This is a genomic window from Pseudomonas sp. SDO5522_S412, assembly GCF_054071215.1.
On sequence record NZ_JBSVWQ010000023.1, the window covers coordinates 1 to 52,224 of the forward strand.

Below are 52,224 nucleotides of genomic sequence, written 5' to 3' on the forward strand. Positions count from 1 at the left end.
TTTGCTTACTTTTGCGCTTTTCAAAAGTGAGCCGCTGTAAGAGCGGAACCGATATAAGCCATCACCCAAATAACGGATATGCACACACCACAAGCGAGCAAAAAAAAAGCCCCGCGACCGAATGACGGCACGGGACTAAAAATTGGCTGGATGCGACCAACCAAAGGAGCTCTTTAAGTCAAATCACTTGGCACTGGCAATCGTGGTACTCGGCTGCCACCCACCGCCCAACGCCTTGTAGATCGCGACGATCCCACGATACAGATCCACTTCGGCCTGAGCCTGGGAGTCCTCGGCGGCCAAACGCTCACGCTGCGCGTCCAGCAACACCAGGAAGTCCACCGTCCCTTCGCGGTAACGAATCTCCGCCAGATCCGCAGCAGCCCGGCTCGACTCACTCTGACGAATCAGCGAGACCAACCGCTGCTGGCGTTTGCCGTAATCACTGAAGGCATTCTCCGATTCTTCCAGCGCCAGCAACACCTGCTGCTCATAAGTCGCCAGGGCGCCATCCGCTTCGGCATCCGCACCACGCAACCTTGCCCGCACACTGCCCAGGTCAAACGCCGCCCAGGTAATGCTCGGACCCAGCGACCAGGCATTCGCCGCCGCCGACCCAATCTGCGAACCCCGCCCAGCGGTAAACCCGAGGAACCCACTGAGGCTCACCCGCGGAAACAGATCAGCCTTGGCCACCCCAATCCGCGCCGTGGCGGCTGCCAACTTACGCTCGGCACTGAGAATGTCCGGACGACGTTGCAGCAGTTGCCCCGGATCACCAATCGGCAACGCCTTGGCAATCGCCGGCAAATCTTTCGGGCTCAAATCCACGCTCAACTTGTCCGGCCGCTCACCGAGCAGGGTAGCGATACGATTACGCTCGCGAACTTCCTCGGCCTGCAACTGCGGCACACTGGCTTCTACAGCCGCCAGACGCGCATCGGCCCGCACCACATCGAGCTGATCGCCCACACCGGCGTCCCGCAGGCTGACGGTGATGCCGCGCGAATCCTCCTGGTTCTTCAGATTCGCCACCGCGATTTTCTCGCGCAGTTGCGCGCCCCGCAGTTGACCGTAAGCGTCCACCAACTCGGCAATCATCGTCACTTGCAGTTGATACAGGTCTGCCTCGGCAACCTGTTGGTCAGCGTCGCTGGCCTCCAGGTTGCGGCGGATGCGGCCGAACAAGTCCACTTCCCAGGCCATGTCCAGGCCCAGGTCATAACGCTCGCTGTTGACACGTTGGGTGGTCTGGCCGGGGATCTGGCCTTTGCCCACATCGCTGCTGACACGGCTGGTGATCACCGGCATCACGTCATTGGCAGCGTCGTCACGAATCGCCCGGGCTGCCCGCAGGCGGGCAAATGCCACCCGCAGGTCACGGTTACCGTTCAGGGACTGAGTCACCAACTGGTTAAGGGTCGGGTCCTCGAACTGTTGCCACCAGATGCCTTCGAACTTCGCGTGGTCGTACTGCTTGGCGTCGGCGGCGGCCGTTACGTTGGCCGCCTCCAGTGGCTGGGTTTTATAGTCCGGGCCCACGGCACAGGCGCTCAGCGCCAGTACCAGCAAGCTCGGCAAAAATACTTTCACGCTCATTGCTGTGTCTCCAGCTTCAAGGCCTTGGCCGCTTTGCGCGCTTCACCGCGTTCAACAAACCGGCGGATCAGTACATAGAACACTGGCGTCAGCAGCAGACCGAAGAAGGTCACGCCGATCATCCCGGAGAACACCGCCACACCCATGGCATGGCGCATCTCGGCACCGGCACCGCTGGACATCACCAGAGGCACTACACCCATGATGAAGGCGAACGAGGTCATCAGGATCGGCCGCAGACGCAGACGGCAGGCTTCCAGTACCGCAGCGAGCGGATCGAGGCCTTCCTGCTGTTTATCCTTGGCGAACTCGACGATCAGAATCGCGTTCTTACAGGCCAGGCCCACCAGGACGATCAGGCCGATCTGGGTAAAGATGTTGTTGTCGCCACCAGAGATAATCACCCCGGTGATGGCCGACAGCAGGGTCATCGGTACGATCAGGATCACCGCCAGTGGCAGGCTCCAGCTTTCGTATTGGGCGGCCAGTACCAGGAACGCCAGCAGTACGCAGAGCGGGAACACGAACAGCGCAGTGTTGCCCGAGAGGATTTGCTGATAGGTCAGGTCGGTCCACTCGTAGGTCATGCCGTTGGGCAGTTCGTCTTTCAACAGTTTCTCGATCGCCGCCTGGGCCTGGCCGGAGCTGTAGCCCGGTGCGGCGTTGCCGTTGATCTCGGCGGTGATGAAGCCGTTGTAGTGCATCACGCGGTCCGGGCCCGAGGTGTCGCTGACCTTGATGAAGGTCGCCAGGGGAATCATCTCGCCTTTGTTGTTGCGCACTTTCAGCTGGCCGATCTGGTCTTCATCCTGGCGGAACTGTTGCTCAGCCTGCACGTTGACCTGATAGGTGCGCCCGAAGCGGTTGAAGTCGTTGGCATACAACGAGCCCAGGTAGATCTGCAGGGTGTCGAAGATGTCGCTGATCGCCACGCCATGGGTCTTGGCCTTTTCGCGGTCGATGGCAGCATCGACCTGGGGCACGTTGACCGTGTAGCTGGTGAACAGGCCGAACAACTCAGGCACGCCACGGCTCTTGGTAATGATGTTCTGCACTTCTTTGTACAGCTCGTCGTAACCCAGGTTGCCACGGTCTTCGACCTGCAGGCGGAACCCGCCGATCGTACCCAGGCCCTGTACCGGCGGCGGTGGGAAGATCGCCATGTAGGCTTCCTGGATGCTGCTGTACTTGCCATTCAGTGCACCGGCAATCGCACCGGCAGACAGGCTCGGGTCTTTACGCTCATCGAACGGCTTCAAGGTCACGAACACGATGCCGTTGTTCGGGCTGTTGGTAAAACCGTTGATCGACAAGCCGGGGAAGGCGATCGCGCTTTCCACGCCGGGCTGTTTCATGGCGATGTCGGACATGCGCTTGATCACGTCTTCGGTACGGTCCAGGCTGGCGGCGTCCGGCAATTGCGCGAAGGCCACCAGGTATTGCTTGTCCTGGGCCGGTACGAAACCGGTCGGCGTGTGGGCAAAGCCCATCCAGGTCAGGACCATCAGGCCGGCGTACAGGAACAGCGCGATACCACTGCCGCGGATCACCCGGCGTACCGTGCCGACGTAACCATGGCTGGCCTTGTCGAAGAAGCGGTTGAACGGTTTGAACAACCAGCCGCCCAGCATCCTGTCGAGGAACCTGGAGAACCCGTCTTTCGGCGCGTTGTGGCCTTTGAGCAATACCGCTGCCAGTGCGGGCGACAGGGTCAGCGAGTTGAACGCCGAGATCACGGTCGAGATCGCAATGGTCAAGGCGAACTGCTTGTAGAACTGGCCGGTCAAGCCGCTGATAAATGCCGCTGGAATGAACACCGCACACAGTACCAGCGCGGTCGCGATGATCGGGCCGGTTACTTCGCTCATGGCCTTTTCAGTGGCCGGGAACGGTTCCAGGCCCAATTCGATGTTCCGTTCGACGTTCTCCACCACCACGATGGCGTCGTCCACCACGATACCGATCGCCAACACCAGCCCGAACAGCGACAGCGCGTTGAGCGAGAAGCCAAACAGGTGCATCACCGCAAAGGTACCGATCAACGATACCGGCACCGCCACCAATGGAATGATCGACGCACGCCAGGTCTGCAGGAACAGGATCACCACCAGCACCACCAGGATCAGTGCTTCGAACAGGGTGTGAACCACGGCCTCGATGGAGCCACGTACGAAGACGGTAGGGTCATAGGCGATGCGGTAATCCATGCCCTCCGGGAAGCTCTGTTTCAGCTCCGCCATCTTGGCGCGCACTTCATTGGAGATGTCGATTGCGTTGGAGCCCGGGCGCTGGAAGATCGGGATCGCCACGGCCGGCTGGTTGTCGATCAACGAGCGCAGGGCGTACTGGCTGGAGCCCAGCTCAACCCGTGCAATGTCCTTCAAACGCGTGATTTCGCCGTTGGCGCCGGCACGGATGACGATATTCTCGAACTCTTCCTCAGTGACCAGTCGGCCCTGGGTGTTGACCGACAGCTGGAAGCTGGTGTCATTCGGCGCAGGTTGCGCGCCTAAGGCACCGGCCGCCACCTGGCGGTTCTGTTCGCGAATGGCCGTGACCACATCGGTGGCGGTCAGGTTGCGCGAGGCGGTCTTGTTCGGGTCCAGCCACACACGCAGGGAGTAATCGCCCATGCCGAACAGCTGCACATCACCCACGCCGCCCAGCCGTGCCAGCTCATCCTTGATATTGAGGATCGCGTAGTTGGACAGGTAGAGCATGTTGTAGCGCTGGTCGGGGGAGGTGATGTGCACCACCATGGTCAGGTCGGGAGAGGCCTTGTCCACGGTAATACCGATGCGCGTCACTTCCTCGGGCAGTTTGGGCTGAGTCCGGGTTACCCGGTTCTGCACCTGTACCTGCGCGTTATCCAGGTCGGTGCCCAGGGCGAATGTGATGGTCAGGGTCAGCTTGCCGTCGGCGGTTGACTGCGAGGACATGTACAGCATGTTCTCGACGCCGGTGATGGCTTGCTCCAGAGGCGCGGCCACGGTTTCACCGATGACCTTGGGGTTGGCGCCCGGGAAGTTGGCACGGACCACGACGGTCGGCGGCACCACTTCCGGGTATTCACTGATCGGTAGCTGGAACAGTGAAATCGCGCCGGCGATCAGGATCAACAGCGACAGCACCGCTGCGAAGATCGGCCGCGAAATGAAGAACTTGGAAAAATTCATCTTGAGTCGTATCCCTTAACCGCGTGGAGTCGCTGTACTTGCGAGCTTGGGCGCGGCTTTATCCGGCGCCACTTGCTCCAGGTTGCTGGCTTCAAGCGCTTGTCGTTGTTGTGCCAAGGCGGCGAGGGTTTCCTTGCTGGCCATCGGGATGGTTTCCGGTGCAACCGGCGACCCCGGGCGAACGCGCTGCAAACCCTTGACGATGATCGTGTCGTCCTTGGTCAGGCCGCTGCGCACGATGCGCAAACCTTCGATCTTCGGACCCAGCTCCACCGCGCGGTAGGCAGGCTTGTCGCCGTCCATCACCAGCACGAATTTCTTGCCCAGGTCGGTGCCCACGGCTTCGTCGCTGATCAGCACGGCGGAGTAGGTGCCACTGCCTACCAGTTTCAGGCGGGCATACAGGCCTGGGGTGTATTCGCCCTTGCTGTTATCAAACACGGCGCGACCACGAATGGTGCCGGTGGCCGGGTTGACCTGGTTGTCGACGAAGTTCATCTGGCCCAGGTGCGGGTTGCCGTCTTCATTGGACAGGCCCAGGTACACCGGGGTGGTCGCGCCACGGCGACCCTGGCGCGCGAGTTCGGTGTACTTGAGGTACACACGTTCATCGGCGTCGAAGTAGGCGTAGACCTTGTCGGTGGACACCACGCTGGTCAGTGCGGTGACATCGGCGGTCACCAGGTTGCCGGCGGTGATCTCGGCACGGCTGACGCGGCCGCTGATGGGCGAGCTGACACGGGTGAAGCTCAGGTTCAGCTTGGCCAGGTCCAACTGCGCCTGGATGCCGGCGACAGTCGCATGGGCTTCCTGGGCGGCGGTGGTGCGCGAGTCGGCCAGCTCGGCGGAGATCGCATTGCTCTGGCGCAGGCGTTCGCCGCGCTGGGCTTCGTTATCGCTGCGGGTGGCGGCGGCCTTGGTTTGTGCGAGTTGTGCTTCGAGGCGGCGCACTTCGGCCTGGAATGGGCGTGGGTCGATCTGGAACAACAGGTCGCCTTTCTTGACCAAGGCACCTTCGGTGAAGGCGACCTGATCGATCTGGCCCGACACGCGCGGACGGATCTGCACGGTTTCCGGCGCTTCGAGCCGGCCGGTGAATTCGTCCCACTCATTGACCGGTTGTTCCAGCACCTTGGCCACGCTGACGTGGCTTGGTGGCATGGCGGCTGCCTGTTCGGGCGCTTTGCCGCAGGCGCTCATCACCATCACGGCCAAAATGGCCAAGGGATAGCGCAAATGTTTGAGTGACTGTTCCATGAGGTGCATCCGCCAATGTATTTAAGATGGGCGGATCATGCTCGGCAGGGTGCTATCTCACGAATCGAATGAAACAAAGGTAACTATCATTCGGAATGATATAAGCGTAAAGCGAGCCCTCTAGCATGGGGCTTTCGTTAGGGAGCTATCAATGCTGTTGATGACAAAGGACTGTTGCGCAAGATGCAAGGAACAGCGCGCCGCATAAATTGTCGGGCGTGTCTGCTATTCAAATGTACAGAGCGCCGGGTTGGTTGCCGTGCATTCGTTGCCTGACCATGCGCTGCCCAGAGGCCTGGCATTGACCTGGTTTTTCAGGGTCATGCTTACCGGTTCATGGTTCTGATCCAGGTAGTGGCATGCCACAGACGACTGGCCCTGGCTGCTTTGGATCACCGCCTTTTCAAAGTGGACCTGGTGCAGGTCCTTCTGCTCTGTCATCGGGTTTTGCCCGGTCCATTGCCGACCGTCCGTGCCGGACGCGGTGTAGGCGACCACTTCGCCGGTCGGCGTCTTTTTGTACGTATCTTTAAGGGCATCGGTGGGCGGGCAGGCGCCAGTGCCAGCGTAGACGTTGCCCATCAACGCCATCAGGGCAATCACGAGGGCTGAGGTTTTCTTGAGCTGCCTGTTCATCACGCGTGCTCCTGGTCTGGAGTAACTGTGAGGTAAAGACTAGCCCAAACAGGCAACGCCGGAAGGTGCTAAATCCACACGTCGTTGATTGCCGTGCGCTCGCCACCCTCGCTGCCGGTGTTCAGCACGCCGCAGGGTTCGATCAACAGCAACTTCACCTCACCCAATGCGTGCGGCTTGTGCTCGACGCCCTTGGGCACCACGTACATTTCCCCTTGGCCGATGGTCACCGCGCCGTCGCGGAAGTCGATGCGCAGGGTGCCTTCGAGGACGATAAAGGTTTCATCGGTGTCGGCATGGTCGTGCCAGATGAAGTCACCTTCGATCTTCACCACCTTGAACTGGTAGTCGTTCATCTGCGCGACGACCTTGGGCGCCCATTGCTCGCTGAACAGGGCGTATTTCTGGGCGAAGTTGATCGAGGCGTAATTCGTCGAAGCGTGGGAGGCGGGCATTGTAGGTTCCAGGGTTTCAGGACATTGGAGCCTTAAGTTAGGCCTAACGGCCGGCCGGATATTGAATGATCGTGCAGCGCGCGACGGTCCTGGGTGTGTGCAACTGTTGGCTGGGCAACAGCAGTCGGACAGTTGTGGTTTGCTCGAGACAGCAAGGCCTTGCCCATTGTTTTTATCACGTTGATTTTATTGAAAATAATTTATGGCATGGGCTCTGCAATGCACACAGGTGAACCCTTTCACCCGTTGCTCAGCGGAGCCCTGTATGCCTTGCACCTTTTTCTCGCGTTCACGTTACATCTTGCTCGGCGCAGCGTTGTTGCTGGGCCACGCCGCCGTGTCCCAGGCCGCCGGGGGCGATGACGCGGTGCCGTCCCTGGCCGGCAAGCGCATTGCCGTGAGCATGACCGGCACCAGTCACTACTTCGATATCAAGGCCTTCCAGGCCCAGGTCGATGAGATCAAGCGCCTCGGCGGCACGCCGATCACCCTGGATGCAGGGCGCAATGACAAGAACCTGGTGACCCAACTGCAAACCGTGGTCACCCAGAAACCCGATGCGGTGATCCAGACCCTCGGCACCCTGAGCGTGATCGACCCGTGGCTCAAGCGCATCAGCAAGGCCGGCATCCCGCTGTTCACCATCGACGCGCCGTCGCAGTACAGCCTCAACAACACCACCTCGGATAACGTCGCCACCGGCAAGGCCCTGGCCGATCAGTTGATCAAGGATGCCGGCGGCAAGGGCAAGATCCTGGTGTTCAACGGCTTCTACGGCGTGCCGGTGTGCGCGATTCGCTACGACCAGTTGAAGCTGGCGCTCAAGGATCACCCGCAACTGGAAATCATCGAGCCGCAGCTGCGGGATGTGATCCCCAACACCGTGCAGGATGCCTATTCCCAGGTGTCCGCATTGCTCAACAAGTACCCGGCCGGCAGTGTCTCGGCGATCTGGGCGGCGTGGGACATTCCGCAACTGGGGGCAAGCAAGGCGTTGATCGACGCCAAGCGCACCGAGATCAAGACCTACGGCGTGGACGGTACGCCGGAGGTGCTGGAGCTGCTCGGCCAGGCCAATTCGCCGGTGGGCGCGGTAGTCGCCCAGCAACCGGCGCTGATCGGCAAGACTGCTGTGCAGAACGTGGCCCGCTACCTGGCCGGGCAGCGTGACCTGCCCAAGGAAACCCATGTGCCGACGCTGCTGACCACCGCCGCCAACCTGGCGCAGGTCCAGCAACTGCGGGGTGATTGATGGCCGCGTTGCACTTGCAGCACCTGCGCAAACGCTTCGGCGCCACCCTGGCGCTGGATGATGCGAGCCTGAAGGTCGAGCGCGGCACCATTCACGGCCTGGTTGGCGAGAACGGTGCCGGCAAGTCGACCTTGATCAAGGTCCTGGCGGGGATCCACAAAGCGGACTCGGGGCAGGTGAGCATTGACGGCCAGCCGTATGCCGCACTGTCGCCGCGCCAGGTGGACGCGCTGGGCGTGCAGTTCATCCATCAGGAGCGGCTGTTGCCGGCGAGTTTTACCGTGGGCGAGGCGTTGTTTTTCGGCCATGAATTACGCCGTGGTCCGTTTGTCGACCGGCGCCGGCAGCAGCGCGAGGCCGAACGTTTGCTGGCGGAATATTTTGAGCTGCAACTGCCCGCCGACGCGTTGGTAGGCGAGCTGAACAGCGCCGAGCGCCAGGTGCTGCAAATCACCCGGGCGTTGATTCGCCAGCCGAAGATCCTGGTGTTCGACGAGCCCAGCGTGGCGCTGGTCAAGCGCGAAGTCGACCAGCTGCTGCGGATCGTCAAGCGCCTGCGGGACCAGGGTTTGTCGATCCTCTACATCTCCCATTACCTGCAGGAAATCGACAGCCTGTGCGATGAAGTGACGGTGTTGCGCAATGGTCGAGATGTGGCCGTGGTTGAGCCACGGCACACCTCCAGCGCGCAGATTGCGCGGTTGATGGTCAACCGCGAGGTCCAGGAGATGTACCCCAAGGCGCAGGTCGAGCTCGGCGAACCATTGCTGCAGGTGCGCGGGCTGAGCCTGGCCCGGCGCTACCGGCAGATCGACCTGGAATTGCGTCGGGGCGAGATCGTCGGCCTCACCGGGCTGGTCGGGTCGGGCGCCAAGGACCTGCTCAAGACCCTGTTCGGTGTGGTGCGCGCCGACAGCGGCAGCATTCATCTGGAGGGGCGTTTGTTGCGCCTGCGTTCACCCGGAGAAGCCATTGCCCAAGGGATTGCACTGGTGCCGGAAGAACGCCGCAGCCAGGGGATTTCACCGCTGCTGTCGGTGCTGGAAAACCTCACGCTCGCCGGGCTTGGGCGTTTCAGTCGCTGGGGGTTACTGAGCCAGCGTAAGGAGCAGGCCGAAAGCCTGCGGCTGATCGACGAGTTGGCGATCAAGACGCCGGGCCCGCAGGCTGCCGTCAGCCAGCTCAGCGGCGGCAACCAGCAGAAAGTCGCCCTGGGCAAATGGCTGAGCCGGCGCTCGGCGGTGTACCTGTTGGACGAACCGTGCGTAGGTGTGGACGTCGGCGCCAAGGTCGAGATTTATCGCGTGATCGGGCGGCTGGTGGAAGAGGGCGCAGCGGTGCTGGTGCTGTCTTCGGATTTGCCCGAACTGCTGGGGATCTGCGACCGCATCCTGGTGCTGCATCGCGGTGAAATAGCCGGGGAGTTCCATGCCGGTGAGGCGGACAGTGATCAACTGTTGGCGTGTGCCACGGGTGCGGTGCAGTCCACAGTGGCTGTGCAGGTGAAACAGGAGGTGGCGCATGTCCCTGCTTGAAGCTGCTACCCCTGGCTTGTCCCAACGGTTATGGGTACTGCTGTTGCGGCGCGGCTCGGTGGGCGTATTCCTCGCGATTTTGCTGGGCTTTGCCGTCGCCGCGCCGAACTTCTTTTCAGTCGGCAATATCGCGAATGTGTTCAGCCAGTCGGCGATCCTCGGCGTACTTGCCTTCGGCCTGACCTGCGTGATTATCGGCGGCGGCTCCAACGTGGTGGCGGGCGGGCTTGATCTGTCGCTGGCGGCCAATTTGGGCTTGTGCGCGGCCGTGTTCAGTCGACTCAACAACGCAGGCCTCGACCTGTGGGCAAGCCTGCTGCTGACCTTGGGTTGCGGCCTGGCGGTGGGCCTGCTCAATGGCCTGGCCGTGGTGGTGCTGCGCTTGCCACCGTTGCTCGCAACGCTGGCAAGCATGAATGTACTGGCCGGGCTGGAGCTGGTCCTCACCGAAAACACCGTGGTCTCGACTGACTCACCGTTGCTCGACCTGCTCAGTGGCGGGACCTGGCTGGGCGTGCCGGCACTCGCCTGGGTGTTGCTGGTGACGGCCTTTGTGTTGACGCTGCTGATCCAGCACACCGCCTATGGGCTGCGCCTGCATGCCGTCGGCGAGTACCCGCACGCCGCCGAGGCCGCCGGGATTCGAGTGCCGGCTTACGTACTCTCCAGTTATTTGCTGTCTGGGCTGTGTGCCGCGGTGGCGGCGTTGTGTTCAGCGGCATTTTTCAGCGGCAGCACCACCGGCTCCGGTGACATGCTGTTGTCGGTGGTCGCCATAGCCTTTCTTGGCGTGGTGTTTTCCCGGCGACTGGTGGCAAGCATCCCCGGCACCTTGCTCGCGACGCTGTTGATCGGCTTTTTGATCAACGGGTTTCAGTTGCTCAACGTATCGAGCTTCTGGGTCAACGGTGTCCAGGGCGTGCTGATTCTGCTGGTGGTCGCCGCTTCCAGCGCATTGAACCGGGGAGAACATTCATGAGTCAGGTATCCATCCTGCAAGCCCATGGCGGCTGGCGTTCGCTGTTGCCCCTGACGTTGCCGCTGGTGTTCGTGGCCATCGTGGTGGTGTTTGCCTGGCAGGCCCCGGGGTTTCTCAGTGGCGGCAACCTGAAAAGCCTGGTGCTGAATAACTTCGTGCTGCTGGCGATTGTTGCGATCGGCATGACCTATGCGGTGGCGGCCGGTGGCATCGATCTGTCGGTAGGCACCGCGCTGGATTTCGCCAGCTTCAGCTTCGTGGTGTTGCTTAACGCCGGGCACGGGCTGGGTGTGGCGATTGCCGGTGCGTTGGCCGCCGGGCTGCTGGTAGGGCTGTTCAATGCCGGCTTGATCGCGGGGCTGCGGATCAGCCCGTTCCTGGCCACCCTCGGCACCTTGTTTATCGGCACCAGTGCCCAGCAACTGCTCTCGGACGGCGGCCAGCCAATTTATATCGCCCAGGGTTTCAAGCCGGAACTGGCGAGCTTCAGCCCTTTGGGCGTGCCCTTGCCGCTGTTGATCGTGCTGGTATTGGCCGTGGTCTACGGCCTGTTGCTGGCCCGTGGACGCCTGGGGCGCGAACTGCTGGCCCAGGGTAACCAGCCGCTGCTGGCGTATTACTCGGGGTTGTCGGTGCGGCGCATCGTCACCACCACGGTGCTGGCGGCGGCGCTGGCGTGCGCGGTGGCGGGGATCCTGCTCAGTTCGACGGTGAGCGCCTACGTGCCGCTGTCGGGCAATGCGTTCCTGCTGAATGCGATTGGTGCGGTGTTTATCGGCACCACATTGAACCGCCAGGGCCGCGCGAATATTCCGGGCACGTTGCTGGGGGTGCTGTTCATCAACGTCATCGCCAATGGCTTGCTGTTGATCGGCTGGAACTTCTACTGGCAGCAGGTGGCAACCGGCGTGCTGATTTTTATCGTGCTGGCCTTCAGTTTTGTCAGCCGCAGGATTGCGCAGAACACCTGAGGCGCCGCGCCCCAGGTGTGGGTCTGCCCTTTACTTTTCCCAGTCGGCCTTGGCAATCAACAGGCCATGGTTGCCGTTATAGGCGGCGCGCTCGGGTTGTTTCCAGCCCTCCAGCAGCGCGTCGTCGAGGCGGTAGATTTCCACCCCCAGCGGACGGCAGACCTTCAACGGGTCTTCCGCATCCGGGCCCCACATCGGCAGCGACAGGTCGCCACCGGGGCAGGTGGAGAGGGCACACAGCAGGTCGATTTCGGCGAAGAACTCCAGATAGTCGCCCTGCTTGGCCGGGCAGGCTTTCATGAAGTACATGTCGTCGTGATTGAGGCCGGTGCACTGGAAAATGTTCAGCACGTCGTGCACGTCGAACTCGGTCAGGCCATGGGGCAGCACGGCGCGGGTCAGGTTGGAGTGGCAGTGGTGGTGGAAGTCTTCGCCCGTGAGCATCTTGTTCACGTAAGGGTCGCAGCGCGTGCCCAGCAAGTCATGCAGGCGCCCGCCGTGTTCGTCGATGCCATAGCCGGCCAGGCTGTCATCGGTGATGGTGACCATCGGCCGCAAAAACGGCAGGTTCGACCACAGGCGGTCGTAGGTGGTGACGTGCGCGCCTTGCAGCTGGCGGGTGCGTGCCGCCCACATGCGTTCGCGGGGGTCGTTGGCGCTCCACACGTTGAAGTCGCCGACCTGCGGGCCAACCGGCGTGGTCACGCGGAACACATGGCCTGCCGGTACTTTCCAGGCGCGGCCGGTGCGGATCGGCACTTCGAATTGCTCGATCAGGGTGCGGCCGTCCCGGGACTCGCGCACGCGGTCATAGAAGGCTTTGTCGACCTGCAAGGCAGCGCCTTTGCTGACTTGGTAGGCCGCTGGGTAGTCCTTGTACATGGTGGGTCCTCGCTTCAGGGTTTTGGAATGCTGCTCAGGATGTCCAGCAGCAGCGATTCGGAGTCATTGAGGTAGCTGGCCAGGGCTTCGCCGGCGGCTTGCTTGTGGCCGTCAACCAGCAAGTCGTGAATCTGCCGGTCGCGCTCCAGCCAGGGCTTCTGGAAGGTTTCCTCGCTGGGCGCGTTGGAAAACACCAGGCGCATCTGGGCTGCAATATGGGTAAAAAACTCGTCCAGCAACGGGCTGCGCATCAGCCCGACAATGTGTTGATGAAAGCGCAGGCTGTGGGTGCCGAAGGCTTGCCAGTTCTCGCGGTCCTGGGCCAGTTGCGCGGCCTCGATGGACTCCAGCATCAGGTCGGACTGGTATTCGCGCAGCGGCTTGCTGGCGGCGATGGCTTGAAGTTCCAGGGTGCGTCGCACCTTGAAGATGTCACGCACTTCCTCCACCCCCAGGCGGCGCACGATCACGCCTTTGTTGCGCACGTAGCTGGTCAGGCCTTCGCGGCCCAGGTGGTGCAAGGCTTCACGCACCGTGTTGCGCGAGGCGTTGTAGGCATTCACCAGTTCGCTTTCCACCAGCGGCATGCCGGGCAGCAGGCGGCCGCCGATGATGTCTTCGCGCAGTTCGATGGCAACCTGGTCGGCCAGCGACAGGCTGGGTTCCTTGGCTTGGCTCACGTCGGGGCTCCTTGGGCTCACGCCAGTTGGACGTCTTTGAGGAACTTGGTCATGCGTTCACTGCGTTGCTCGAGCATGTCACGCGGTGCGGCGTCCTGGATAATCTCGCCGCCCTCCATGAACACCACGCGATCGGAGAGCTTGAACGCGAAGTTCATTTCATGGGTCACGATGACCATGGTCATGCCCTCGCGAGCCAATTCCTCGATTACCGCCAGTACGTCGCCCACCAGTTCCGGGTCGAGGGCCGAGGTGGGTTCATCGAACAGCATCACCGAGGGCCGCATCGCCAGGGCGCGGGCAATCGCCACCCGTTGCTGTTGCCCGCCGGATAGCTGGTGCGGGTATTTGCCGGCGTGCTCCAGCATGCCGACCTTGCGCAACAGGGCCAGGCTCAACAGGCGCAGTTCTTCGCCGCTACCATGGGCATGGTAGACCGGCGCGAGCATCACGTTCTCAAGGGCGGTTTTATGCGGGAACAGGTTGAACCCCTGGAACACCATGCCGACATGCACGATGCCGCGCATATGCACCTTGTGCCCCAGCGCGCCTTGCGGCTCCTGGCTGCCACGCAGGAACGGCTGGCCTTGCAGGGTGATTTCGCCACGGTCGAGGCTTTCGAGGCCGTTCATGGTACGAATCAGCGTGGTCTTGCCAGAGCCTGACGGGCCGATGATCGACACCACCTCGCCCCAGCGCACATTCAGTTCGACGCCCTTGAGCACTTCCAGCTCGCCATAGGCCTTGCGCACCCCGCGAGCCTGCAAGGCAAACTCACCGGGCTCGGCCTGGCCGGGGGCACGACGCGTCGCCACTTGGTCGAGCACGGCGGGGGCGATGGCCTTGGGTTTGCGCCGGGTCACGTCCAGATGATTCTCCAGCACCCGCAACAGCCAACTGAACACCGTCACGATGAACACGTAATAGAACGCCACGGCCAGCATGGTCTCCATCACCAGGAAGTTCTGGGTGTAGAGTTGTTGGCCCACCAGCAGAATTTCCGAAAGCGAAATCACCGACACCAGCGAGGTGAGCTTGACGATGGTGATGTATTCGTTGGCCAGTGTCGGCAACGCAACCCGCAGCGCCTGCGGCACCACAATCAACCGCTGCACGCCGCGATAACCCACGCCCAGCGCCTTGCCGGCTTCGCGCTGCCCCTTGACCACCGCCAGCAGGCCGCCCCGATGGATCTCGGCGATGTAGGCCGCCTCACTCAGCACCAGGGCGATCAGGCCCGCGGAGTAGGGGTTGGACAACACCACGCTGGTGGACGGAAACACCTGCGGCAGGTTGTAGACGAAGATCAACAGCACCAGCAACGGCAGGCTGCGGAAGAACCAGATGTAGACGCCAGCGGAGTCCCGCAGCCAGCGGCGCTCCGACTGCCGCGCCAGGGCCAGGAAAAACCCCAGCACAATGCCCAGCAGCCAGGTTTCCAGGCTCAGTTCGACCACGGTGCCGACGGCTCGCCAGAAGTCGCCGTTCCATAACAAGCCCAGGGTGTAGTGCCAATCGAATTGCATAAAGGTGCTCCGCGTTTCAGTTACCCAGTGCCGCACTGATCTCGGCGGCGTTCGGCTCGGCCAGGTTGTAGCGCGCCAGCAGCTTGCCGTAGCTGCCGTCCTGCCTGATCTGGCTCAGGGCGCCGGTCAGCGCCTGGAGCAGTGCCGGGTTTTCCTTGCGCACGGCCAGGCCGACCACCACCGGGTAGATCAACTCGCTGGAGCTGATCACGGTTTTGCCTTGCAGTTTTTCCACGGTGATCTTGGCGACCGCCGCGTCTTCCATCTGCACGTCCACCGCCTGGGCGAGCAGGGCCTGGGCGGCCTCCGGGGACGTCGGGAACTCACGCGACTCGATCGCCGGCTTGCCCGCAGGGAGGCAGTAGTCCGCCGAAACCTTGTTCAGCTTTGGCACCCACGACGCGCCCTTGATCGACCCGACGCGCTTGCCGCACAGGTCTTCCGGGCGCTGGGGCTTGAAGTCGCCGGTGCTGAGCACCATCAGCGAAGAACCGGTCTTCAGGTAGCTGAGGAAATCCACCTGTTTGGCGCGCTCGGGGGTGACGTACAGCGCCGAGGCCACCACGTCGAAACGCCGGGCGTTGACGCCGAGGATCAGGTTGGCGAAACGGGTGTCGAGAAAACGTGGTTTGAGCCCCAGTTGCTTGCCCATCAGTTGCATGAACTCCGGGTCGAAACCGGCCGGGGTCTTTTGCTCAAGGTAGGTGTAAGGCGGGTAGGTGAGGTCGGAGCCGATGGACAGCTCGCCCGGTTTCAGGGTGCCCTTGATTTCGGCAGCCGACAGCAGCGGCGTCACGCACGCCAGGGTGATCGCTAGCCCCAATGTGCGCAGGGTGTTCTTGCCCGTCAGACCTTTTTGCATGTTCGTCGCCTCGGTTGCTGGATGCAGGGAGATTTGGATTGTTCAACAATCCTGTATCAGCTATTAAGCGGTTATCGTGCCAACTAATGACTTTTTCAGGTTTTTGATGGGTTTTGACGCGTGAGACAGCCGTTTTTTGTAAGCGCGCACCCCAATTCGGGGCAATTCGTTACCGGGCGCCACGTTGTGAGGCAGGCATTTCGCGGACCATAAAGGACGCACTTATTGATAAAGTGCCGATTCGAAACCATGAGTGAACAGCAATGACGTCGACCTCCCAACGCCGCTCAACCCTGATTGCCTTGTTGGTCGCCGTCACCTTCTTCATGGAGAACCTCGATGCCACCGTGATCGCGACCGCGTTGCCGGACATCGCCAAAACCTTCGGCGTGGGCGCGGTGGACGTGAACATCGGCATGAGCGCCTACATGCTCGCCGTCGCGGTGTTCATTCCCATCAGCGGCTGGCTGGCCGACCGCTTTGGCTCGCGGCGGGTATTCGGTTGGGCAATCGTGCTGTTCAGCCTGTCGTCACTGCTGTGCGGGTGGAGCGACAGCCTGCAGACCTTCGTCGCCGCGCGCGTGTTGCAGGGCATCAGCGGCGCGATGATGGTGCCGGTGGGGCGCCTGGCGGTGCTGCGGGCTACCGAGAAAAAAGACCTGGTGCGGGCGATTTCATTCATTACCTGGCCCGGCCTGGTGGCGCCGATACTCGGGCCGCCGGTGGGCGGGTTTATCGTTACCCACGCGTCCTGGCCGTGGATTTTCTACCTCAACCTGCCGCTGGGCCTGCTGGCGCTGATTGCCACGCTGGTACTGATCCCCAAACACGACGAGGTGACGTCCCGCTCATTCGATTTCAGCGGCTTCCTGCTGGTGGGCGTCGCCAGCGCGGCGCTGTTGTACGGCGTGGAACTGCTCGGGCAAAGCCGTGGCAGCTTGTTGCAGGGCCTGTTACTCAGCGCTGCAGGCGTGATGCTCGGTGCCTTTGCCTGGCGCCATATGCGCCGGCATGCCCAACCATTGCTGGCGCTGGGTGTGGTGAGTGTGCGCACGTTCAGTGTGTGCCTGTGCGGCGGGTCGATTTTCCGGGTGGCCATCAGCACCTTGCCGTTCCTGCTGCCGCTGATGTTTCAACTGGCGTTCGGCCTTTCTGCATTCGATGCGGGGTTGCTGGTGCTCGCGGTATTTGCCGGCAACCTGGCGATGAAGCCGTTCACCACGGCGGTGATGCAGCGCTGGGGCTTTCGCTCGGTGCTGATGATCAACGGCATCCTTGGCGTGCTCGCGATTGCGGCCTGTGCGCTGCTGGACGAGCGCATGAGCTGGGCGCTGATCCTGTTCATTCTGTTCGTGGGTGGCCTGTCACGCTCCATGCAGTTCACCTTGTTCAACACCCTGGGGTTCGCTGATATACCCAAGGCGCAGATGAGCGACGCCTCAACCTTGTTCAGCATGTTCTTCCAGCTGAGCATGGCCATGGGCGTGGCGATTGGCGCGCTGTTGTTACGTTTTGCCATGAATTTTCACGGCAATACCGGGCAGGCCGCCACCGCCGATTTCCAGCTGACGTTTCTCCTAGTGGCGGTGATCGCCGGCGTGGCGCTGCTGGATAACCTGCGGCTGCCGCCCCAGGCCGGTGAGTCGGTTTTGCAGCGAAAGTGAACCCACGATACCTTCGGGGTATGAAGCAACACCTATTGAATATTGGACGGCTTGCGTCCCCCGCATCACTCTGCGGTGAAGTACATACGCAGGGCCCATAACAATAAAAGGCGCAACCATGACCGTGCTATTGAGTGAGCGCAGCCAGATTTTCGACCGTGCAGATGCCTATGCCGTGTCCGACTACGTCAACCAGCATGTCGGCAGCCACTGCATCCGCCTGCCGCCCAAGGGCCGCCCGCAGGCGAGCATCAGCCACCGGACCTTTTCCAGCCTGGACCTGTGCCGCATCAGCTACGGCGCGCCGGTGCGGGTGACCTCGGTGGCGCTGGAAACCATCTATCACCTGCAGATCCTGCTGCACGGCCACTGCCGCTCGAGCTCCCGTGGCGAAGAACAGGTGTTGGGCCCCGGCGAAGTGCTGCTGATCAACCCGGATGACCCGGTAGACCTGACCTATTCCGCCGACTGCGAAAAATTCATCGTCAAGGTGCCCGTGCGCCTGCTGGAAAACGCCTGCCTTGAGCAGCACTGGACGTTGCCGCAGCCGGGCATCCGTTTTGCGGCGCCGCGCCACGCACTTGCCGAAATGGGTGGGTTCCTGCAATTGCTGGGGCTGATCTGCCATGAGGCAGAAAACGCCGCCGAACCCGAAGTGCAGGGCCTGTACGAGCGCATTGTGGCGAACAAGCTGTTGGCGCTGCTGGCCAGCAACGTCCTGCGGGTGATTCCGCGACCGGATCAGGGTGGGGGCTTTGAAGCCGTGCGTCAGTTCATCGAGGAGCACCTGGCCGACGACATCAGCGTCGAACAACTGATGGCCATCGCCAGGGTCAGCGAGCGTTCGTTGTATACCTTGTTTGAACGCCAGGTCGGCCTGTCACCCCGTGACTACATGCGCCAGCGCAAGCTGGAGCGGGTGCACGCCATGCTGCAACTGGCCACGGCGCGCAGCGTGACGGAGGTGGCGCTGGATCATGGGTTTGTGCATTTGGGGCGGTTCTCCGAGGCCTATCGCAAACGCTTTGGCGAGCTGCCCTCGCAAACGTGGAAGCGCCGGCTCGCGCCAGGCGGATAACGAATTGCAGTCAGCGGATATTGAGGGGTAGGGCAAGCACATAAGGTGGGGGGGCCTGATACAAGAACAACCGAGGGCCTACCCCATGATCAGCACATTCGACCGACTCGCCCGACAATTGCGCGACTCCGTCCAGGAAGATCCCGCCACTGGGGTGTTCCGCTGCCGCCGCGACATCTTTACCGACCCCGACCTGTTTGCCCTGGAAATGAAGCACATTTTCGAAGGCGGTTGGGTCTACCTGGCACACGAAAGCCAGGTGCCGGAGATCAACGACTACTTCACCACCTGGATCGGCCGCCAGCCCGTGGTCATCACCCGTGACAAACACGGCACGCTGCACGGCCTGGTCAACGCCTGCGCCCACCGTGGCGCGATGCTCTGCCGCCGTAAACAAGGCAACAAAGGCTCGTTTACCTGCCCGTTCCACGGCTGGACCTTCAGCAACGCCGGCAAGCTGCTCAAAGTGAAGGACGCCAAGACCGGCGCCTACCCCGACAGCTTCGACTGTGACGGCTCCCACGACTTGAAACGCCTTGGTCGCTTCGAAAACTATCGCGGCTTCCTGTTCGGCAGCCTCAGCGAGACGGTGCCGGAGCTGAGCGACTACCTGGGTGAGACCCGGGTGATCATCGACCAGATGGTCGACCAGGCCCCGCTGGGGCTGGAGGTGCTGCGGGGCAGTTCGTCATATGTGTATGACGGCAACTGGAAGCTGCAGATCGAAAACGGCGCCGACGGTTATCACGTCAGCTCCGTGCACTGGAACTACTCGGCGACCATGGGCCGGCGCAATTACGAAGCCGAAGGCACGCGCACCGTGGATGCCAATGGCTGGTCGAAAAGCCTGGGCGGCGTGTACGCCTACGAGCATGGCCATATCCTGCTGTGGACGCGCCTGCTCAACCCCGAAGTGCGTCCGGTGCATGCCCATCGCGAGGCGCTGGCCGAGCGCCTGGGCCAGGAACGCGCCGATTTTATCGTCGACCAAACCCGCAACCTGTGCCTCTACCCGAATGTGTACCTGATGGACCAGTTCTCCACGCAGATCCGCGTGGTACGGCCAATCGCGGTCGACAAGACCGAAGTCACGATCTATTGCATGGCGCCCAAGGGCGAAAGTGCCGAGGAACGCACCACGCGCATCCGCCAGTACGAAGATTTCTTCAACGTCAGCGGCATGGGTACACCGGACGATCTGGAAGAGTTCCGCGCCTGCCAGACCGGCTACCAGGGTGCGACCACCTTGTGGAATGACCTCAGCCGCGGCGCCAAACAGTGGGTCGAAGGCCCTGACGAAAACGCCCGGGCCATGGGCATGAATCCGCAGCTCAGTGGCGTCAAGACCGAGGACGAAGGCCTGTTCGTGCGCCAGCACGCCCACTGGGCCCAGAGCCTGCAACGCGCTATCGAACGGGAGCAGCAAGGCTTGATCGCGACGGACAAGGAGGTGCTGGCATGAGTGCTTCCCGTGACCGCCTGCTGGACTTTCTGTACCGCGAAGCCCGCCTGCTGGATGACCGCCAGTGGGATGAGTGGCTCGAATGCTATTCACCCAAGGTCGAGTACTGGATGCCGGCCTGGGACGACCACGACACGCTGACCGAAGACCCCCAGAGCGAAATCTCGCTGATCTATTACCCCAGCCGCGACGGCCTGGAAGACCGGGTGTTCCGGATCAAGACCGAGCGCTCCAGCGCCAGCACCCCGGAGCCGCGCACCGCGCACCTGATCACCAACCTCGAAGTGCTGGCCGACGACGGGCAGCACGTGGAGTTGCGTTTCAACTGGCAAACCCTCAGCCATCGCTACAAGACCACGGATACGTACTTCGGTACCTCGTTCTATCGCCTCGATATCCGCGCCGAACAGCCGCTGATCACGCGCAAGAAGGTGGTGCTGAAAAACGACTACATCCATCAGGTCATCGATATCTACCACATCTGAGGACACGCCCATGACGTACTCCATTGCCCTGAACTTCGAGGACGGGGTAACCCGTTTCATCGACTGCAAGGTGGGTGAAAAGGTCCTCGACGCGGCCTTTCGCCAACGTATCAACCTGCCCATGGACTGCTCCGACGGTGTGTGCGGCACCTGCAAATGTCGCTGTGAAACCGGCGTTTATGACTTGGGCGACGACTACATCGAAGACGCCCTGAGCGAGGATGAAGCCGGCGAACGCCAGGTGCTCACCTGCCAGATGATGCCGCAGTCGGACTGCGTGATTGCCGTGCCGGTGCCTTCCGGTGCCTGCAAGACCGGCACCGCGCAATTTGCCGCGACGGTGGCGAGTATTACCCGGCATGCCGATGCAGCGTTGGAAGTCAGCTTCGAACTGGATCAGGCGCCGGTGTTCCTGCCGGGGCAATACGTGAATATCGGCGTGCCCGACAGTGGGCAGACCCGCGCGTATTCCTTCAGCAGTCGCCCCGGCGACAAACGCGCGAGCTTTCTGATCAAGCATGTGCCCGGCGGGTTGATGAGTGGCTGGCTGGAGCGTGCCCAGCCGGGCGACGCGGTGCCGATGACCGGGCCGCTGGGCAGTTTCTACCTGCGCGAAGTGGCGCGGCCACTGCTGTTGCTGGCAGGTGGTACGGGGCTGGCGCCGTTCCTGTCGATGCTTGAAGTGTTGGCCGAGCGCGAGGAAACCCGGCCGGTCACGCTGATCTACGGCGTGACGCGGGACCAGGACCTGGTGATGGTCGAGGCGCTGGAGGCGTTCGCCCAACGCCTGCCCAACTTCGGTTTTGTCACCTGCGTGGCCGACCCCCAGACCGCTCACCCCCGGCAGGGGTATGTCACCCAGCACATGGCCGCTGACGTGCTGAACGATGGCGACGTGGATGTGTACCTGTGCGGGCCGCCACCGATGGTCGACGCGGTACGCCAGCACTTCAAGAACCAGGGCGTCACCCCCGCCAGCTTCCACTACGAGAAGTTCACCCCCAACGCCATCGTCACCGGCGACGCCGCCTGAGGAATCCCCCATGACTCCACGTTTCAACACCCAGGTTGCGCTGGTGACCGGCGCCGCCCAGGGCATCGGTCGGCGGGTTGCCGAGCGTTTGCTGGAAGAGGGCGCCTGGCTGGTGGCCGTCGATCGCTCGGAACTCGTGCATGAATTGCAGCATGAGCGGGCGCTGATCCTCACCGCCGACCTGGAGCAGCATGCCGAATGTGCCCGTGTGATGGCCGCTGCCAAGGCGCGGTTCGGGCGTATCGACATCCTGGTCAACAACGTCGGCGGGACTATCTGGGCCAAGCCCTTCGAGCACTACGCCGAGAACGAAATCGAAGCCGAGGTGCGCCGCTCGCTGTTCCCGACCCTGTGGTGCTGCCATTGCGTGTTGCCCTACATGCTGGAGCAGGGCAGCGGTGCCATCGTCAATGTCTCGTCCGTGGCCACGCGCGGAGTGAATCGCGTGCCGTATGGCGCAGCCAAGGGCGGCGTCAACGCACTGACCGCGTGCCTGGCCCTGGAGACCGCCGGCAGCGGCATTCGGGTCAACGCCACCGCACCCGGTGGCACCGAGGCGCCACCGCGGCGGATCCCGCGCAACAGCCAGCCCCAGAGCGACCAGGAGCGCGTCTGGTACCAGCAGATCGTCGACCAGACCCTCGACAGCAGCCCGATGAAGCGCTACGGCAGCATCGACGAACAAGCCGGCGCGATTCTGTTTCTGGCCTCTGATGAGGCCTCCTACATCACGGGCGTCACCTTGCCGGTAGGAGGCGGCGACCTCGGCTGACCCAGCGCCGTACCTGCAGACACTGACTCACAACAACAATAATGAGAGCACTGCCATGCGTACCCATGACGTCAATTCGATTATCGATAATGCCCATTTCAATCGTTTCCACTGGCTGGTGGTCAGCCTGTGTGCTGTGCTGTTGATCTTTGACGGTTATGACTTGTTCATCTACGGCGTGGTCTTGCCGTCGATCATGAAGGAATGGGGACTATCGCCCCTGCAGGCCGGCGCTCTGGGCAGTTATGCGCTGTTCGGGATGATGTTCGGCGCGCTGGTCTTCGGCAGCCTGGCCGACAAGTTCGGTCGCCGCAAAGGCATCGCCATCTGCTTTGCCTTGTTCAGCGTCGCCACGGTGATTAACGGTTTTGCCAGCAACCCGACTGAGTTCGGAATCTGCCGGTTTATTGCCGGGCTCGGCTGTGGCGGCCTGATGCCCAATGCGGCCGCACTGATTACCGAATACGCACCGAAGAAAATGCGCAGCATCCTGATGGCGGTGATGTTTGGCGGGTACTCGCTGGGCGGCATGCTGTCGGCCGGCGTGGGGATTTTCATGCTGCCGCGTTTTGGCTGGTCGTCCATGTTCTTCGCCGCGGCGATCCCGCTGCTGCTGATGCCGTTGATTGTGTACTGGCTGCCTGAGTCCATCGGGTTCCTGATTCGCCAGGGCCGCAAGGAACAGGCGCGTGAGCTGCTCAAGCGCCTGTCGCCGCAGACCCGGATCGACCCGCAAGACCAACTGCTCGTCAGCGCCGGTAAAGGCAAGGGCGCTTCGGTGCTGGAGTTGTTCCGCCACGGCCTGGCCTTGAGGACGGCGGCGATCTGGGTCGCGTTTTTCTGCTGCCTGTTGATGGTCTACGCCCTGAGTTCCTGGCTGCCCAAACTGATGGCGGGTGCCGGTTACAGCCTGGGATCGAGCCTGTCGTTCCTGCTGGCGCTGAATTTTGGCGGCATCGCCGGGGCGCTTGTCGGTGGCTGGCTGTGTGACCGGCTTAACCTGGTGAAGGTGGTGATCGGTTTCTTTATCGCCGCGCTGCTCTCCATCAGCCTGCTGGGTATCAAGAGCCCGATGCCGGTCCTGTACCTGCTGATCTTTTTTGCCGGCGCCACCACCATCGGCACGCAAATCCTGCTGTACGCCGGCGCCGCACAACTCTATGGCTTGAACATTCGAGCCACCGGCCTGGGCTGGGCTTCCGGTATCGGTCGTACCGGCGCCATCGTCGGCCCGCTGCTGGGCGGCGCGCTGATGGGGATTGAACTGCCGCTGCACCTGAACTTCATGGCCTTTGCCATCCCCGGGGTCATCGCCGTGCTGGCAATGACGGCGTATGCGCTGAATGAACGTCGGGGCCGGCAGGAGGTGATCGCCGCCCCGGCGCAGTAACTGTCGATAACAATAACTAAGAGCAACGACATGAACACACAACGTATCTGGCTATCCCTGTTGGGCGTGCCCCTTGCGGCGACGGCGGCCAAGGGCGGGTTTTTCGAGGACTCCACCGCCACCTTGCAGGCGCGCAACTATTACTTCAGCCGCGATTTCTCGGACATCGTCGGCGCCAACAAGCAATCAAAGGCAGAGGAGTGGGGCCAGGGTTTTATCCTGACCTATAAATCCGGCTACACCCCGGGGCCCGTGGGCTTTGGCCTGGATGCCCTGGGCACCCTCGGCCTCAAGCTCGACAGCAGCCCGGACCGCACCAATACCGGCCTGCTCCCGGTCAAGGGCGACGGCAGCGCCCCGAATGATTACAGCCGTTTGGGCCTGACCTTCAAGGCCAGGTTTTCCAGGACCGAATTGAAGGTCGGCGAACTGCAACCGAACCTGCCGGTGCTGGCCTTCAGCGATATCCGCTTGCTGCCGCCGAGCTATCAGGGCGTGAGTGTCAGCTCCGGCGAAATCGCCGGCCTTGCGCTGCAGGCCGGGCACTTGACCACCACCAGCCTGCGCAACGAAGCCGGCGACGAGAAAATGATCGCCATGCTCGGCCATGTGCCGCAACGCGGCGCTGAAAGTGATGGGTTCAACTACGTCGGCGGCGACTACGCCTTCAACACCAACCGCACCAGCGTCAGCTACTGGCATGGCCAACTCAAGGACATCTACCGCCAGGACTTTGTCGGCCTCAAGCACAGCCAGCCAATGGGCGAGTGGACGCTCGGCGCCAACCTCGGCTACTACGATGCCCGGGAAGACGGCGACAAACTGCTCGGCAAGATCGACAACCAGGCGTTTTTCTCGCTGCTGTCGGCCAAGCATGGCGGCCATATCTTCTACGTCGGTTATCAAGCCATGTATGGCGACAGTGCCTTCCCGCGGGTCTTCGCCAACATCACGCCGCTGGGCAACGAAGTACCCACCTACGAGTTTGCCTACACCGACGAGCGCTCCTGGCAAGTGCGGTACGACTATGACTTCGTGGCGCTGGGCATTCCGGGGCTGACCACCACCGTGCGTTATATCACCGGTAACAACGTGACCACCGGCGCGGGCTATGAAGGCAAGGATCGCGAGCGCGACCTGGATATCGGCTATGTGGTGCAAAGCGGCACATTGAGCGGCTTGGGCATTCGGGTGCGCAATGTCATGGCCCGTTCAAACTACCGCAGCGACATCGACGAGAACCGGCTGATCCTCAGTTACACCTGGAAGCTGCATTAAACCCCGCCCTGGCACGTGCCCATGACCTGGTAGTGGACGGTATGGCTGGCGCCCTGGCTGTCGAGATACACCATGGTCGCCGGTTCTACCTGGCAACTGCCCGGCACGGGCGTGATTGAAACAACGTGTTGGATATCCAGCGCTTCATTGCTGCCGGCCGCCATGGCGCCGGCGGCGGTGAAAAACAGGAGCAGGCTGAGCCATTTGATATTCATGATGAGTTCCTCTGTGAGTAGGGTTCATTTTAGTGATTGCCGCAGCGGGATAAAGACAGGAACAGGTGAATGACTCGTACGTATCACGTAGCAATCGAGGGGCAATGTTGATGGATTTGCTCAATGGCATGCGGGTGTTTGCCCGGGTTGTCGACACTGGCAGCTTTGCCGCAGCGGCCGAGGCGCTGGACCTGTCCGGGGCACACGTATCACGGTTGATCTGCGAGCTGGAAAAACACCTGCAGACCCGCCTGTTGCAACGCACCACCCGACGCCTGGGCCTTACCGATTCGGGCGAGCGCTTTCTGTTGCGCTGTCGCGACATTCTTGAAGACGTCAGGGAGGCCACGGCAGAAGCCAGCGGCGCGCACCTCAACCCGCGCGGGCGATTGCGGGTGCATTGCATGAGCGGGTTGGGGGTGCTGATCACGCCGCTGATTGCCCGCTACAGCGAGCAATACCCGGACGTGTCCATCGAGTTGACCCTGTCCCAGCACAACCCGGACCCGCTTGAAGAGGGTCACGACGTGGTGATCTCCATCGCCCATTCGTTGCCGGATTCGGCGCTGGTCAGTCAGACGATCGGGCAGTTGTTCAGTGTGCCCTGTGCGGCACCGGGGTATCTGGCCCGGTACGGCGTGCCCGAGCATCCGCAGCAGTTGATGCAGCATCGACGGTTGCATCTGCAGGATTTCCAGGAGGATGCGTGGTTGTTCAAGGGGCAAGAGGGCGAGATTGCGATTTCGCCGGGTGACACCTTCAGGACCAATGTCGCGGATGCGATGGTCAAGGCGACGCAGGAAGGAATGGGCATCAGCTTGTTGCCGTTCTTCAGCGCCAACCCGGCGCTGCGCGAGGGCTCGCTGGTGCGGCTGTTGCCCGGATATCGGCTACGGGAGCGGAGCATTTTCGCGGTGTATCCATCAAGGCGCTTTCTGGATGCCAAGGTGCGGACGTGGGTCGGGTTTTTGCAGGCGCGATTGCCGGGGTTGTTGGCGGAGCAGTTGGCAGTGATTGAGGCACCTTGAGGCTAGCGCGTTGCCGTACGGCGAATGTAGCGCGCCGGCGACGAGCCCAGTGTCTTGCGAAACATGCTGATGAACGAACTGACCGACTCGTACCCCAGCGCCTCGGCGGTTCGTTGCACCGACTCGCCCTCGGCCAGGCTCTGCAAGGCCACGATGATTTGCCATTGTTTGCGCCATTGGCCAAAAGTCAGGCCTGTTTCGCTCTTGACCAGGCGGGCCAGGGAGCGCTCGCTCATGGCCACCTGGCGTGCCCACTGGGCCATGGTGCAACGGTTTGACGGGTCCTGGGCCAGGCCGCGGGCGATGAAGCGCAACTGCGTAGCAGCGGGGAGCGGCAGGTACAACTGCTCCGAAGGAGCCAGTTCCAGTTGTTCAAGGAGCACGCTCGCCACGCGCGAATTGGCAGAGGCAGGCGGATAATCCTGGGGCTGGGCGCTCAGGTGCAGGATCAACGCCAGGACCAGCGGCGAAAGCACCAGCGTGCAGCATTTCTCCGGTAGCGCGGCGGCGCCGGGCTCGACAAACAGATAGCCGATCCTGCCGTTGGCGGTCACCCGGTTGCTGTGGGCGATACCGCCCGGAATCCACACGCCGAAGCCCGACGGCACCATCCACACGCCATCCTCTACGGTACACACGATACCGCCGTGATATGCCACCACCAGTTGGCCTTTGCGGTGGCTGTGCACGGGGAATTCGGTGTCGTTGCGCTGGCTGCCGAGCATCAACGCGACGGCGGGCTGATCAAAACTGTCCAGTTCGAATTGATCAACGCCCTGGAGCTTCATCTCGCCCATGTTGCACCGCCTCGATTGTCTGAAATTGATTATATCCTGGCAGCATACTCAATATCGGCACGACCTTGCAGTCCCTACCATCTTCATCAAGGCGATCAAGGTGATTGCCGACTGCGAGATTCAACCGATGCTCAGCGAAATCACGATTGCCCACCTCTACATTCCTCCGTTCTTGCTCTACGTCGGCGTTGCAGCCCTGGTGTACGGGCTACTGGAGCGGGCCCTGCGGCGCTGGCTGGATTGGGCCTGGCACCCCAGCCTGGCGCGTTTCTTTGTGTCGCTGATCGTGCTCTCGACCTTGGTTCTGAGCTTTTGAGGGCAGCGCGATGATCATCAAACACATCCTCAAGACCCTCGTCACCCTGGTGCTCGGGCTGGCCGCATTGCTGTTCTGCATGCAACTGTGGCGTGCCTATGAGTTGGCCCCCTGGACGCGGGACGGGCGTGTCAGCGCGCAAGTCATCCGTATTGCCCCCGAGGTGTCCGGCCAGGTCGAACACCTGCTGGTGGGCGACAACCAGTGGGTCGCCAAGGGCGCGTTGCTGTACCAGATCGATCGCAGCAGCTACTTGCTTGCCCAGCAACAGCGCACGGCCGAGCTTGCCGAGGCGCGCAGTGTTTTCGAGCAGCGCAGTGCACAGCTCAAACGCCGCAACCAGCTCGGCGATGCGATTGCGCGGGAGGAAACCGACAACGCAGCCCGGGACCTGGCGGTGGCCAGGGCGCGCCTGGATGCGGCCCGCAGCCAACTGGCCCATGCGCGGCTGGATCTGGACCGCACGACGATTCGTTCGCCGGTCGACGGCTATGTGACCCAGTTGCGGCTGCAGCCGGGTGACTACGCGGCAGCGGGCGAGACCAATATCTTTGTGGTCGATAGCCATAGCTTCTGGGTCACCGGTTACTTCGAGGAGACCAAGCTGGCTGGTGTTCGGGTGGGGGCTGTGACGTCCATCAAGCTGATGGGTTTTGCACCGCTGCTCGAAGGGCATGTGGCGAGCATTGGTCGGGGCATTGCCGACGGTAACGAGCTGCGCAGTAACAGTGGTTTGCCCCAGGTGGCGCCTACGTTCAGCTGGATACGCCTGGCCCAGCGCGTGCCCGTGCGGATTGAACTGGACAAGGTGCCGCCCGGTGTGGAGTTGGCGGCGGGGATGACCGCCAGCATCGAGGTTGCCGAGGAGGGCACGGCGCCGCGCTGGAGGCTGGTGCAATGGCTTCAGGCGTTCATGTGATGCTCCGTGCACTGCGCATGCTGGGGGCATGGGAAGCTGCTACCTCGGGCTATGTGCTGCGTAGTCTTTTGGCGGCCTCATTGGCCCTGTGGCTGGGGTTCCAATTACACCTGGATTCGCCGTTCTCGGCCGCCTCAACCGTGTTGTTGCTGATCCATCCGCTGCAGGGGGCAGTGGTTGGCAAGGGCTTCCACCGGGCACTGGGCACCCTGGTGGGGTTGGCTGTGGCATTGGTCCTGACCAGCCTGTTCGCCCAGCAAATGCTGCTGTTTATCCTCGGGATCGGGATATGGCTGGGCCTTTGTGTCGGCGCCATGACCGTGTTTCGGCACTACCAGGCCACGGCGGCGGTGGTCGCCGGCTACACCGTGTGCCTGGCCCTGGGGCCCGCCATCGTCGCGCCGCAGCAAGGTTTCGAACATATCGTCGGACGGGGCACGGCCGTTGTTCTGGGGGTGTTGAGCCTGAGCCTGGTGGCCACGTTATTCAGCCGCAAGACCGTCGAGCGCACACTGACCATGGCACTTCGCGACGTCTCGTCGCGCACCCTGCGGTTATTGGCCGTGCGGTTTGACGGCGGGCCGGCGCGTGCGCAGGACCCGCTGGCCATCGATATCAGCAAAGTGGACGACCTTCTCGGGATTGGTCGGGGCGAGTCGGTGCTGATCCGCGCCAGGCTGGCGACCCTGCAGGCAGGACTTGCGTATCTGCATGCCGTGGTGCTCGACGAATGCGCGATACCTTCGCACGCTGGAATCGGCGCACAGTTGCGCCGGCTGGCTGAAGCCATGCCCGGGTTTTGCGTGGCGGCCGATCGTGTCCGGGAGCTGCAAGCCAGCCTTGAACCAGGCGCGAGCCAGCGGCGTCTGAATGAACCATTGGCCGAACTGGCCAGCGCCTTGTCGAGTTTTGCCTGCCTTGAGCGCGCGCCCCTGCCGCCGGCCCGCGCCGTGGGGTTTCACCGACACTACGGCGCTGCACTGCGTAACGGTGTGCGAGCGTTGCTGGCCACGCTGGCGACCGGTGCTGTCTGGTACCTCACCGGCTGGGACCAGGGGCCAACCTTGCTGGCCGTACTGGGTCCGTTCTGCACCTTGCTGGCCACCAGCGCGGCGCCCGAGCAAGGCATTGCGAGCCTTGCCAGGGGAACCTTCTACGCAATCCTGGCAGCGGCGGGGTGCAAGTTCCTGCTGTTGCCGCACATCAGCGGGTTCGGGTTGCTCACGGTGGTGCTGGTTGCGTTCTGGGCGGTCGGGATTCATGCCACGACCCGGCCGCGCCATGCCCTGCAAGGCGTCGCCTATCTGATTACGTTCAACACCCTGGTCGGTACTGCCGGGACCGCCCAATACGACTTCGCTGACTTCGCGAATCAAGCCCTGGCCTGGATGGTGACGCTTGCTATCTGCCTGCTGGCCTTCCAGTTGCTGCCGGGGAAACCCGCCAGCCACGCCGACGTCCTGAGGACCGCGCTGCACAAGGACACACGCCGGTTACTCCGTCACGGGCACCGCATGGATCTTCTGAAGTGGCAGGCCACGCAACAGCACCGGATGGTTGCCCTGCAAGCGCTGTCGGGCGCCGATGAGGCCGGTGCCGTCTCGCTTCAACTGGGTCGACAGTTAAGGTTGCTGCACCGCAAGACACGCGACCTGGAGCCTGATTCGTCAATCGCCAGGTGTGTGCAAGCGGGCGATCGGCGTATTGCCAGATATGCCTTCGATTCAGCGATCAGCGCGGCCCAGGCCCGGCGTACGTCGAGATCACTGTTCCGCCTTGGTGCCCTCGACCTGGCTGCTTGTTACCGGGATTTGGCGGGGTTGCTCGACCAATACCAGCGTGCCGATATCCGAACCAGTTTCAGCTAAAACAACGAAGGTGAGATGAAATGAAGCAACTCCTTATCTGGACGCTTTTCGGGATGATCGTGTCTGTGCCAATGGCGGTGCAGGCATCGGACGGGGCTGAGGCGCTGGCACGCTGGCAACAGCAATTCAAACAAGAGCAAAAAAAGCTCGCTGAGCACCGGGCGGCTGGCCGCGATTCAAGGCCCAAGGCAGATCCCCAGCGATGAGCCGGTTCCCGGTCGATTGCAATCTATTCGGAGCGAAGTGACGAGTTCGGTGTGATGCCCGGCAGTGCTGTTGCTTTATAGGCTGTCCGGGTCGCCGAAAAACATTTTGACTTGGCTCTAGGACGGTGCTTCTAGGCTTAGAAAAACCAACTATGCCCCCAGTTTTGCCCCCATTCGCATGCGATCCACGAACAATTGCGAGTGCGCGCCCTGGCGGTGATGCAATGGGGGACTTGATGGCTTTCAGCGTGTCTCTCCACTATGAGGATGAGTAGCGGCTAATCGCTTTCGTTGAGCTTGCAAGGTGTCTAGATAAGCCGGGGCGATTCATTTTCCTGATCATCAGGTTTTGCGTGAGGCCTCTCCAGGGTGGCTTGGCAGGATGAGACTCGACATTTACCTGCCAGAGCTGGGGCTCGCTATTGAGCATCAAGGAGAGCAGCACTACCGGCCTCTAAAGGTCTTCGGTGGTGAGGAGGCCCATCTACGGGTGGTGGAAAGAGACGCCTCCAAACGTAGGCTATGTGCTGAAAATGGTGTTGAGGTCATTGATTTTAAATTTGATGCGCCGCTTACCAAAAGCTCCGTCAGGCAACGCCTTTCAAGATTTTTTGGGGGTTAACGAATGAAGAATTTCAGGGGTTTTGACAGTGATTTCAATCTCCTCGTTGAGCTGATGGTGGCAACCAGAGGCTTCAACCACCTTTCGAGCAATGGCGATGAATTTTTCTTGCCACTCAACACCTTCAGATATGCCCCGAAATGATATTTGGCATGATGCAGGGATGGAGCAAGGTGGAAGTGGCTGGTCTTCGGATCGGACGTCATCAGTCAAGTTCATGTCTCCTTGCATAGTCCGGCCCTTACGCCGGAGCAGGTTGCTCTTTATGATGAAAGCACCCTTGGCCGAAGGGCGCTCAACTTAACAAGAGACGATGGCTCAGAGAGCCGGTCTGCGGCTCCATCCATGGATGGCGTAATCCAGGGTCACGATGGCAGCAGCTTCGGAAGCCACCTTGTGGAAAGTGTTGTCCTTGGTCTTGTCTCCGTAATCGCTGATGCCGCGAACGACTATTACAGGCACGTTCTGCTTGTTGCAGGCGTGGAACACCCCCTAAGCCTCCATTTCAGCTACCACAGCTTTGTCGTGAATGCCTTGGAGACTCTCGAAAAGTTTCGGGTCTCGAATTAGCAGTTCGCCGGAAGCAATGGTTGGCCGCAGCCACTTCAGTGCTAACGATACAAGCTCACGCGCCGGGTCTCGCAACTGCACACCTAATTGAGTAAGAGCGTTCACCTCGGCAGGAGACCAAGGCAGAGGCGAGGGCAGGGCAGGCGTAGATGGCATCCACCAGATCACCTCATCAGCTGCTTCGATGCACGCGGCTGCGGTGCTGGTCGAGCGCATGCAACCGACATGGGAAACCGCAGCGGGGTTGGTTGCCCCGGCGGGGTTGGTGCGAGTGCTGTGCGCTCAACCAGTGTTCGGCGGTCGTGGCCGCGAGAGCGTGCACTAGCAAGACACTCCCGTCGGTCTGCACGGTCAGATTGCCCGCGGAGCCTCCAGCCAGAACGGTTAAACAGCCTGCCCGACAACGCCTAAAGACTCTCAGGGTCCCCAAAAAACATTTTTCCAAGCCTCTAAAGCAATACTTCCAGGCATAAAAAGTTCAAATATGCCCGCACTTTGCGCCCGGTTGCGTCTGTCATCCTTCCATTCACATCGTTCGACTCACCGCCCTCTGCGTCCATTCCACCTCATTTTGCAATTCCAGGACGTGGCCATGAAAGCGCTCCAGTGAGGCGTGGTGGCCGACGCTGATCAGGATCGTCTCCGGTAGCATTTCCTTAAGTAGCTGGTAACAACACGCTTCATTGGCTGCATCCATCGCGGCGCTGCTCTCGTCGAGAAACAGCACCGCAGGGCGGGCCAGAAGGGCGCGTACGAAGGCGCAGCGCTGCTGTTCGCCGAGGCTCAGGGTTTGCGCCCAGTCACGCTCATGGGCCAGTTGGCTGTCCAGATGCTCCAGGCCGACTTGCTGCATGATGTGCTGCAACTCGGCATCCTTTTCTTCGGGGGCGGGATTGGGGTACCACAGTGTTTCGCGCAAGCTGCCCAAGGGTAGATAGGTTTTTTGCGAGAGCGTGAGCGTGCGCTCACGGTCATAGGCCACGGCGCCTGACGCATGGTGCCAGAGCCCAGTCACTGCGCGAATCAGCGTGGACTTGCCGAACCCCGAAGGGGCCTTGATCAGCAGGCTATCACCAGGCTTGAGTGCCAAGTTGAACCCTGCAAACAGTCGCCGCCCGTCAGGCAGCCAGATATCCAGATTGCGAATATCCAGTCCTTCGGACTGTTGCGTCAGCACCACATCCGAGTCGACCCTGACGTTATCCAGACGTTGCTGGAAGCCGTCCAGCCGATCAATGACCGACTTCCATTCGGCCAGTTCCGGAAACACCCCAACCAGATAGGCCACGGCGGCATGCACTTCGCCAAACGCCGCGCTGATCTGGGTGAGACGGCCGAGGGTAAAGGCCCCGGCGAAAAACTGCGGGGCCATGATGAACATCGGAATCACCGTGGCACTGCGCAGGTAGAAGGTCGAGTAACCCATGATCAGCTTCTGCTTTTTCACCAGGACCCAGAAGTTCTGCAAAGCAGCTTCCAGGCGCTGATTGAAACGCTGGCTTTCCACGGCCTCGCCCCGGTACTGGGCGACCGAATCGGCGTTCTCCCGCAGGCGCATCAACGAGAAACGGAAATCGGCCTCGCGCCGCTGCTGCATGAAGTTCAGATGGGGCAGGGCGCGGCCGAGCCAGAAGGCGAATCCGGTGCCCAGCAGCGCGTAGACCAACGCCACCCACACCAGCAGCCCGGGAATCACCAGGCCTTCGTCACCCCATGGAATGCTGACCAGGCCCGAGGCTTGCCAGAGAATATTCAGGAACGAAAACAGCGACACCACCGCCGTCAGCAGCCCCAGGCTCAGCTTGAGCGACTTGATGATAAACAGGTCGATATCTTCGGCGATGCGCTGGTCGGGGTTGTCTACCTCGGTTTCGGTCAGTTTCAGCTTCTGGTAGCGCTGGCTGTCGAGCCATTGCGCGAGCAGGTTGCGCGTCGACCAGCGCCGCCACAGCAAGGTCAGTTTCTGCTGAAAGTGAAACGCGCCGACGGTAAAGGCCGCCAGGCCGATCTGAAGCAGGATGAATTGCAGGCCGCCCAGCAGGAAGCCCGGGTAGTCTTTTTCCTGCAGCGCATTATAAAAATGCAGGTTCCAGAAGTTATTGAGGATATTGACACCCACCAGGCACAGGTTCATCGCCACCGTGGCCAGCAGCAACAGCAGGGCCGGGTATTTCTGTTCGGAGGTCCAGAAAGGCCGTGCCAGGCGCCAGAAATTGCGAAGTGTATGCATGAAGGTTAAAGAAGTCCGGTCGCTGGCGACGTTGAGTTTGCAGGATAGGGAGGATAGGATCCGCCAATGCTAATCGCTTGCATTCATAAGGGAAAGCGACAGGAGCCCCGTTATCGAATTTCCAGACTGGCTAAAGCAGGCATGGCCACCTATACAACGGGTCATCAGGCTTGAGCCGAATGACCAGCCTTTCATCCCATTAAGCCGTGTCGCCGATCCTGCCTTGCTGCAGCCCGTGCTGGCCGAGTTTGCCCTGCGCTATCCCGGCATCAACAAGCCTGCAGTGGTGTCGCAGTGGTCGATGAACTACATGAGCATCGTGGTGCCGGCGACCCTGGCCTGCCTGCTCACACGCCAGCAGGCGATCGACTTCTGGACAGATGGCAGTGTGTTGCACCTGGATGCCGGACAACCGCTGGCGTTGAACTTCACCAGTGGCTTGCCGACACTGACGGAACCTGAGCGCGTCCTCTACCTTTCGCGCTGGCTGCACGAGCACCTGGCACCGTTGTTCGCCACCCTGGCGGCAGCCGGTGGCTTGGCACCGAAGATTTTGTGGGGCAATTTCGTCGCGATCTGGGACGGTGCGTTCGACCGGTTCGACCCCGACCTGTCCCGGCCAGGCTTTGCCGAGGTGCACCGTTGGCTGGAGCAGGTCAGCGTTAACGACGGACGTTTGAAGTTGCGCGGCCTGCAACGCCAAGTCCCGTCGCCCGCACCGGATATTTGCCCGCGTCTGCCACTACGCCGGCATTGTTGCCTGCACTACCAGCTGCACCCGCTGGTTGAAGGCGAGCCGCTGGTGCTGTGCGAATCCTGCCCCAAACTGCACCGTCTGCCCTTGGCGGAGCAGGTCAGCTACCTGCACTCCCTCTATGACTGAGCGGCGCTGACCGTCAACGGCGCTTCGCTCAGGCGCCCATGCTCGATACGCAACAAGCGATCGGCAAGGCCGAAGTACGCGTCGTCGTGGGATATCACGATCACCAGTTTGCCGCGCGCACGCAGGTCCGTGAGGATGCGGGTGTAGAAGAAGTGTTTGAATACCGGGTCTTGGTCTGCGGCCCATTCGTCGAACAGGTAGCAGGGACGATCATCCAGATACGCACTGAGCAGCGCCAGGCGCTTGCGTTGCCCGGTGGACAGCGCCAGCGTGGTCAAGCGGCCCTGTTCGATTTGCACCTTGTGGTCCAATTGCAGGTGCACCAGGTAATCCTGGGCCTGCTGCACCAACTGCGGATCGTCGCCGTCGAACAGGTTTTCGAACAGGCAGAAGTCGGTAAAGATCGCCGAGAAGTGCTGACGGAAATGGTGGTTGTTATTGCTCGACGACACCTGCTCGTCGAGCATCACATCGCCGCTTTCCGGGCGATAAAGCCCGGTCAGCAACAACGCCAGGGTGGTCTTGCCGCTGCCGTTGCCGCCAGTGATAAACACCGTCTCGCTCGCCTTTAAGGTGACGTTGATCGGCCCGAGGGTGAAGTGGCCGTCTTCGCGTTCGCGGTAGTAGGTATGCGTCATGTCGCGGCACACAAGGCTGCGCACCTGGGTCGGCGCGAAGGTTTCCAGGGTTTCGCTGGCGCCCTGCATTTCGCCTTCCAGGGCGCGGATCTTGTTCAGCGCCACGCTGGCACGGCCCAGGGTTGGCAGGGCGTGCATCAATTCCGAGAGCGGCGTGATCATGTACAGGATCGCGAGGATATAGCCGGTGACCAGGCTCACGCTCAGCTCGATAAAGTGCGGCGCTACAAACAACACCACGCCGATCAGCAGGTAGAACACCGCATTGCCCCAGTTCATAACCACCGCATAGATGCTCATGCCGCGCACAAAGTCGCGCCGGTATTGCTGGCTGACCGGCAGCAGCAGGCGCGTAAAGAAGTGTTGGCGACGCGGGTGATTGAGCTGCAGCTCCTTGCTGCCATCAGTCAGCAAGCGGTAATGCTCGAACAGTTGGTCCTTGAGTTCGCGCGCGCGGGAAATCGACGTCAGCGCCCGGCGTTGCGGCCAGTTGAAACTCAGGCTGCCGAGCATGATCAGCAACACCGTCAAGCCCAGCAGCGGCAAGCTCAGCCATCCCAGGTAACCCAGGCAAGCGATGATGATCCCGCCGTTGACCAAAAGGATCGGCACCAGCTCCACTGCCTGGCTGATGGTTTGCGTGTCGTCGGTCAACATCGCCAGCAGCCGGTGCTTGCCCAATCGTTGCAATTGCGCATAGGGCGTGTCGATCAGCTTGGCGCTCAAGTGCAGGCGCATATCGTTGACCGCCGCCTGGCCGAGGCGCAGCAGGCTGATATCGGAAATAATCCGCGACACCGCCACCAGCAGCACCAGTCCACCGAAGTACAGGCCGTCAATCGGTCGCAGTTGGTCGAACACCGTGAGGCTGTGGTTGATCATCGCGATCAACCCTGCTGCCGCAAGTCCGCAGGCCAGGCCGGTCAGCGTCGCCACCAACAGGGCGCGCCACGAGCGCTTGGCCATGAGCATCAGCAAATCCATTCAAACTGCTCCGTCTGTCGCCAGGGCCGCAAGGCCGACGATCAATTGTTGATGCATCGTGGGTTGTTCCAGGATGTTCAAGTGTTGCGCCTGCACCACGTCACGCACCCATGGCCCGCTGCTCAGCTGTTCCCACTGCGGGTCGGCAAAGTCCGCTGCTTGCAGCGTGGCATCGGCCCACCAGATATGCACCGGGCAGCTTAGCCGTGGCGGCTGGAAGCTGGCGAGTAACTGCTGCGTATGTTGCTGGTAGCCAATGCGCGTGTGCAGATGTTCCCAGCTGTCGCCCTGCAGTTGCAGGCCTTGCTGGTGCGCCCATTGCGCCAGCGCGGGCAGGCGCTCGGCGGCGGGCAGTGTAGCCAATCGAGCAGTCAACGCGGTGGAAACCGATGCCGGCAAATTGCGCAACCGCGCCTGGCTGTCAACGGTCAGCGCCTGCGCGGCTGAGTCGAGCAATGCCTCGACGCTATCGTCCTCGTCCTGTCGCTGGTATTGCGAGTCGAGGATGCCAAGAAATGCCACCTGTTCGCCGCAACGTTCCAGCTGCGCCGCTGCGGTGATCGCCAGCAGCCCGCCCAGTGAAAACCCAAGTAGATGATAGGGGCCTTGGGGCTGCTGCTGGCGCAGTTGCTCGACATACAGCGCTGCGAGGCTGTCGATGTTGCCGTCGAGCGCTATGCTGTCGTCGCCCAGATACGCCGCCTGCAAGCCCCACACTTGCCAGTTGGGTAGATGGGGCAGCAGCGCGCGGTAATCCTGCACATGGCCGGTGGACGGGTGGAAGCAGAACAGGTTGGTACCCGGTCCCGCCGCCGACAGCCGCACCAGCGGCGACAACGTGAACTGCGCCTGCACCAGCGCTGCAAATGCCGCCACGCTTGGCGCATTGAACACCGCATTGACGGTGACCGGCGCCGACAACACCGTCTGCAAGCGGCTCGCCAGGCTCACCGCCGCCAGCGAGTGCCCGCCCAGGGCGAAGAAGTCATCCTCGATCCCCACCCGCTCCAGGCCCAACACCTGCGCCCAGACTTCGGCCAGCAATGCCTCCAATGGCGTGCGCGGCAGGGCGCCGCCCACGCTGTCGAGGACCTTGTCTGCCCATTGCTGCAAGGTCTTGCGGTCGAGCTTGCCATTGCCCATCAACGGCAACGCTTCAACGATACGCAGGTTCGGCAGCATGTAATCCGGCAGGCGGTCCTGCGCCTGGCCATGCAGTTGCGCCACTGTCAGCGAATGCCCTGGCGCCAAGGTCAGGAACGCAAACAGTTGCTGGCCCAGCTCACCTTTAGGCAGGCATTCCACCGCCGCCTGGGCCACGCCCGACAGGCTCGCCAACTGGGCCTGGATCTCGTCGAGCTCGACGCGAAACCCGCGCACCTTGACCTGGCGATCGGTGCGCCCGGTGATTTCCAGGCTGGCGTCATGCCGATACCGCGCACGATCTCCGGTGCGGTACAGGCGCTCGCCGTCGCGCTGGATAAAACGCCCGGCGTCGTGTTGCGCATCCAGGTAGCCACGCGCCAACTGCGGGCCGGCGATATACAGTTCGGCGTTTTGCCCAGGCGCGGCCAGTTGTTGCTGGTCGTCGAACACATACAAACGCATGCCATCGAGGCGGTCGCCCAAGGGCAGGCGCCGATAGTCACAGGCCGGATCGACCTTGTGCATCACCACGCCAACGGTGGTTTCGGTCGGCCCGTAGTGGTTGAACACCGTGAGCGCCGGTGCGAACGCGCGGATCGATTGCAACAGGCGCCGCGAACAGGTCTCGCCGCCAAGGATCAGTTGCTTGCGCGGCAGCACGGCGGCGCTTGGCGTGTGGATCAGCCAGGCGTCGAGCAACGACGGTACGATTTTCAGATGATCGACGGGGTACTGCGCCTGCCAGGCGGCCCAGGCCTGGGCGTCCATGGCGGTTTCCTTGTCGAGTACGTGCAATTCGCCGCCGCTTAGCAGCGCTGGGAACAGCAGGGTGTAACCCAGGTCCGCGGCCAGCGAGGTGACCACGGCACTGCGTTCGCGGGCTTGCAACTGCAGGCGCGAAGACACACTCGACACGTAACTGGCCAGTTGCGCGTGCTCGACGATCACGCCTTTCGGCAAACCGGTGCTCCCCGAGGTGAACAATAGGTACGCGGCATCCTCAGGCCGGATGTCAGGCGCAACGTCGGTCATTGGTGCCTGTTGCCAAACGGCAGTCTCGCGCAGATCAAGGCCACCCATCGACGCCAGCACAGGGGCATCGCCAGCGGCGCCGGTGAGCACCAGGCGCGGTTGCGCCTGTTGCAGAATCGCCAGCGAGCGTTGGGCGGGCTGGTGCACGTCCAACGGTACAAACGCTGCGCCGCTCTTGAGCACGGCGAGCATCGCCAACACCATCTGTGCCGAACGGTCCAGGTACAACGCCACGCGGTCTTCGCGGCCGATGCCCTGAGCTATCAGATAATGCGCCAACTGATTGCTGCGCGCATGCAGTTCGGCGTAGCTCAGGTGCTGTCCGGGGTCGCGCAACGCCAGGTGTTCGGCAAAGCTGGCCGCACAGGCGTTGAAGCGCGCTGGTACGCTGGCAAAGAGCGGTGCGGCCTGCTCATGACGAGCAGCCAGCGCCGCCGAAAACCCTGGTGCGCGCAGCGACAGCTCGGCGAGCGGCTTGGCAGGGTGGGTGAGGGCGTCGAGCAGCAGCGACTGCAATTGCTCCAGCAGGGTCTGCGCGGCAGGAATGCTGTAGCACCGCGCTTGATGACACAGCGTCAGGCGGTAACCGGCAGTGCCCTGTGGTTCAGCCATCAGCAGCAGTTCCATGCCGGCGGGGATGGCGTGCATCTCCAGCACCTTGAACGAGCTGCCCGCGGTTTCGAACCCCGGGGTCCACTGGAAACCGTAAGGCGCGGTCTCAACCGGCAGCGAGTATTCCTGCCATTCGCCCGCCTGTTCGCAGAGCACTTGCAGTGTGGCCAGTGCCCCGGTGAATGGCCGCTCGACAACCGGTTGCCACGGCAGCGGCAGGGCCTTGGCGAACAAGCCCCAGCAGTCGGCGAGTTCTTCGTAGTCGTCACGGCAGTCATGCACCCAGTTCAGGGTGAGCGCCGCACTGTCATTGGCACTTAGGCGCTGCAACAACACGCCCCAGGCCGTCATCAGCAACTGTTCGGCGGGCGCGGAGTGACTTTGCAAGGCTGCGCTCAATGCAGGGTTAAGCATGACGCTGGTGGTCAGCGTCGTAGCAGCCTGATCGCTGCGTGCCTCGCGGTACAGCAACTCGGTACCGGCCTGCTCGCCCAACGCCAGGCCAGCCCAGTATTGCCGACCTTGTGCGGCGTCTTCATCCGCCTGCAAGTCGTGAATCCAGGCGCTGTATTGGGTGTAAGTCATGGCCTCGTCGTCAGGCACCGGCGCCAAAGCCGAACCCAGGGCTTGCGCCAAGCGAAGCAGCGTCCCACGGTCGGCGGCCAGGGCGGGTAATTGCAACGTGACCTGATACACATCCTCCACCCGTGCCTGTACATCGACACTGAAGGTGTGGGTCGCCGCGACGATCTGCAATGGCACTTGCAAGCCTGGTTCCGGTCGGGTTTGCAGGCGCAGCGCATCGTGCACGGCGGCCAGCGATGCCAGCCGTTCGTGCAGCTGTGCCAGCGCGGCAGCACCGTGCACTTGCAGGGTCAAGCGTGCCAGCGGCGCATTCGCCAGCCATTGGCTGCGCTGTTGTGGCGACAAGGCGAACGCTGCTTCGTAGTGGCTCATACCGGCTCCTGCGCGTGCTGCAATTGTTCGCGATTCATCATCTGGCCCATGGCAACGCAGATCTTGCGCTCCCCCTCAAACGGGTCGCGGGCGTGCGCCACCAGCATATTGTCGAGCATCACCATGTCGCCTTTTTGCCAGTCGAAGCGCACTGCACAGGCCTCGTACGCCGTACCGATCACGTCCATCACTGCATCCTCAATCACGCTGCCATCGCCGTAATACACATTGCGCGGCAGGTTGCCGGCGCCAAACAGGTTTATCAGGTTGCTGCGCACCTCCGCTTCCAGGCAGGCGCTGTGATGCAGTTGCACCTGGTTGAAGAACGACGCCTCACCGGTATCCGGATGCGTGACAATCGCCGGGCAGTGTTGGGCAACCTTCAGATTGTCCTCTCCCAGCCATTCCCACTGCATGCCGGATAGCAAGCATTGGCGTTCGACCTCTTCGCGTGTTTCGGTTTTGAAGAAGTCCTGCCAGCGCACATCCAGCTTGTCGGTGAAGTGCCGCACATACAGCAGGCCCAGCGCCTTGAAGCGCTCGACAATGGCCGGCGGCAACTGCGTCAGTACCTGGCGGCAATCGACAATCGGGGTGCAACCACCGCGTGGTGCCGGAATCTCGCAGAAGAACCACTGCTTGCGCGGCCATTGCGCCAGGTGCGAGCTTTCGTTATGGAACAGAATCATGTGTTGTTCCGGGTACGGCGTGGAGTGGTAGATGTTCTTGCCGGATTTATTCTTCGGCAGGTCGCCGTAGGTGCCATACAAGTCCGGTTCGATCGCCTGGGCGAACTGCTCGAAGGCGTTCGCGTCCGGCAGGTTGAAACCACGGAACAATAGGCCGCCGTGGCTGCGCAGTTGCACATTGATCCATTCGCGCGCCTGTACGGCCCAATGCACCGGGTCCAGGTCGGCCAGCAGCGGCTCGATTACCAGGGGCAGTGGTTGGCCGTCGCTCAAGGTGCGTGTGCGCACCTGTTCGTGGGGCCGTTGGCTCACGGCGGTGGCGCGGGTGCTTTTTAGCTTGCTCATTTTCGACAGCTTGCGCGCGCTGCGTGCTTGGGCGTCGTCGATTGCAAGAGGTTCAGCTGGGGTGTCGCCCGCCAGGCGCCACGCCCAGTCTTGCAGGTTCAGAGTGTCCAGCAGGGCTTGGAAGCCTTGTTCAAAATGAGCAACGGTCTGGGCGCTCAACACGCCGGTGCGATAGACCCAGCGCACATTCAGGCCGCTCTCGTCTTCCTCGACAAACACCGCCAGATCGAACTTGCTGGATTCCTGCTGCGGCGCCAAGTGTTCCACCGCCAGGCCTGACAAGCTGGCCGAGCCCTGCGGCGTGTTCTGCATCACAAACAACACCTGCACCAGCGGGTTTACGCCGGGCGTACGCGGCGGTTGCAGTGTCTCGACCAGCTTGTCGAACGGCACCTGCTGGTGCTGGAAGGCTGACAGGCAATCCTCGCGCAAGCGTTGCAGGCGGCTATCAAAGGTGTCGTTGTCGTCGAGGCGCGCGCGAATCGGCAGCACGTTGACGAAGAAACCGATCAACGGCTCCAGCACCGATTGCTCGCGGTTGGCCAGGTCGGTGCCGACGATAAAGTCGTGAGTACCGGTGGCCCGCTGCAAGAGGCTGTTGAACGCATTGAGCAACACCATGAACAACGTGGCCTTGTGCTGTTGCGCGTACGCCTTGAGTGCCAGTGTTTGCGCCGGGCTGAACTGCTGGGTCAACACCGCACCCCTGTAATCCGGCTGCGTCGGGCGCGGCGCGTCCAGCGGCAACGCGATCAAGGTCGGTGCGCCGTCGAGCTGACGCCGCCAATAGTCAATCGCCCGCGCCAACTGGCGCTGTTGGGGTTCGCTGCGTTGCCACTGGGCGTAATCGGCGTACTGGATCGGCAACGGCGAGAAGGCCGGGACCGCGCCGCTGGAGTAGGCCTGGTAGCCGGTGATCAGTTCCTGGATCAGGATGCCCATGGACCAGGCGTCGGTGGCGATATGGTGCAGCACCAGTTGCAGCACATGATCATCCGTACCCAGGTGCAACAGGTGGGCGCGCAGCATCGGTGCCTGCTGAAGGTCGAACGGCTGCGCCGACTGCCGGTCAATCACGCTTTGCAGGGCATGGGATTCGACAGTGACCGGGGTGAGGTCAAGCGTGGGCGCTTCATTGATGACTTGGCACGGCTGCTCGCCGTTCAAGTGGTAAGTGGTGCGCAGCGCTTCATGCCGCTCCAGCACACGTTGCAACGCCTGTTGCAAGGCCGCAATGTCGAGCGTGCCACGCAAGCGCACCACGCTGGACATGTTGTAGGCCGCATTCGGCCCTTCGAAGCGGTCGAGGAACCACAGCCGCTGCTGGGCGTACGACAACGCCAGCGCCTGGTTGCGGGGTGCCGGCACAATCTCGCTGTCATCAGATACCTGAGCCTGCTGATCGACCGCCTGCGCCAGTTCCTCCAGCGTGCCGCCTTCGAACAAGGTGCGCAGCGGCAGGCTGACGTTCAAGCGGCGACGAATGCGTGAGAGCATTTGCGTGGCCAGCAACGAGTGCCCGCCGATGGCGAAGAAGTCGTCGTACACACTCACGCTGGCCACGCCGAGCAGGTCCTGCCACAGCTCGGCGAGGGCTGTTTCCGTCGGCGTACGCGGCGCAACCGACACGCCTTCGACCTGTTCGGCCGGTGCCACATCCAGTGCCGCCAGGGCACGGCGGTCGACCTTACCGTTGGCATTCAGCGGCAATTGTGTCAGCACCTGCCAGCGCGCTGGCACCATATAGCTCGCCAATTGCCCGTTCAGGTGCGCGGTGAGTACCTGTTGCGCGGTTGGCGCGTCGAGTCCGGCCGCGCCGTCGAGCACATACCAGGCCACCAGTTGCAACGCCCCACGGGCATCGGGCAGCGCCAAGACCGCCGTGCTGTCGACTGCCGGGTGTTGCATCAGACGGTTTTCGATTTCGCCCAGCTCGATGCGATAACCCCGAATCTTCACCTGCTGGTCGCGGCGGCCGAGGTACTCAATCACCCCATCGGCGCGCAGGCGGCCGATATCGCCGCTGCGATACAGGCGCGCGCCGGGCTGGAACGGATGTGCGACAAAGGCTTCGCGGGTGCGTTGCGGGTCGCGCAGGTAACCACGGCCGACACCCACGCCACCGATGCACAACTCACCCGGCACGCCGATCGGCACGCAGCGCAGGTCGGGATCCAGCACAAATACCTGGTTGTTTGCGGTCGGCCGGCCGATCGGCATGTGCAGGCAGTCATCGCCCGGCGCCTCGGTGATCGGGTAGAACGCCACGTCATCCGAACACTCGGCCGGACCGTAGGCATTCATCAACGGGATCGACGGGAAGCGTGCGAACCAATCCTGTGCCAGCGCTGGCGGCAGTGCCTCGCCGGTGGGCAGCAGCCAGCGCAGACTGGCCAGGTTGTCTTGTGCGCGCACCTCCTGGAGCATGCCGCGAATCAGCGCCGGCACGGTTTCCAGCAACGTTAACTGCTGCGCCTGTACCGCATCGAGCAAGGCCAGCGGATCATGGGCCTGCGCGTCGGGCAGGATATGCACGGTGGCACCCACCAGTGGTGCGGCGAGGAACTGCCACACGCAAATATCGAACGCCGGCGAAGCGGTCTGTGCGATGCGGTCATGTTCACCCAGGCCCAGGGCCGGGACTTTACCGAAGATGTTATTCAGCATACCGCGCTGTTCGACCATGACGCCTTTTGGCGTACCGGTGGAGCCCGAGGTAAAAATCACATAGGCCAGTTGGTCGGGGTTGTGCGCGTATCCAATCGCGGGCTTGTCCTCGCCTTGCCACAGGGCCTGCGCGACCAGGCACGTCGGCTGTGTGCGCAGCTGCGGCAGCACGCTATCCAGCACGCCGGTGGCGCTGTCGCACACCAGTAGCAGCGGCGCTGCACCCAGGTTAAGCAGTTCGGCCAGGCGTGTGGCCGGCTGTTGAATGTCCAGGGCCTGGAAGGCGGCACCAGCCTTGAGTGTACCGATCATCAGGGTCAGCAATGCCAAGCCACGCTCGGCGAACAGCGCCACCAGGGTTTCCGGCCCGGCACCCGCGGCTTGCAAGGCATGGGCAACGGCATTGGCGCGACGGTCCAGCTCGGCGTAGGTCAAGGATTCGTGCTGGTGCACAGCGGCAATCTGTTGTGGCCGGCGGTGCGCCTGTTCAGCGAACAGCTCGGCGTAGCCTCGAGCCAGCGGGAAATCGACCTCGCTGCGGTTCCACGCCACTTGCAGTTGCTCGCGCTCGGTGGCTGGCAGCATGTGCACCGTGCCCAGTGGCGCTTCTGGCGCGTCGAGCATGCTCGAAAGCAATTGCACCAGATGCCCGAGCATGCGCTGCACGGTGTCGGTGCTGAAGCGCTGGTTGTCATAGGACAAGCGAATGCCCAGACGATCGCCGGGGTACAACACCACCGTCATCGGGAAGTTGGTGTGCACCCGATCTTCATAGATATCGATGCTGAAGGCATCCAGTTGCACGCTGCTGATATCCAACGGTGCGTTTTCGAACACCACCAGGCTGTCGAACAGCGGTTGGCCGCGAGGCACGTTGCTGCTGCGCTGGATATCCACCAGCGATGCGCTTTCATGTTCACGCAGGCGAGCGTTGTGTGACAGCAGAGCCTGCAGCCAGCCCGCGACTGGCGCTTGCGGGTCGACATCAACGCGCAACGGCAAGCTGTTGATGAACAGCCCGACCATTTCCTCGACACCCGCCAGATCGGTTGGGCGACCGGCCACGGTGACGCCGAACAGCACGTCGCGGTTGCCGCTGTAGCGCGACAACAGCAGTGCCCAAGCGCCCTGGATCCAGGTGTTGGGCGTCAATTGGTAATGCTGGCACAGCTGCTGCAAACGTTGGGTCTGGCTGATACTTAAGGTCTGGTCGAAGTCGCCGACCTGTTCCGGCGCCTGTTCCGGACCGGCGAGGGCGCTGTCCACGTGCAGCGGCGTCGGCTCGCTGAAACCGGCCAGGTCGGCTTGCCAGAAGGCATGTGCAGCGGCCATGTCCTGGCGTTCCAACCAGCTCATGTAGCCGCGGAACGAACGCAAGCGCGGGCGCGCCACGGGCTCTTGGCGTACGAGGGCCTGATAGATCGCCAGCAGGTCCTCCATCAACAGGCCGAAGCACCACGCGTCCGTAAGGATATGGTGGAAACTGCGCACCACCGCAAAACGCTGTTCATCGAGCTGGAACACCCGCAGATGGGTCAAGGGTGCGCTGCTCATGTCGAAACCCTGCACGCGCTGGGCTTCCAGGGCCTGGTCCATGGCGAGGTGCTGCTGCGCGTCATCCAGGTGACGCAAGTCTTGCCAATCGAACGCCGCAGCTGTCTTGCGATACACACATTGCAGCGGTTCGTGGTCGTCCTGCCACCAGAACGCGGTGCGCATCATCGGGTGGCGGTCGAGGAACAGTTGCCAGGCGGCCTCCATGGCCGGGCGTTGCAATACGCCGTCCCAGCTGTAGCGCTGTTGCATCAGGTAGATGCCACTGTGGGGTTGCAGCAAAGTGTGCAGCAGCATGCCTTGTTGCATCGACGACAGCGGGTAGACGTCTTCCAGGTTTGACCAATCCAGCGGTTCGGTCGCAAGCGTTGCGGCTTGTTTGTGGCACAGCGGGAAAGCCTCGCTGGCCGGGCGCAGCCCTGGCTCGGCGAGCACGGTCGCGAGGGCGCCAAGGCGTTCGGCCAGTTGCGGCGCCCAGTCGGCGGCCAGCGCGCCTTCAACCCGCAGGTGCAGTTGGCCGTCCTGCCAATGCGCATCGATGCGCAAGGCATGGGTCGATGCCGCTGGCGTATTGGCAGCGGTGATGTGTGCCAACAGGCTGCGCGGTTCACGGTGGATGTCGAAATCGCCGCGCCAATGGATAGCAATCGGTGCAGCAGGCAAGTCGCGCAGGGGTTCTTGCAGGTAGGTGTTGTCTGAGAGGTAGCGCAGCGCGCCGTAATCGGCACCGTGTTGCGGGTACGCACGCAGTTGCGCGGCCACCGACTGCAGGCGTTGCAACGCATTAGCACCTGCGGCTTGCAGGAACACCGGCACGGCCAGGTCCAGCGCACCGACGATCAGTTGCGGCTCGAGGTCGGCCAGCACCAGGGGCGCGCCCACTGGCAGGCGTTCGGTGGCCGGGCGTGCGGCGTACAGGTCCAACGCCAACAAACCGTCGCCGCATTGTTCGGCCACGGCAGTGGCCAGCAGGCTGTTCCACTCCAGGTGCAACACATCGGCCAAGCGCTTCAGCTCGCCGGAGGTTGCGCCACTCAGGCTCAGCTCGACCACGTTGCTCGCCTGGTGGTTGTCAGGCAGTTGCAGCGTGTCCATGCCGGCGTATTGCAGCCAGTGTTCCCACGCGTCGTCGAGGGCATCGCTCTCGGCATGCGCTTGCTGATGACGGGTCCATTGGGTGAAGTTGCCACCGCTGTAGGACAGCCGCACCGGCCGTTGCAGGCGCAGTTGTGCCAGCGCCAGATTGAGGTCCGTCAGCAGCAACGACCAGGAAGCCTCATCCACGCATAACGGGTGCGCGGCCAATAACAGGTGATCGCCAAGCAGGCTGGCATACAGGCTTTGGCCTGCCTGTAGGTCAAGTGCGTCGACTGCGGCCTGGGCCAGTGCGTGCAGGTGTGCCGGGTGGTAGTCGCCCGAGGTGATCGCAGCCGCCTTGGGGGCCACCAGCACACGCTGTTGCCAGTCTGCGTCGAACGCCAGGCGCAGGGCCTGGTGATGCTGCTGCAAGGCGCCAAGGGCCTGGCTGAGCAGCTCGCGATCAAGCGGTTGCGCCAGCGCCACGCAACGCCAGGTGGCGGTCAATGGGCCTTGTTCCAGGCGTGCGCGTTGGCCGGCGCTCAGGGGCAATGCATAGCCATCGGCACGCTGCTCGGCCACTGCATGGCTAGCGTCGGCCCCCAGAACACGGGCGATATCGGCGATGGTGCGGTTCTCGAATAACTGCCGTGGCGTGAGCTTGAGCCCTTGCTGATTGGCCCGCGCGATGATTTGCAGGTTGAGGATTGAATCACCGCCGATGGCGAAGAAGTTGTCGTGCACACCCACCTGTTCCAGCTTGAGCACGTCCTGCCAGATCGCGGCCAGCAGCGTTTCCACTTCATTGCGCGGGGCGACGTGGGTGGCGTTGTCATCGCGGCTGGTGGGTGGCAGCGGCAGGCGCTGTGCGTCGACCTTGCCGTTACGGGTCAGGGGCAATTCATCCAGGGTGATGAAGTGCGCCGGCACCATGTAGTCCGGCACGCGGTTGCCGAGATCGTTGCGCAGCTTGAGCGCTGACAGTGACTGGCTCGCCACCAGATAAGCGACCAGGCGCAGGCCGCCGTCCAGTTCAATCGCGCGCACCACCACCTGTTCGATCAGCGGTGACAGGCGTTTGATCTGTGCCTCGACTTCGCCCAGTTCCAGGCGGTTGCCACGAATCTTCACCTGGCTGTCGACTCGGCCAAGGAACGCCAGTTGGCCGTCCACCAGCCAACGCACGCGGTCACCCGTTCGGTACCAACGTTGGTGTTGGGCATCGTGGTGGAAGCGCTCGGCGCTGAGGTCGTCACGGTGCAGATAACCACGGGCGAGGGCGCCGCTGATCAGCAGCTCACCGCTCACCCCTGTCGCCACCTCACGACCCTGAACATCCACCACCTGCAATTGACGATTCGGCAGCGGTCGGCCCAAGGCAATACTGCGCTGGCCCGGCGTGAGTTGGGTGGCAATCGCACCGACCGTCGCTTCACTCGGCCCATAGTGGTTGAACACCCGCAGCCCCGGCGCCAGGCCGTTGACCTGCGCCAGCAGCGCCGGGCTCAGCGCGTCGCCGCCAAACACCAGCAACGCCTCTGGCAACAAACGCGCATCCGGCAGCGCTTGCAACAGACCGCTGAGGTGGCTCGGGGTAATTTTCAGCACGTCCACCGGGTGCTGGCTGAACAACTCCGCCAGGGCCAAGGGGCTGAAACCGCTCTCGTCATCCACCAGCAACAGGCTGCCACCGCTGCACAGCGCGCCGAACAGTTGAGTGTGGCCGAGGTCGGCGGCAACGCTCGACAGCAGCCCGTAGCGAGCGGCGGCAGGCGGCTTGAGCACGCTGTGCACCGCTGTCAGGTAGTCAACGATTGCCCGGTGTTCGACCACCACGCCTTTTGGCGTACCGGTGGAGCCCGACGTGTAGATCACGTAGGCCGCATCATCCAGGCTGTGGGCGACGGCGGGCGAGGTCTGCGGCTGTGCGGCGATGACCTCGGCCTGCTCGGTCAGGCACAGCAACGGCGTGTGCTCGGCCAGGCGTGCCAGCAAGGGCGAAGCCGTGGCGCCGATCAGCAGCGCGGCGCGGCTGTCTTGCAGTACATCGGCCAGACGCCCGGCCGGTTGTTTCAGGTCCAACGGCAGGTAGGCGGCACCGGCCTTGAGGGTGGCGAGCAGGGCGATGACGAAATCGGCGCTGCGCTCCAGGGCCAGTGCGACCAGGCTCTGGTGGCCGATGCCTTGGGCGCGCAAATGATGGCTGAGACGGTTGGCGCGCCGGTCCAGCTCGGCGTAACTCAGTACGCCTGCGCGGTCGCGGATTGCCGGTTGGTCCGGAGCGGCAACGACCTGTTGCTCAAAACGCTGATGCAAGCACGCCTCAGGAACGGCGAGTGACACACCGCGCCCCAGGGCTTGCAGGTGCTGGCGTTCGTCAGCGCCCAGCCAATCGAGTTCGCCCACACGGCGTTGGGGTTGCGCGGCCATGGCCAGCAGTACGTTGCGCAATTGTGCCGACAGCAGCGCGATCTCGGCGTCACTGAAACGGCTGCGGTTGTAGCTGAACAGGTAGTGCAGTTGTTCGCCCGGCACCACGATCAGTGACAGCGGAAAATGGTTGCGCCCCTGGGTCAGGACCAGGCCATCGGTGGCCTGCTCACGGTTCGGGTCGGCGAAGCTCAAGCCGTTGGCGTCCTGATTGAGCGCATCGGTGACCGGGAAGTTTTCGAACACCAGGATCGAATCGAACAGCGCCTGTTCGGCCGCTATCTTACTCATCGACTTGAGTTTGCCCAGGGGCAGGTAGGCGTGGTGGCGCAGGTCGCTGTTGGCTTGCTGCAACTGTTGCAGCCAGTCCACCAGTGCCGGGCCGTCGGCCCATTGCACGCGCAGGGGCAGGGTGTTGATGAACAGGCCGACTGTGCTGTCGACCGCCGCGAGATTTTCCGGTCGCCCGGCCACGGTCACGCCGTAGATCACGTCATCGCGGCCTGCGTGTTGGCCGAGCAACAGGGCCCAGGCGCCTTGGATCAGGGTGTTGAGCGTCAAGTGATGGCGACGGGCGAACTGCGCCAGTTGTTCGGTTTCGTCGACACTCAGGCGGTTTTCCCGTTCGGCGCATGGCGCGTCGGTCGTGGGAAGCAGGCGCAAGCCGAAATCGGGCAGCGGCGTCGGTTCGCTGACGTCCTGCAACTGGTCACGCCAGAAACCTTCGGTGGCAGCCATGTCCTGTTCTGCCAGCCAGGCGATGTAGTCGCGGTAGGCGCGCGTCGGCGCCAGGTTGGCCGGGCGGCCATGGGCGTGTTCGTAATAGAGCGCCAGCCACTCCTGGATCGCAATGCCGACGCTCCAGCCGTCCATGATGATGTGGTGGAAGGTCCAGATCAGGTGCCAGCGCTGCGGTTCCAGGCGCACCAGGGTCAGGCGCATCAGGGGCGAGTCATTCAGTTCCAGCGGTTGTGCGCGTTGTTCCAGGGCCAATTGCTGCAGCGCGGTTTTCGGGTCGGCGTGGCCTTGCCAGTCCAGCTCGCTCAGGGGCAACCCGACGTCGGTTTGCACCACCTGATAGGCATCGTCGAGGTCTTCCCATAGAAACGCGCTGCGCAACACGGCGTGGCGTTGCATCAATGCTTGCCAGGCAGCGCGAAACGCCGGCAATTGCACCGGGCCGTTCATCTCCAGGCTCAATTGCTGGTAGTACACCCGGGATTCTGGCTCGACCACGCTGTGAAACAGCAAACCGTGCTGGGTCGGCGATAGGGAGTAGATGTCTTCGATGTTGTTCATGGTTGTGCGATCCATTTCAAATGCTTGGAGAAAACGGCCAGCCACGGGCCGTTTTCAGGAATTCGGTTTGCTCTTGAGCTTGCCTAGCAACGCGTCCAGGGACTTCTGATTGAGCGCCTTGGCCAACGGGAAGTCAGACGGCATCAGTGCCCCGGCCTGCGGATCGAGGCAATGTTCCAGCAGCGCCTGCAGGTGCTTGAGCAGTTGCGCAGGCAGGTCGCGATCGGCGTCCGGGTTGACGCTGTGCCAATGCAGGTGCAGCACGCCGTCCTCCAGCCAGGCCACCACTTCACGGGCATGGCTGACGCGGTTACCCAAAGCCACCTCCGACGGCGCCGCCAGCGAGCTGGCACGCAACCAGCCCGGCGAGGTTTGCTCGTGGCCCAAATAGTTGAACAGCACATCACCGCTGGCCGCTGGCAACTCGCCGCGCAGGCGCAGCAAGCCGTGCCCGAGGCCCTGGCCGGGAACGCCGCGCAGGGCTTCCTTGGCCTGGCGCACCCAGTCGCCGGCGGCGCCACGGGCGTTGACGCGCAGCGGGAACAGGGTGGTGAACCAGCCCACGGTGCGGCTGGCATCCAGGCCCTCAAAACCGGCATCGCGGCCGTGGCGCTCGAGGTCGACGACGATGTCCTGGCGCTGTTCGGCTTGCGCCAGGGTGGCGACCAGGGCGGCGATCAACAGCTCTTCCGGTTGGGTCCGGTAGGCGGCGTGGGACTCGGTGAGCCATTGATGAGTCCGTGTGGCATCCCAACGGGCCGACAAGGTCTGGCGCTCGGCCACGGTGGCCTGGGGCCGAGGGTTGGTTGCGACCTGGCTGGCCCAGTAACGCTGCTCCGCGGCGACTTTGCCGGCATGCGCCTGCAGGTGCTCGGCCCATTGGCGATAGGACGTGGTTTTTGCCGGCAGGCTCGTCGGCGTGCCGTTTTCCAGCGCCGCATACAGCTGCTGGAAATCTTCCAGCAGTGGCGTCCAGGAGACGGCGTCGATCACTAGGTGATGCGCAACCAGATATAGGCGTTGCGGATTACCTTCGAGCAAGGCAGCGGCGAACAGCGGGCCATGTTGCAGGTTCAGGCTCTGCGCGACCTGTTGCAACTGGTCCACGTCCGTGACGAGCGTCAAGCGGGCAGACTCGACCGCTGCAATATGGGCTTGCCATTGACCGTCTACTTCGATGAAGCGCAGGCGCAAGGCATCGTGATGGGCGATCAATCGATCCAGGGTGGCCTGTACCACTACCGGCTGCAGCACGCGATCGCTGTCGGCCAGCACCGATTGGTTCCAGTAGGCGGGCTGCGGTTGCTGCTGATCGAAGAACCACTGGTGCAGCGGCATCAACGGCATCGCACCGCTGACTTCTCCTTGCTCGGCCACCGCCCGCAGCGGTGTGATCACCAGCGCCAGGCCCGCAGGTGTCTGGGCGCGGAACAGGTCTTTGGGCGTCAGGGCGTAACCCTGGTCGCGCAGGTGCGAAATCAGCTTCAAACCAAGGATCGAATCACCGCCCAAGGCGAAGAAACTGTCAGCCGTACCGACCACACGCCCAGCCGTGAGGCCGTCGCCGAGCACGTCGCTGAACAGCTGGCAGACCAGGCTTTCCAAGGCGTTACGCGGGGCGACGGATTCGTGTTGGGACTGCGGCAGTGGCAACGCGGCCAGGGCTTTGCGGTCGAGCTTGCCGTTGCTGGTCAGCGGCAGGCTCGGCACTTCGACCCACACCGCTGGCACCATATAGGCTGGCAATTCGGCGCTGAGCACAGCGGTCAGCTCCGACTGCGGCGCCTGGCTGCTGTAGAACGCCACCAGGCGGTTGTCGATAACCAGCGTGCAGGCGCCGGTTATGCCGGGCTGAGCCAGCAGTGCGGCGTCGATTTCGCCCAGTTCGATGCGCTGGCCGCGCAGCTTGACCTGGTGGTCGAGGCGGCCGAGGTAGTCGATATTGCCGTCGGCAAGGAAGCGGCAACGGTCGCCCGTGCGGTACAGGCGCTCACCGTTAACCGTCAGGAAGCGCTCGGCAGTCAGGTCTGCGCGTTTCAAATAACCGCGCGCCACGCCGACACCGCCGATGTACAGCTCGCCGATGCTGCCAATCGGCAACGGTTGTTGGGCTTCATCGAGGATATGCAGGCGCAGGTTGGCGATGGGTTTGCCGATCGGCACGAGCG

35 protein-coding genes are annotated in these 52,224 nt (G+C 62.5%); 18 read left to right on the forward strand and 17 right to left on the reverse strand.

What is annotated here, in order from left to right:
• Positions 1-183 precede the first annotated feature (183 nt).
• The 5 genes from ACW9I6_RS07955 to ACW9I6_RS07975 all read right to left on the reverse strand — a co-directional run bounded on the left by ACW9I6_RS07955 (position 184) and on the right by ACW9I6_RS07975 (position 7,123).
• The gene (locus tag ACW9I6_RS07955) at positions 184-1,599 is read right to left on the reverse strand and encodes an efflux transporter outer membrane subunit (protein WP_177069490.1); all 1,416 of its coding nucleotides are present in this window, start codon (positions 1,597-1,599) and stop codon (positions 184-186) included.
• Positions 1,596-4,775 carry an efflux RND transporter permease subunit gene (locus ACW9I6_RS07960; protein WP_003210869.1) on the reverse strand — a complete coding sequence of 1,060 codons (3,180 nt, stop codon included), beginning with the start codon at positions 4,773-4,775 and terminating at the stop codon, positions 1,596-1,598. Before ACW9I6_RS07960 ends, ACW9I6_RS07955 begins: the two co-directional genes overlap by 4 nt.
• A 15-nt stretch (positions 4,776-4,790) precedes the next feature.
• Positions 4,791-6,032, reverse strand: coding sequence for a multidrug efflux RND transporter periplasmic adaptor subunit MexE (gene mexE / locus ACW9I6_RS07965; RefSeq protein ID WP_008433857.1), 1,242 nt, complete (start codon positions 6,030-6,032; stop codon positions 4,791-4,793).
• Positions 6,033-6,257: 225 nt separating this feature from the next.
• A complete protein-coding gene (locus tag ACW9I6_RS07970; RefSeq protein WP_457339138.1) occupies positions 6,258-6,668 on the reverse strand; it encodes a hypothetical protein in 411 nt (136 codons plus the stop codon).
• Between the two features lie 68 nt (positions 6,669-6,736).
• On the reverse strand, positions 6,737-7,123 hold the full coding sequence (locus ACW9I6_RS07975; protein WP_177009926.1) for a cupin domain-containing protein: 387 nt from the start codon (positions 7,121-7,123) through the stop codon (positions 6,737-6,739).
• A 265-nt stretch (positions 7,124-7,388) separates the two neighbouring features.
• On the opposite strand from ACW9I6_RS07975, the gene ACW9I6_RS07980 reads away from it, so the two are divergent.
• The 4 genes from ACW9I6_RS07980 to ACW9I6_RS07995 are packed head-to-tail and all read left to right on the forward strand — an operon-like array spanning position 7,389 to position 11,860.
• Positions 7,389-8,375: a sugar ABC transporter substrate-binding protein gene (locus ACW9I6_RS07980; RefSeq protein WP_457339139.1), complete on the forward strand. Its 987-nt coding sequence runs from the start codon at positions 7,389-7,391 to the stop codon at positions 8,373-8,375.
• Positions 8,375-9,910, forward strand: a complete 1,536-nt coding sequence (locus ACW9I6_RS07985) for a sugar ABC transporter ATP-binding protein (RefSeq protein ID WP_457339140.1) — start codon at positions 8,375-8,377, stop codon at positions 9,908-9,910. The genes ACW9I6_RS07980 and ACW9I6_RS07985 overlap by 1 nt, the downstream gene beginning before the upstream one ends.
• Positions 9,897-10,889, forward strand: coding sequence for an ABC transporter permease (locus ACW9I6_RS07990; protein ID WP_102369138.1), 993 nt, complete (start codon positions 9,897-9,899; stop codon positions 10,887-10,889). The genes ACW9I6_RS07985 and ACW9I6_RS07990 overlap by 14 nt, the downstream gene beginning before the upstream one ends.
• Positions 10,886-11,860, forward strand: a complete 975-nt coding sequence (locus ACW9I6_RS07995; protein WP_457339141.1) for an ABC transporter permease — start codon at positions 10,886-10,888, stop codon at positions 11,858-11,860. The genes ACW9I6_RS07990 and ACW9I6_RS07995 overlap by 4 nt, the downstream gene beginning before the upstream one ends.
• Before the next feature lie 30 nt (positions 11,861-11,890).
• Here ACW9I6_RS07995 and ACW9I6_RS08000 read toward each other — a convergent pair whose 3' ends face one another.
• Genes ACW9I6_RS08000 through ACW9I6_RS08015 form a run of 4 tightly spaced genes read right to left on the reverse strand, consistent with a single transcriptional unit; the run spans position 11,891 to position 15,810 of the window.
• A complete protein-coding gene (locus ACW9I6_RS08000; protein WP_102604621.1) occupies positions 11,891-12,742 on the reverse strand; it encodes an urea carboxylase-associated family protein in 852 nt (283 codons plus the stop codon).
• A 14-nt stretch (positions 12,743-12,756) separates the two neighbouring features.
• Positions 12,757-13,422: a GntR family transcriptional regulator gene (locus ACW9I6_RS08005; protein WP_003210850.1), complete on the reverse strand. Its 666-nt coding sequence runs from the start codon at positions 13,420-13,422 to the stop codon at positions 12,757-12,759.
• A 17-nt stretch (positions 13,423-13,439) separates the two neighbouring features.
• The gene (locus ACW9I6_RS08010; protein WP_102369136.1) at positions 13,440-14,948 is read right to left on the reverse strand and encodes an amino acid ABC transporter permease/ATP-binding protein; all 1,509 of its coding nucleotides are present in this window, start codon (positions 14,946-14,948) and stop codon (positions 13,440-13,442) included.
• A 16-nt stretch (positions 14,949-14,964) separates the two neighbouring features.
• Positions 14,965-15,810 (reverse strand): ABC transporter substrate-binding protein, encoded by an 846-nt coding sequence (locus ACW9I6_RS08015; protein ID WP_457339142.1) that lies wholly within the window; start codon positions 15,808-15,810, stop codon positions 14,965-14,967.
• Positions 15,811-16,073: 263 nt separating this feature from the next.
• Between ACW9I6_RS08015 and ACW9I6_RS08020 the strand changes: the two genes are divergently transcribed.
• From ACW9I6_RS08020 to ACW9I6_RS08055, 8 genes are all read left to right on the forward strand, one after another.
• The gene (locus ACW9I6_RS08020; protein WP_102604625.1) at positions 16,074-17,474 is read left to right on the forward strand and encodes a DHA2 family efflux MFS transporter permease subunit; all 1,401 of its coding nucleotides are present in this window, start codon (positions 16,074-16,076) and stop codon (positions 17,472-17,474) included.
• Between the two features lie 118 nt (positions 17,475-17,592).
• Positions 17,593-18,552 (forward strand): AraC family transcriptional regulator, encoded by a 960-nt coding sequence (locus tag ACW9I6_RS08025; protein ID WP_008433834.1) that lies wholly within the window; start codon positions 17,593-17,595, stop codon positions 18,550-18,552.
• 85 nt (positions 18,553-18,637) lie between these two features.
• Positions 18,638-20,014 carry a Rieske 2Fe-2S domain-containing protein gene (locus ACW9I6_RS08030; RefSeq protein ID WP_003210841.1) on the forward strand — a complete coding sequence of 459 codons (1,377 nt, stop codon included), beginning with the start codon at positions 18,638-18,640 and terminating at the stop codon, positions 20,012-20,014.
• Entirely contained in the window at positions 20,011-20,499 is a 489-nt protein-coding gene (benB, locus tag ACW9I6_RS08035; protein ID WP_008433833.1) for a benzoate 1,2-dioxygenase small subunit, read from the forward strand. Before ACW9I6_RS08030 ends, benB begins: the two co-directional genes overlap by 4 nt.
• Before the next feature lie 10 nt (positions 20,500-20,509).
• Positions 20,510-21,532, forward strand: coding sequence for a benzoate 1,2-dioxygenase electron transfer component BenC (gene benC / locus ACW9I6_RS08040; RefSeq protein WP_457339143.1), 1,023 nt, complete (start codon positions 20,510-20,512; stop codon positions 21,530-21,532).
• A gap of 10 nt (positions 21,533-21,542) precedes the next feature.
• Positions 21,543-22,304 carry a 1,6-dihydroxycyclohexa-2,4-diene-1-carboxylate dehydrogenase gene (locus tag ACW9I6_RS08045; RefSeq protein ID WP_008433831.1) on the forward strand — a complete coding sequence of 254 codons (762 nt, stop codon included), beginning with the start codon at positions 21,543-21,545 and terminating at the stop codon, positions 22,302-22,304.
• A 55-nt stretch (positions 22,305-22,359) separates the two neighbouring features.
• Positions 22,360-23,694, forward strand: a complete 1,335-nt coding sequence (locus tag ACW9I6_RS08050) for an MFS transporter (protein WP_457339144.1) — start codon at positions 22,360-22,362, stop codon at positions 23,692-23,694.
• Between the two features lie 30 nt (positions 23,695-23,724).
• On the forward strand, positions 23,725-24,972 hold the full coding sequence (locus ACW9I6_RS08055; RefSeq protein ID WP_457339145.1) for an OprD family porin: 1,248 nt from the start codon (positions 23,725-23,727) through the stop codon (positions 24,970-24,972).
• On the opposite strand, the gene ACW9I6_RS08060 is transcribed toward ACW9I6_RS08055, so the two are convergent.
• Complete coding sequence (locus ACW9I6_RS08060; RefSeq protein WP_003210829.1) at positions 24,969-25,187, reverse strand: DUF2790 domain-containing protein; 219 nt, start codon at positions 25,185-25,187, stop codon at positions 24,969-24,971. The two genes, ACW9I6_RS08055 and ACW9I6_RS08060, sit on opposite strands and share 4 nt — an antisense overlap.
• Before the next feature lie 110 nt (positions 25,188-25,297).
• Between ACW9I6_RS08060 and ACW9I6_RS08065 the strand changes: the two genes are divergently transcribed.
• Positions 25,298-26,215, forward strand: a complete 918-nt coding sequence (locus ACW9I6_RS08065; protein ID WP_177040585.1) for a LysR family transcriptional regulator — start codon at positions 25,298-25,300, stop codon at positions 26,213-26,215.
• Between the two features lie 2 nt (positions 26,216-26,217).
• On the opposite strand, the gene ACW9I6_RS08070 is transcribed toward ACW9I6_RS08065, so the two are convergent.
• Positions 26,218-27,012 (reverse strand): AraC family transcriptional regulator, encoded by a 795-nt coding sequence (locus ACW9I6_RS08070; RefSeq protein ID WP_003217152.1) that lies wholly within the window; start codon positions 27,010-27,012, stop codon positions 26,218-26,220.
• Between the two features lie 127 nt (positions 27,013-27,139).
• Here ACW9I6_RS08070 and ACW9I6_RS08075 point away from each other — a divergent pair, with 127 nt between their 5' ends.
• From ACW9I6_RS08075 to ACW9I6_RS08090, 4 genes are read left to right on the forward strand one after another with little or no spacing between them, the layout of a single operon-like run.
• Positions 27,140-27,328 (forward strand): DUF1656 domain-containing protein, encoded by a 189-nt coding sequence (locus ACW9I6_RS08075; protein ID WP_032899212.1) that lies wholly within the window; start codon positions 27,140-27,142, stop codon positions 27,326-27,328.
• 10 nt (positions 27,329-27,338) lie between these two features.
• A complete protein-coding gene (locus ACW9I6_RS08080) occupies positions 27,339-28,247 on the forward strand; it encodes an efflux RND transporter periplasmic adaptor subunit (RefSeq protein ID WP_457339146.1) in 909 nt (302 codons plus the stop codon).
• Positions 28,247-30,115: an FUSC family protein gene (locus tag ACW9I6_RS08085; RefSeq protein WP_457339147.1), complete on the forward strand. Its 1,869-nt coding sequence runs from the start codon at positions 28,247-28,249 to the stop codon at positions 30,113-30,115. The genes ACW9I6_RS08080 and ACW9I6_RS08085 overlap by 1 nt, the downstream gene beginning before the upstream one ends.
• Positions 30,116-30,135: 20 nt before the next feature.
• Positions 30,136-30,321, forward strand: a complete 186-nt coding sequence (locus ACW9I6_RS08090) for a hypothetical protein (RefSeq protein ID WP_102369127.1) — start codon at positions 30,136-30,138, stop codon at positions 30,319-30,321.
• A gap of 601 nt (positions 30,322-30,922) precedes the next feature.
• Here the strand turns inward: ACW9I6_RS08090 and ACW9I6_RS08095 are convergent.
• Positions 30,923-31,156 carry a hypothetical protein gene (locus ACW9I6_RS08095; protein ID WP_157955084.1) on the reverse strand — a complete coding sequence of 78 codons (234 nt, stop codon included), beginning with the start codon at positions 31,154-31,156 and terminating at the stop codon, positions 30,923-30,925.
• An 883-nt stretch (positions 31,157-32,039) separates the two neighbouring features.
• Positions 32,040-33,743: an ABC transporter ATP-binding protein/permease gene (locus ACW9I6_RS08100; protein WP_087694520.1), complete on the reverse strand. Its 1,704-nt coding sequence runs from the start codon at positions 33,741-33,743 to the stop codon at positions 32,040-32,042.
• Between the two features lie 226 nt (positions 33,744-33,969).
• On the opposite strand from ACW9I6_RS08100, the gene fhuF reads away from it, so the two are divergent.
• Positions 33,970-34,626 (forward strand): siderophore-iron reductase FhuF, encoded by a 657-nt coding sequence (fhuF, locus tag ACW9I6_RS08105; protein WP_087694536.1) that lies wholly within the window; start codon positions 33,970-33,972, stop codon positions 34,624-34,626.
• Here fhuF and ACW9I6_RS08110 read toward each other — a convergent pair.
• From ACW9I6_RS08110 to ACW9I6_RS08125, 4 genes are all read right to left on the reverse strand, one after another.
• The gene (locus ACW9I6_RS08110; protein WP_106803968.1) at positions 34,617-36,248 is read right to left on the reverse strand and encodes a cyclic peptide export ABC transporter; all 1,632 of its coding nucleotides are present in this window, start codon (positions 36,246-36,248) and stop codon (positions 34,617-34,619) included. The two genes, fhuF and ACW9I6_RS08110, sit on opposite strands and share 10 nt — an antisense overlap.
• On the reverse strand, positions 36,249-39,995 hold the full coding sequence (locus tag ACW9I6_RS08115; protein ID WP_457339148.1) for a non-ribosomal peptide synthetase: 3,747 nt from the start codon (positions 39,993-39,995) through the stop codon (positions 36,249-36,251).
• Entirely contained in the window at positions 39,992-50,056 is a 10,065-nt protein-coding gene (locus ACW9I6_RS08120; RefSeq protein WP_457339149.1) for an amino acid adenylation domain-containing protein, read from the reverse strand. The genes ACW9I6_RS08115 and ACW9I6_RS08120 overlap by 4 nt, the downstream gene beginning before the upstream one ends.
• A 54-nt stretch (positions 50,057-50,110) precedes the next feature.
• The coding region (locus tag ACW9I6_RS08125; RefSeq protein ID WP_457339150.1) for a condensation domain-containing protein at positions 50,111-52,224 on the reverse strand (2,114 nt) is incomplete at its 5' end.

Excerpts from the sequence above, each read along its gene's own strand:
- ACW9I6_RS07975 (WP_177009926.1), bottom strand. The coding sequence starts at position 7,123 with ATGCCCGCCTCCCACGCTTCGACGAATTACGCCTCGATCAACTTCGCC.
- ACW9I6_RS07955 (WP_177069490.1), bottom strand. The coding sequence starts at position 1,599 with ATGAGCGTGAAAGTATTTTTGCCGAGCTTGCTGGTACTGGCGCTGAGC.
- ACW9I6_RS08050 (WP_457339144.1), top strand. The coding sequence starts at position 22,360 with ATGCGTACCCATGACGTCAATTCGATTATCGATAATGCCCATTTCAAT.
- benB (WP_008433833.1), top strand. The coding sequence starts at position 20,011 with ATGAGTGCTTCCCGTGACCGCCTGCTGGACTTTCTGTACCGCGAAGCC.
- ACW9I6_RS08100 (WP_087694520.1), bottom strand. The coding sequence starts at position 33,743 with ATGCATACACTTCGCAATTTCTGGCGCCTGGCACGGCCTTTCTGGACC.
- ACW9I6_RS08000 (WP_102604621.1), bottom strand. The coding sequence starts at position 12,742 with ATGTACAAGGACTACCCAGCGGCCTACCAAGTCAGCAAAGGCGCTGCC.
- ACW9I6_RS08085 (WP_457339147.1), top strand. The coding sequence starts at position 28,247 with ATGCTCCGTGCACTGCGCATGCTGGGGGCATGGGAAGCTGCTACCTCG.
- ACW9I6_RS07970 (WP_457339138.1), bottom strand. The coding sequence starts at position 6,668 with ATGAACAGGCAGCTCAAGAAAACCTCAGCCCTCGTGATTGCCCTGATG.
- ACW9I6_RS08090 (WP_102369127.1), top strand. The coding sequence starts at position 30,136 with ATGAAGCAACTCCTTATCTGGACGCTTTTCGGGATGATCGTGTCTGTG.
- ACW9I6_RS08060 (WP_003210829.1), bottom strand. The coding sequence starts at position 25,187 with ATGAATATCAAATGGCTCAGCCTGCTCCTGTTTTTCACCGCCGCCGGC.
- ACW9I6_RS08055 (WP_457339145.1), top strand. The coding sequence starts at position 23,725 with ATGAACACACAACGTATCTGGCTATCCCTGTTGGGCGTGCCCCTTGCG.
- ACW9I6_RS08115 (WP_457339148.1), bottom strand. The coding sequence starts at position 39,995 with ATGAGCCACTACGAAGCAGCGTTCGCCTTGTCGCCACAACAGCGCAGC.
- ACW9I6_RS07985 (WP_457339140.1), top strand. The coding sequence starts at position 8,375 with ATGGCCGCGTTGCACTTGCAGCACCTGCGCAAACGCTTCGGCGCCACC.
- ACW9I6_RS08070 (WP_003217152.1), bottom strand. The coding sequence starts at position 27,012 with ATGGGCGAGATGAAGCTCCAGGGCGTTGATCAATTCGAACTGGACAGT.
- ACW9I6_RS08015 (WP_457339142.1), bottom strand. The coding sequence starts at position 15,810 with ATGCAAAAAGGTCTGACGGGCAAGAACACCCTGCGCACATTGGGGCTA.
- ACW9I6_RS08075 (WP_032899212.1), top strand. The coding sequence starts at position 27,140 with ATGCTCAGCGAAATCACGATTGCCCACCTCTACATTCCTCCGTTCTTG.
- ACW9I6_RS08010 (WP_102369136.1), bottom strand. The coding sequence starts at position 14,948 with ATGCAATTCGATTGGCACTACACCCTGGGCTTGTTATGGAACGGCGAC.
- ACW9I6_RS08030 (WP_003210841.1), top strand. The coding sequence starts at position 18,638 with ATGATCAGCACATTCGACCGACTCGCCCGACAATTGCGCGACTCCGTC.
- ACW9I6_RS07990 (WP_102369138.1), top strand. The coding sequence starts at position 9,897 with ATGTCCCTGCTTGAAGCTGCTACCCCTGGCTTGTCCCAACGGTTATGG.
- ACW9I6_RS07995 (WP_457339141.1), top strand. The coding sequence starts at position 10,886 with ATGAGTCAGGTATCCATCCTGCAAGCCCATGGCGGCTGGCGTTCGCTG.
- ACW9I6_RS07980 (WP_457339139.1), top strand. The coding sequence starts at position 7,389 with ATGCCTTGCACCTTTTTCTCGCGTTCACGTTACATCTTGCTCGGCGCA.
- ACW9I6_RS07960 (WP_003210869.1), bottom strand. The coding sequence starts at position 4,775 with ATGAATTTTTCCAAGTTCTTCATTTCGCGGCCGATCTTCGCAGCGGTG.
- ACW9I6_RS08110 (WP_106803968.1), bottom strand. The coding sequence starts at position 36,248 with ATGGATTTGCTGATGCTCATGGCCAAGCGCTCGTGGCGCGCCCTGTTG.
- mexE (WP_008433857.1), bottom strand. The coding sequence starts at position 6,032 with ATGGAACAGTCACTCAAACATTTGCGCTATCCCTTGGCCATTTTGGCC.
- ACW9I6_RS08025 (WP_008433834.1), top strand. The coding sequence starts at position 17,593 with ATGACCGTGCTATTGAGTGAGCGCAGCCAGATTTTCGACCGTGCAGAT.
- benC (WP_457339143.1), top strand. The coding sequence starts at position 20,510 with ATGACGTACTCCATTGCCCTGAACTTCGAGGACGGGGTAACCCGTTTC.
- ACW9I6_RS08020 (WP_102604625.1), top strand. The coding sequence starts at position 16,074 with ATGACGTCGACCTCCCAACGCCGCTCAACCCTGATTGCCTTGTTGGTC.
- ACW9I6_RS08080 (WP_457339146.1), top strand. The coding sequence starts at position 27,339 with ATGATCATCAAACACATCCTCAAGACCCTCGTCACCCTGGTGCTCGGG.
- ACW9I6_RS08045 (WP_008433831.1), top strand. The coding sequence starts at position 21,543 with ATGACTCCACGTTTCAACACCCAGGTTGCGCTGGTGACCGGCGCCGCC.
- ACW9I6_RS08120 (WP_457339149.1), bottom strand. The coding sequence starts at position 50,056 with ATGAACAACATCGAAGACATCTACTCCCTATCGCCGACCCAGCACGGT.
- ACW9I6_RS08065 (WP_177040585.1), top strand. The coding sequence starts at position 25,298 with ATGGATTTGCTCAATGGCATGCGGGTGTTTGCCCGGGTTGTCGACACT.